The 57,671-nt window shown below is 57.2% G+C and carries 54 protein-coding genes and 1 tRNA gene (1 of these 55 running past the window's edge); 20 read left to right on the forward strand and 35 right to left on the reverse strand.

Annotated features, from left to right (window positions below; all coding sequences use genetic code 11):
- Both ACRZ96_RS05180 and ACRZ96_RS05185 read left to right on the forward strand, forming a co-directional pair.
- On the forward strand, positions 1–90 hold a 90-nt coding region (locus ACRZ96_RS05180), incomplete at its 5' end, for an EF-Tu C-terminal domain-related protein (protein WP_211330766.1).
- 270 nt (positions 91–360) lie between these two features.
- Positions 361–582, forward strand: a complete 222-nt coding sequence (locus ACRZ96_RS05185; protein ID WP_170420395.1) for a hypothetical protein — start codon at positions 361–363, stop codon at positions 580–582.
- A gap of 34 nt (positions 583–616) precedes the next feature.
- Here the strand turns inward: ACRZ96_RS05185 and ACRZ96_RS05190 are convergent, their stop codons facing one another.
- Positions 617–1,321 carry a DUF374 domain-containing protein gene (locus tag ACRZ96_RS05190; RefSeq protein ID WP_170392582.1) on the reverse strand — a complete coding sequence of 235 codons (705 nt, stop codon included), beginning with the start codon at positions 1,319–1,321 and terminating at the stop codon, positions 617–619.
- 142 nt (positions 1,322–1,463) lie between these two features.
- Between ACRZ96_RS05190 and ACRZ96_RS05195 the strand changes: the two genes are divergently transcribed.
- From ACRZ96_RS05195 to lptF, 8 genes are all read left to right on the forward strand, one after another.
- Positions 1,464–1,539: transfer RNA gene (locus ACRZ96_RS05195), tRNA-Trp, on the forward strand.
- 228 nt (positions 1,540–1,767) lie between these two features.
- The gene (locus ACRZ96_RS05200; protein ID WP_480771878.1) at positions 1,768–5,073 is read left to right on the forward strand and encodes an adenylate/guanylate cyclase domain-containing protein; all 3,306 of its coding nucleotides are present in this window, start codon (positions 1,768–1,770) and stop codon (positions 5,071–5,073) included.
- A gap of 120 nt (positions 5,074–5,193) precedes the next feature.
- Positions 5,194–6,759, forward strand: a complete 1,566-nt coding sequence (locus tag ACRZ96_RS05205) for an FAD-binding oxidoreductase (protein ID WP_170512877.1) — start codon at positions 5,194–5,196, stop codon at positions 6,757–6,759.
- A gap of 39 nt (positions 6,760–6,798) precedes the next feature.
- The gene (locus tag ACRZ96_RS05210; protein WP_480706958.1) at positions 6,799–8,472 is read left to right on the forward strand and encodes a hypothetical protein; all 1,674 of its coding nucleotides are present in this window, start codon (positions 6,799–6,801) and stop codon (positions 8,470–8,472) included.
- Positions 8,465–10,225: a ferritin-like domain-containing protein gene (locus ACRZ96_RS05215; RefSeq protein WP_480771881.1), complete on the forward strand. Its 1,761-nt coding sequence runs from the start codon at positions 8,465–8,467 to the stop codon at positions 10,223–10,225. The genes ACRZ96_RS05210 and ACRZ96_RS05215 overlap by 8 nt, the downstream gene beginning before the upstream one ends.
- Positions 10,222–11,532, forward strand: coding sequence for a radical SAM protein (locus ACRZ96_RS05220; RefSeq protein WP_480814293.1), 1,311 nt, complete (start codon positions 10,222–10,224; stop codon positions 11,530–11,532). Before ACRZ96_RS05215 ends, ACRZ96_RS05220 begins: the two co-directional genes overlap by 4 nt.
- Before the next feature lie 4 nt (positions 11,533–11,536).
- Positions 11,537–12,952 carry a flavin-dependent monooxygenase QhpG gene (gene qhpG, locus ACRZ96_RS05225; RefSeq protein WP_480814294.1) on the forward strand — a complete coding sequence of 472 codons (1,416 nt, stop codon included), beginning with the start codon at positions 11,537–11,539 and terminating at the stop codon, positions 12,950–12,952.
- 72 nt (positions 12,953–13,024) lie between these two features.
- A complete protein-coding gene (lptF, locus tag ACRZ96_RS05230) occupies positions 13,025–14,164 on the forward strand; it encodes an LPS export ABC transporter permease LptF (RefSeq protein WP_170392575.1) in 1,140 nt (379 codons plus the stop codon).
- Positions 14,165–14,166: 2 nt separating this feature from the next.
- Here lptF and ACRZ96_RS05235 read toward each other — a convergent pair whose 3' ends face one another.
- The gene (locus ACRZ96_RS05235; protein ID WP_480814295.1) at positions 14,167–15,000 is read right to left on the reverse strand and encodes a LysR family transcriptional regulator; all 834 of its coding nucleotides are present in this window, start codon (positions 14,998–15,000) and stop codon (positions 14,167–14,169) included.
- Between the two features lie 102 nt (positions 15,001–15,102).
- On the opposite strand from ACRZ96_RS05235, the gene ACRZ96_RS05240 reads away from it, so the two are divergent.
- Positions 15,103–15,693 carry an HD domain-containing protein gene (locus ACRZ96_RS05240; protein WP_480771886.1) on the forward strand — a complete coding sequence of 197 codons (591 nt, stop codon included), beginning with the start codon at positions 15,103–15,105 and terminating at the stop codon, positions 15,691–15,693.
- On the opposite strand, the gene speB is transcribed toward ACRZ96_RS05240, so the two are convergent.
- The 10 genes from speB to ACRZ96_RS05290 all read right to left on the reverse strand — a co-directional run bounded on the left by speB (position 15,690) and on the right by ACRZ96_RS05290 (position 26,746).
- Entirely contained in the window at positions 15,690–16,532 is an 843-nt protein-coding gene (gene speB / locus ACRZ96_RS05245) for an agmatinase (RefSeq protein ID WP_480814296.1), read from the reverse strand. The genes ACRZ96_RS05240 and speB overlap by 4 nt on opposite strands.
- On the reverse strand, positions 16,529–17,698 hold the full coding sequence (gene nspC, locus ACRZ96_RS05250) for a carboxynorspermidine decarboxylase (protein WP_480771887.1): 1,170 nt from the start codon (positions 17,696–17,698) through the stop codon (positions 16,529–16,531). The genes speB and nspC overlap by 4 nt, the downstream gene beginning before the upstream one ends.
- Before the next feature lie 88 nt (positions 17,699–17,786).
- Positions 17,787–18,998, reverse strand: coding sequence for a saccharopine dehydrogenase family protein (locus ACRZ96_RS05255; RefSeq protein WP_480771888.1), 1,212 nt, complete (start codon positions 18,996–18,998; stop codon positions 17,787–17,789).
- Between the two features lie 22 nt (positions 18,999–19,020).
- Positions 19,021–20,910, reverse strand: a complete 1,890-nt coding sequence (gene speA, locus ACRZ96_RS05260) for a biosynthetic arginine decarboxylase (protein ID WP_480615101.1) — start codon at positions 20,908–20,910, stop codon at positions 19,021–19,023.
- A 102-nt stretch (positions 20,911–21,012) separates the two neighbouring features.
- Complete coding sequence (locus tag ACRZ96_RS05265; protein ID WP_170661646.1) at positions 21,013–22,098, reverse strand: DUF1513 domain-containing protein; 1,086 nt, start codon at positions 22,096–22,098, stop codon at positions 21,013–21,015.
- A gap of 3 nt (positions 22,099–22,101) precedes the next feature.
- The gene (locus ACRZ96_RS05270; protein ID WP_170661648.1) at positions 22,102–23,112 is read right to left on the reverse strand and encodes an imelysin family protein; all 1,011 of its coding nucleotides are present in this window, start codon (positions 23,110–23,112) and stop codon (positions 22,102–22,104) included.
- Positions 23,113–23,115: 3 nt separating this feature from the next.
- Complete coding sequence (locus tag ACRZ96_RS05275; RefSeq protein ID WP_480706952.1) at positions 23,116–24,606, reverse strand: di-heme oxidoreductase family protein; 1,491 nt, start codon at positions 24,604–24,606, stop codon at positions 23,116–23,118.
- Between the two features lie 16 nt (positions 24,607–24,622).
- On the reverse strand, positions 24,623–25,108 hold the full coding sequence (bfr, locus tag ACRZ96_RS05280) for a bacterioferritin (protein ID WP_170392566.1): 486 nt from the start codon (positions 25,106–25,108) through the stop codon (positions 24,623–24,625).
- Positions 25,056–25,349, reverse strand: coding sequence for a (2Fe-2S)-binding protein (locus ACRZ96_RS05285; protein ID WP_170392565.1), 294 nt, complete (start codon positions 25,347–25,349; stop codon positions 25,056–25,058). The genes bfr and ACRZ96_RS05285 overlap by 53 nt, the downstream gene beginning before the upstream one ends.
- Positions 25,350–25,477: 128 nt before the next feature.
- On the reverse strand, positions 25,478–26,746 hold the full coding sequence (locus tag ACRZ96_RS05290; protein ID WP_480814297.1) for an imelysin family protein: 1,269 nt from the start codon (positions 26,744–26,746) through the stop codon (positions 25,478–25,480).
- A gap of 231 nt (positions 26,747–26,977) precedes the next feature.
- Here ACRZ96_RS05290 and ACRZ96_RS05295 point away from each other — a divergent pair, with 231 nt between their 5' ends.
- Positions 26,978–27,517 (forward strand): ZrgA family zinc uptake protein, encoded by a 540-nt coding sequence (locus ACRZ96_RS05295; protein ID WP_170402185.1) that lies wholly within the window; start codon positions 26,978–26,980, stop codon positions 27,515–27,517.
- Between the two features lie 34 nt (positions 27,518–27,551).
- Here the strand turns inward: ACRZ96_RS05295 and ACRZ96_RS05300 are convergent, their stop codons facing one another.
- Positions 27,552–28,871 (reverse strand): GH1 family beta-glucosidase, encoded by a 1,320-nt coding sequence (locus ACRZ96_RS05300; RefSeq protein ID WP_480706950.1) that lies wholly within the window; start codon positions 28,869–28,871, stop codon positions 27,552–27,554.
- Between the two features lies 1 nt (position 28,872).
- Positions 28,873–29,904: a substrate-binding domain-containing protein gene (locus tag ACRZ96_RS05305; RefSeq protein WP_170402179.1), complete on the reverse strand. Its 1,032-nt coding sequence runs from the start codon at positions 29,902–29,904 to the stop codon at positions 28,873–28,875.
- Positions 29,905–30,118: 214 nt separating this feature from the next.
- Here ACRZ96_RS05305 and ACRZ96_RS05310 point away from each other — a divergent pair, with 214 nt between their 5' ends.
- The 5 genes from ACRZ96_RS05310 to ACRZ96_RS05330 all read left to right on the forward strand — a co-directional run bounded on the left by ACRZ96_RS05310 (position 30,119) and on the right by ACRZ96_RS05330 (position 36,459).
- Positions 30,119–31,474, forward strand: coding sequence for an ABC transporter substrate-binding protein (locus tag ACRZ96_RS05310; protein WP_480814298.1), 1,356 nt, complete (start codon positions 30,119–30,121; stop codon positions 31,472–31,474).
- 65 nt (positions 31,475–31,539) lie between these two features.
- The gene (locus tag ACRZ96_RS05315; RefSeq protein WP_170402173.1) at positions 31,540–32,547 is read left to right on the forward strand and encodes a carbohydrate ABC transporter permease; all 1,008 of its coding nucleotides are present in this window, start codon (positions 31,540–31,542) and stop codon (positions 32,545–32,547) included.
- A gap of 12 nt (positions 32,548–32,559) precedes the next feature.
- Positions 32,560–33,708, forward strand: coding sequence for a carbohydrate ABC transporter permease (locus ACRZ96_RS05320; protein WP_170392558.1), 1,149 nt, complete (start codon positions 32,560–32,562; stop codon positions 33,706–33,708).
- 9 nt (positions 33,709–33,717) lie between these two features.
- The gene (locus ACRZ96_RS05325; protein ID WP_480814299.1) at positions 33,718–35,373 is read left to right on the forward strand and encodes an alpha-glucosidase; all 1,656 of its coding nucleotides are present in this window, start codon (positions 33,718–33,720) and stop codon (positions 35,371–35,373) included.
- A 3-nt stretch (positions 35,374–35,376) separates the two neighbouring features.
- Positions 35,377–36,459, forward strand: a complete 1,083-nt coding sequence (locus tag ACRZ96_RS05330) for an ABC transporter ATP-binding protein (protein WP_480706948.1) — start codon at positions 35,377–35,379, stop codon at positions 36,457–36,459.
- On the opposite strand, the gene ACRZ96_RS05335 is transcribed toward ACRZ96_RS05330, so the two are convergent.
- From ACRZ96_RS05335 to ACRZ96_RS05350, 4 genes are all read right to left on the reverse strand, one after another.
- The gene (locus tag ACRZ96_RS05335; RefSeq protein ID WP_480706989.1) at positions 36,456–37,577 is read right to left on the reverse strand and encodes an aminotransferase; all 1,122 of its coding nucleotides are present in this window, start codon (positions 37,575–37,577) and stop codon (positions 36,456–36,458) included. The genes ACRZ96_RS05330 and ACRZ96_RS05335 overlap by 4 nt on opposite strands.
- Positions 37,578–37,684: 107 nt before the next feature.
- Positions 37,685–38,791, reverse strand: coding sequence for a mandelate racemase/muconate lactonizing enzyme family protein (locus ACRZ96_RS05340; RefSeq protein ID WP_480706947.1), 1,107 nt, complete (start codon positions 38,789–38,791; stop codon positions 37,685–37,687).
- Between the two features lie 25 nt (positions 38,792–38,816).
- A complete protein-coding gene (locus ACRZ96_RS05345) occupies positions 38,817–39,374 on the reverse strand; it encodes a dimethylsulfonioproprionate lyase family protein (protein ID WP_480563556.1) in 558 nt (185 codons plus the stop codon).
- A gap of 17 nt (positions 39,375–39,391) precedes the next feature.
- Positions 39,392–40,474, reverse strand: coding sequence for an alcohol dehydrogenase family protein (locus tag ACRZ96_RS05350; RefSeq protein ID WP_255611785.1), 1,083 nt, complete (start codon positions 40,472–40,474; stop codon positions 39,392–39,394).
- A 132-nt stretch (positions 40,475–40,606) separates the two neighbouring features.
- Here ACRZ96_RS05350 and ACRZ96_RS05355 point away from each other — a divergent pair, with 132 nt between their 5' ends.
- Complete coding sequence (locus tag ACRZ96_RS05355) at positions 40,607–41,494, forward strand: MurR/RpiR family transcriptional regulator (protein ID WP_170392553.1); 888 nt, start codon at positions 40,607–40,609, stop codon at positions 41,492–41,494.
- Between the two features lie 28 nt (positions 41,495–41,522).
- Here the strand turns inward: ACRZ96_RS05355 and ACRZ96_RS05360 are convergent, their stop codons facing one another.
- Entirely contained in the window at positions 41,523–42,263 is a 741-nt protein-coding gene (locus ACRZ96_RS05360) for an SDR family oxidoreductase (RefSeq protein ID WP_480814300.1), read from the reverse strand.
- 37 nt (positions 42,264–42,300) lie between these two features.
- Positions 42,301–43,296, reverse strand: coding sequence for a quinone oxidoreductase family protein (locus ACRZ96_RS05365; RefSeq protein WP_223116904.1), 996 nt, complete (start codon positions 43,294–43,296; stop codon positions 42,301–42,303).
- A gap of 91 nt (positions 43,297–43,387) precedes the next feature.
- On the opposite strand from ACRZ96_RS05365, the gene ACRZ96_RS05370 reads away from it, so the two are divergent.
- Positions 43,388–44,224: a LysR family transcriptional regulator gene (locus ACRZ96_RS05370; RefSeq protein WP_223116903.1), complete on the forward strand. Its 837-nt coding sequence runs from the start codon at positions 43,388–43,390 to the stop codon at positions 44,222–44,224.
- A 3-nt stretch (positions 44,225–44,227) separates the two neighbouring features.
- Here ACRZ96_RS05370 and ACRZ96_RS05375 read toward each other — a convergent pair whose 3' ends face one another.
- The 15 genes from ACRZ96_RS05375 to ACRZ96_RS05445 all read right to left on the reverse strand — a co-directional run bounded on the left by ACRZ96_RS05375 (position 44,228) and on the right by ACRZ96_RS05445 (position 56,778).
- Complete coding sequence (locus ACRZ96_RS05375) at positions 44,228–44,920, reverse strand: SDR family NAD(P)-dependent oxidoreductase (protein ID WP_480706943.1); 693 nt, start codon at positions 44,918–44,920, stop codon at positions 44,228–44,230.
- A gap of 111 nt (positions 44,921–45,031) precedes the next feature.
- On the reverse strand, positions 45,032–45,538 hold the full coding sequence (locus tag ACRZ96_RS05380; RefSeq protein ID WP_480706942.1) for a nuclear transport factor 2 family protein: 507 nt from the start codon (positions 45,536–45,538) through the stop codon (positions 45,032–45,034).
- A 53-nt stretch (positions 45,539–45,591) separates the two neighbouring features.
- Positions 45,592–46,086 (reverse strand): nuclear transport factor 2 family protein, encoded by a 495-nt coding sequence (locus ACRZ96_RS05385; RefSeq protein ID WP_480439098.1) that lies wholly within the window; start codon positions 46,084–46,086, stop codon positions 45,592–45,594.
- 58 nt (positions 46,087–46,144) lie between these two features.
- Positions 46,145–47,098, reverse strand: coding sequence for an alpha/beta hydrolase (locus ACRZ96_RS05390; RefSeq protein WP_170513551.1), 954 nt, complete (start codon positions 47,096–47,098; stop codon positions 46,145–46,147).
- A gap of 113 nt (positions 47,099–47,211) precedes the next feature.
- On the reverse strand, positions 47,212–48,015 hold the full coding sequence (locus ACRZ96_RS05395) for a helix-turn-helix transcriptional regulator (RefSeq protein ID WP_480814301.1): 804 nt from the start codon (positions 48,013–48,015) through the stop codon (positions 47,212–47,214).
- A gap of 239 nt (positions 48,016–48,254) precedes the next feature.
- Positions 48,255–48,671: a universal stress protein gene (locus ACRZ96_RS05400; RefSeq protein ID WP_170402133.1), complete on the reverse strand. Its 417-nt coding sequence runs from the start codon at positions 48,669–48,671 to the stop codon at positions 48,255–48,257.
- Positions 48,672–48,879: 208 nt separating this feature from the next.
- The gene (locus tag ACRZ96_RS05405; protein WP_170392544.1) at positions 48,880–50,058 is read right to left on the reverse strand and encodes a UxaA family hydrolase; all 1,179 of its coding nucleotides are present in this window, start codon (positions 50,056–50,058) and stop codon (positions 48,880–48,882) included.
- A 12-nt stretch (positions 50,059–50,070) separates the two neighbouring features.
- Positions 50,071–50,376: a UxaA family hydrolase gene (locus ACRZ96_RS05410; protein WP_170392543.1), complete on the reverse strand. Its 306-nt coding sequence runs from the start codon at positions 50,374–50,376 to the stop codon at positions 50,071–50,073.
- Positions 50,377–50,394: 18 nt separating this feature from the next.
- On the reverse strand, positions 50,395–51,357 hold the full coding sequence (locus ACRZ96_RS05415; RefSeq protein ID WP_480706941.1) for an alcohol dehydrogenase catalytic domain-containing protein: 963 nt from the start codon (positions 51,355–51,357) through the stop codon (positions 50,395–50,397).
- Positions 51,354–52,091 (reverse strand): SDR family oxidoreductase, encoded by a 738-nt coding sequence (locus ACRZ96_RS05420; RefSeq protein WP_170802058.1) that lies wholly within the window; start codon positions 52,089–52,091, stop codon positions 51,354–51,356. The genes ACRZ96_RS05415 and ACRZ96_RS05420 overlap by 4 nt, the downstream gene beginning before the upstream one ends.
- Before the next feature lie 8 nt (positions 52,092–52,099).
- Positions 52,100–53,407 (reverse strand): histidinol dehydrogenase, encoded by a 1,308-nt coding sequence (gene hisD, locus ACRZ96_RS05425; protein WP_170392540.1) that lies wholly within the window; start codon positions 53,405–53,407, stop codon positions 52,100–52,102.
- 36 nt (positions 53,408–53,443) lie between these two features.
- Entirely contained in the window at positions 53,444–54,775 is a 1,332-nt protein-coding gene (locus tag ACRZ96_RS05430; protein ID WP_170392539.1) for a TRAP transporter large permease, read from the reverse strand.
- 15 nt (positions 54,776–54,790) lie between these two features.
- The gene (locus ACRZ96_RS05435; protein ID WP_170420467.1) at positions 54,791–55,306 is read right to left on the reverse strand and encodes a TRAP transporter small permease; all 516 of its coding nucleotides are present in this window, start codon (positions 55,304–55,306) and stop codon (positions 54,791–54,793) included.
- A 102-nt stretch (positions 55,307–55,408) separates the two neighbouring features.
- Positions 55,409–56,554 (reverse strand): TRAP transporter substrate-binding protein, encoded by a 1,146-nt coding sequence (locus ACRZ96_RS05440; protein ID WP_170392537.1) that lies wholly within the window; start codon positions 56,552–56,554, stop codon positions 55,409–55,411.
- Positions 56,555–56,586: 32 nt separating this feature from the next.
- Complete coding sequence (locus ACRZ96_RS05445; RefSeq protein ID WP_170513627.1) at positions 56,587–56,778, reverse strand: hypothetical protein; 192 nt, start codon at positions 56,776–56,778, stop codon at positions 56,587–56,589.
- A gap of 171 nt (positions 56,779–56,949) precedes the next feature.
- Here ACRZ96_RS05445 and ACRZ96_RS05450 point away from each other — a divergent pair, with 171 nt between their 5' ends.
- Positions 56,950–57,671, forward strand: partial view of a LacI family DNA-binding transcriptional regulator gene (locus ACRZ96_RS05450; RefSeq protein ID WP_480771896.1) — the 5' portion only. It continues 316 nt past the right edge of the window; the window shows 722 of its 1,038 coding nt (coding positions 1–722); the start codon lies at positions 56,950–56,952; the stop codon falls past the right edge of the window.

Consider the following 57,671-nt stretch of genomic DNA (forward strand, 5'->3'; position numbering starts at 1 on the left):
CCCATCGCGATGGAAGACGGCCTGCGCTTTGCGATCCGCGAAGGCGGCCGCACCGTCGGCGCCGGCGTCGTCTCGAAAATCATCGAGTAATCACAGTAGTCGGGCTTTGGCCCGACAAATCGGTGAACTAAAGAAGGCCGCTCCAACTGGGGCGGCCTTTTCTCATCCATTCTTCTCGGCGCATTGAGATTATTCGTCGAATAATCTCGGGCAAGCTGAGTTCATTGAACAAAACAGCTGTCGATCTCGCATTCTTAATCTACCGTCCACTCCAAACGAAGACTGAACTCCCAGCTCTCTATTGCAACAGCAAAGGTGACGCGCAAATCAAGCGCGTCCCGGCGATCAGGGGAGACTAAGATGTTTGGTTTTGAATTTCTAAACTATGGAACGCAAATCCTTCACAGCAAGGATTTGGACGATATGAGAGCCGCTGTTCTCGGTGACGACGAACAGGAAGTTGAGTGCAAAATCAGCGACTTTTGCCGAGAGCGCAAGCGATTTGATATCAAGCTTGCTGAAATGTCGGACAGCATGGCGAGAGGAGCGACCTCGGTCAAAACCAGCGCAGACGCGGCCTAACGGCGCAATAGTCGTTTCACGCCGGGTTTTGGGTTCAAATGCTCTTTGCCCATGGCTCACGCCCGACCATCCGGTCGGCCTCGGCGGTGATGTCGTTCATATGCTGCTCAAGGCTCAGACGAAGGGCCTCAATCTGCTCTTCGCTGGCCTTGCGTGGAACTGGATCGGTCCATTCGCGGCACAGAAATACGCCGTCGTTGCGCCAGGGGCGAGGCATCAGCAGACGATCCCAAGTTCCGGCTTCGCGCCCGTGCCGCGCGGAATAGGTGATGCCGAAAACTCGTTTACCTGATGTGCGAGCCCAGACCAGCGGTACGGTCGAGGATACCCGCTCGGGTCCGCGAGGGCCGTCGGCGGCAATGCCAATCGAGATACCCTGTTTCATCTTTCCCAGCACTTCGCGCGACAAAGCGACGTGGCGCTTGCGGCTGGACATTGCAATTGTATCCATCCCGAACAGCTTCTGCACTCGCCCCACCATGCTACCCGCGCGCGCTGCCGAAGTGATCGAGCAGATGCGGCCCTTGTCCAGAGGGAAGAAATATGGCGATTGTGCCAGTCTCTGGTGCCACAGCACCACGATGACCGGTTCGCCCTGTTCGGCCAGTTGATCCAGCTCTTCGTAACCGATGCGCTGCCAGCGTGTGTTGCGATGCACCAACCGGATATAGCTTGCGATCCGTCGCGCGACCCAGTTCAGCACGGCTTCGCTGTCTGCGATTTTCTTGCGGATGCTCAAGGCTGCGGTCCTCCTGCTGGCCGAGCCTTGTCTTAAAGAACTGCGCGCCGGGCGCAACTTTTTTGTCAGCGGTAAAGTGTTCGGAAAACTCAAAAAGCCTCTTGAGTCCGCTGCGCCTCTGTCATATCTGATGGCCCAGCCTAGGGGTATAGCTCAGTTGGTAGAGCGACGGTCTCCAAAACCGTAGGTCGCGGGTTCGAACCCTGCTGCCCCTGCCATTTCCCACCGGACAAGCGAAATTCCTGCAACAGAGGCGCGGGCTTGGTGCATACGTGTGGCGCAATTCACTTGACGTGTGCGGCAATAAAGAAAAAGCTTGATCAAGGCTGAAGGAAAAGCCATCAGGACTGTCCAGCTAATGTGCTAAAGTCGTTCGGCTTTTGTGTCACAATATGCAAGCCTGACCGGGTAGGGGAACCCGGAGACGATCGGGGACAACGGGGATAATGACAGAGATCGACGCATTCCTTGAAGAACACGGGCTGTCGAAATATGCGCCGGTATTCGCGTCGAACGAAGTTACATTGGCCGATCTCGCACATCTCTCCGAACATGATTTGATCGACCTTGGGCTGCCACTTGGACCAAGGCGCCGATTGATGGCCGCATTGGGGCAGGCGCGGGATGCCAATCCGACCCCGGTGCAAGGCAGCGGGAAGATTGTCGCCGAGCGGAGGCAACTGACAGTTATGTTTGTTGATCTGGTTGGCTCGACTGCCATGTCCGAGCGGCTTGATCCCGAAGACTTGGGGGAGCTGCTTCGGCGGTTCAAGGAAATTTGCTCGACCTCGGTTGCTCGCTTTGGTGGACATATCGCCGATTTCATGGGTGACGGGGCGATGATCTATTTCGGGTATCCTCACGCGGTGGAAGATGCGGCCTCGCGCGCCGTTCATGCGGGTCTGGATATTCTTGAAGGATTGAATCGCATGGAAGGCCAGGAGCGTCTGACTGCGCGGATCGGTGTTTCGACCGGTCTTGTCGTTGTGGGCGAGATCCATGGCGAAGGGTTGAAGGAACATGACGTGGTCATGGGGCGTACACCCAATCTGGCAGCACGTTTGCAGAGTTTGGCCGAGCCCAATACACTGATCATCAGCCCGTCCACTCGCAGATTGGTGGGCAATGCATTTGAACTGCAGGATCGCGGGTCTTTCGCACTGAAAGGGTTTTCGGAACCGATACAAGCCTGGAGCGTCACAGGGCAGGCGCGGATCGAGCGCAGATTTGACATAATGCCTGATGCCGGTTCTGGTCGGCTCATTGGGCGCCAGGCAGAGTTCCGCAAGCTGACCGACAAATGGAATGAGGCAAGTCAGGGCGCTGGACAATCGGTTCTTGTCACTGGCGAGGCAGGGATCGGCAAATCACGCCTGATTGAGGGGCTTAGCCAAGAAGTGCTGGATCAAGGTGCGCTTCGCCTGAACTTCCAGTGTTCGCCCTTTCATGCCAACTCGGCACTTTATCCGATCATTCAGCATCTGGAACGCGCCGCAGGATTTGCGCCGACAGACAACGATGAGGATAAACTGGGAAAACTCTCATACCTCTTGCGCCATCACCCGCCTGAGCATGTGCGCCTGATCGCCGATTTGTTGAGCGTTGATGCTGATGCTACGCTGGGGCCTCTCGACCTGCCGCCGCAAGTGAAGCTTGAGAAGACGTTGGAGGCAGTGACAGAACAGCTTGCAACGTTAGCGCGAGAACGACCGGTGTTGCTGTTGTTCGAAGATGCGCATTGGGTTGATCCGACCACTTTGTCTCTTACAGATCGGGTGATCGAACATATTCGGGACCTACCGGTGCTGATCGTCGTAACAGCACGTACCGGTTTCGATCCGGGTTGGGGTCACCACAACAATACCCTGCGTATACCTCTCAAGCGTTTGACCAATCGGGATGTGGCTGAGATCGTAGCTGAGGTGGCGGGGGGGCACCCTGTACCACCCGAGGTTTGCGACCTTATTGCGGCCAAGACGGATGGCATTCCGCTTTATGTCCAGGAAGTGACCCGCGGTCTTTTGGAATCGGGGCAATTGCGCTTGAGCGACAAGGGGTATGTCGTGCGCGGCCCCCTGCCATCGCTTTCAGTTCCCAGCACGTTGCAGGATTCGCTGATGGAGCGTCTAGACCGTTTGGGCAAGGCCAAAGAAGTGGCGCAAACCGGCGCCGTGTTCGGGCGGCAGTTCTCGATCGCGTTGCTGGCCTCTGTTTCGTTTCTGTCTCCGACGGTTCTGCAGGCCGGACTGGAACAGCTCTCATCGGCCGGGATCATTCTTCAAGCCCCGGATGCGGCAGAGGATGAGTTCATCTTCCGCCACGCATTGATTCGCGACATGGCTTATGACAGCCTGCTGCGCACGGAACGGCAGTCGCTGCATGACCGCGCGGCGGGTGCGTTGCTAGAGAACCAGCCGCAACTGGCCCAGACTCAGCCCGAGGTTCTGGCACAGCACTACACGTTGGCCCAACGCGCGGATGAGGCCGTGATGCACTGGCAAAGCGCGGGGCGTCGAGCGATCGAACGCTCGGCCCAGGCTGAGGCGTTGACCCATCTGTCGAAAGCTCTGGATCAGCTTGCCGATCTGCCAAAGAGCCGTGCACGGGATTTGCAAGAGATCGACATCCAGATCCTGCGTGCCGGTGTCCTGCGCTCAACAAGCGGTATTTCGGGGGATGCGACGGGTGAGGCCTATGGGCGTCTGCGCGAACTATGTCACCGAGCTGACGAGACCGAGCGGCTGTTTCCTGTGCTCAACGGGCTATATGCATTCCATCTTGTGCGTGCCGAATATCGATTGGCGAAAGGCGTGGCTGCGCAGATCCTCGATCTGGCGGCGACAAGCGGCAAGACCGAACACCGCATGGTCGGTCATCGCGCCATGGGGGCGGTGCAATTGCATCTGGGCAACCTGTCAGATGCAAAGCGCCATCTTGAGCAAGCTTGGGCGCTTTATGATTTTGATCAGCACAGCCAGCTAGCCTATGTCTATGGAACGGATCATGCCGCGATTACATCAGCATTTCTGGGCACATGTTATTGCCTGATGGGTCGGCATCAAGATGCCCTGCAGGTGCAGAATACAGCGCTGGAATGGTCCAAGAACCTCAAGCACGCGCATAGTGTGGCGCAGATCTTGGTTTACATGTGCAAGGTTCACCTGCTGGCGCGCGACATCCCTGCATTGCAAAGGGATGTTAAGGCGCTGTCCGAAGTCGCCGAGGAGCATTCGCTACCCTTTATGGCGACAATTGCGCGGCTATGGGAAAGCTGGGCAAAGGCGACCACGACCTCTGAAGTCGAACATATCGAGGACCTGCGTCAGGCGTCGGAAGACTGGTGGTCGGTTGGGGCCGGAAATTACAAGACTTTCTTCCCTTCGCTGATTGCCGAGATTCAGACAAACGCCGGCCATCACGACGCTGCGCATCAGACTCTGACGCACGCCAGAGATGTTCTGAGCAAAACCGAAGAGAAATGGGCCGAGGCCGATCAACTGCGTATTGAGGCCGCCCTTGTAGCCAAGACCGGGGGCGATCCTGAACCACTGCTGTTGCGTGCTATCGAAACAGCGCAAAGGCAAGGCGCGCGGCTTTACGAGCTTCGTGCGGCGGTCGCGTTGGCGGAGTGGCGGCAACACCGAGGCGAACCGGTTGGTGAGGCGTTGAATTCGGTCATGTCGCATTTCCATCAAGATGCCCAACTGCCGGACCTCAAAGACGCACGAGCGTTGATGGAAACGATTACTTGACCCGAAGGCCAACTTACTGCCAGCTTGGGCGCGGGCAGAGTTGGTATGATACCTGAATTTCGACTTTTAAGCGCTGGGTCACCAGTCCGGCGCCCCGCTCTTGTGGTATGAGGAGACCTAATGCGTAAGATCAGCAAAACACTTCTGGCCAAGGATGTATTGGCGCAAAGCCGTACCGATCTGGCGCTGCAGCAGTACCATTCGATCACGCCCGATGAGATACGTGAATTTGAGAAGAAACTGATCGGAACGGTCACTTTGCCAACCGACGCGGATTACAACAATGACCGGCAGGTTTGGAATCCGGCTTTCCAGGACTACCCAGAGATCATCGTCTATTGCGAGACCATTCAGGATGTACGCGCCAGCCTTGCTTTCGCGCGCGAGCATGATCTGTGGGTTGTTGCGCGGTCAGGGCGTCACAGCACGGCGGGGTATTCGGTCAATAACCAGATGGTGCTGGATACCAGCCGAATGCGTTACGTGACCGTCGATCCAAAGGTGCCGATGGCCTATGTCGGTCCGGGCACACCGTTCAAGATGCTGAATTCGGAGTTGAACTCTTATCACCTGCACGTGCCGGGCGGGGCCTGTCAGGATGTCTGCGTGGCGGGTTTCATGATGGGCGGCGGCTATGGCTTTACCTCACGCCGGCTTGGGATGGCTTGCGACAGCGTTCTGGGTGTCACCGTGATGCTGTGGGACGGCAGTATCGTGATCGCGGACAAAGACACGAACTCCGACCTCTTCTGGGCCATACGAGGTGGGACCGGCAACAACTTTGGTGTGTTGCTGGAAATCCGCTACCAGCTGCACCAGCTGTATGAAGTCTGGGGTTGCCACATCACATGGCCGTTGGACAAAGCCGCCAAGGCACTGGAGTACCTGCAGGCCAACTACATGCGCACCTGCGAAGATGACCGTTTCGGGGCTTATATCTTTCTGGCCTATCAGGGAGATCGAAAGGTACTGCTGGTGTCGGCGCTCTATGATGGCACGTCCGAAGAGGGGAACGCGTTTGTTCAGCCCCTGCTGAGCGATGAAATCGGCGGCGAGATGGGTGAGGACGACCAGAACTATGGCACCTATCAAGAAATCAACTCATGGCTGTATGACGACAAATATGACATCCCCGTCGTCCCCGATCAGGCGCGTGAAGATAAGCAGGCCGGATATATTGAACGCCAGCTCAACGAAGCCGAATGGCAGCGCGTCGTAGACTACCTCGACAGCACGCCCAACGCTTATGGCGCTGTGGCCATCGAACCCTATGGGGGGGCGATCAATCGGATGCCGTTGGGCAAACAAGGCAATGCCTTCATTCACCGTGATGTGTCGCTGAACTTCTACGTCGATGTGTTCTGGGTGTCGGAAGAAGAAAAAGAGATCGTTGTGCCGTGGCTCGACGGATTCATGGAGCTGATGACCGAAGAGGGCTATTTCATTGACCGCGTCTATCAGAACTATCCACGGCGGACCCAGAAGAACTATCGCTGGCAATACTGGGGCGAGTATTTCAACTCTTTGCTGTTCGTGAAGCAGAAATTCGACCCGCATAATTTCTTCCATTATCAGCAGAGCATTTCGCCGGTGCCGGATGACGCTCCGCCAGACATCATCCGAGATACGTCCAAGTCGATCTTCGACGACCCAACGATCACATACGAGAGCTATTCGAACCCCTGAAAGCGGGGGCTGCCAAGGCCAAACGGGGGAGGGCCCAGTATGGACACGATCCAAGAGATTTTCTTTCTGCCACCCATGGCGGTTGCTCGCCTGGGACCGGGCGAGACACCGCTGGAAAGCTATGAGTGGCAGCAGGACATGGATGCCCATGGCAACAACAAAACGGTCATCCGCTCGAACATAACCCTGCGCGAGATCGAAGATGGCAGTGTCACCGCCTATCTTCCCGATCCCGACACGATCCGCTTTCGCGACGAAGGCGGCGCGCTGCGTCCGGTTGCCCCGTTCTTTGAGCTGTGGGCGCGGATGCATGATGCCGAGACGGGCGAGGAATATGAGACACCGGTGACGCTCGATCTGCTCGACGATCAGGGCCTGTCGCTGCAAAACGTGCGCTATTCGGTCACCGTCGGGAACACCAAGGCCGAGCGCCGGACTGGCGACGCGGCTTGCGGGTTTCGTGCACGGGTCGAGATTGCGGGACAGGATTTCACCCCGAAACCCCTGCTGGCCTTCAGCCCGTATACGTCCGAACAACAGCCGATGGTCTATGAGCATAACCCGATCCCGCTAGGCTCAATCCGTGTGATGCATCCTGTGCAGGGTCATGATGAACCGGTCGAAGGGGAGTTCATCGACCGCAGCATCCTGCGCCTGCGCTTTATGCCTCCGAAAGGTGAGGTTTATGGCCCGCCTGATGCTGCATACGGTCCGGCGACGCTGGCCGTACCGGGCTATCAGAACGACCCGCCGAAATCGGAATATGGTCGCATCCACGAAATCGTGCCCGAACAGAACCGCATCCTGAACCCCGACACCCCTTGGTCGAAATGGATCATGATGTCCGGCACCTCGGACGACCCTGAGCCGCACGATAGTTACGACGGTGCCCGTGTGGGCAATGACCAATCCTGGGGAGTGGCCGATGACACCAGCGATGGCGTGATCGAGGCGACGCTGGCAGTACGTGGCGAACGCCTGACCGCGCGCGCCACGATCATGACCGGACCACCCGATTTTGCACCTGATGCGCGGCCGTTCTACAGCCTTGAGGATGATCTGGCCGATCGTGATCTATCGCTAATCTCGGTAACTGAAGAAAACTACATCCAGGCCAAAGACGAGGTGGTCGATATCTTCCGCCGCGCCTTCGAGACCAACAGCCTGATCAACCTCGACGATATCCGCGCGCAAGGTTTGAAGGACAATGCCAAATTACAGGCGAAAACCGGGATTTCCCCGACGCCGGGCCTGCCGTCAACCGATGCGAAATCCATGACGGAGGAGGATGCAAGGCCGCCGGACAAGATCGACGAACTGATCCGCCCGCAACCGATCTCGGTCTTTTCGAACTCCGTGCCGAATGATCGGCTGCCCTATACAGTGGCGACGAAGTTCGTGCATGAGCAGTTGATTGACGAGGCCAACCTGCTGGATTTCCTACGCCGTCGCCCGGATTTCGTTAAAACACTGCTGCGTCCACCATATGGTATCCTGACCGAGCTTGAAACCGACCCGAACCCTGATCAAAATCCGAACCCGGATTTTCGCGATCCTCGGATTATCCGCGACTCGATGCACGACGCGCGGATGCCGCCCTATATGCGCGATTCCAACTATTACCCACTGTCGCTGTCGCGCAGGCAGTACCATCTGGTGATCTCGTTCATCGACTATCTGGTTGCACAGGAAACGGAGGCTCAGAATGTCTGATCAGCCCGGCCAAATTCGCGTTAAACCCCGCAACCTGACCGCCCGCGCGGCCTATAAGGTACCGGGCAACCCCGACAACACGCGACTGGACGGATCGGTGGGGAATTGCTTTCCCGGTCTGGAAATGGATGTGCGCAACCTCGACCGCCGCTTTTTCCCCGGTCTGGTGTTCAACGCCGCGCGGGTGCCGCTGAACCCCGTGCCCGTGGCGCCGAAGAATTCGCAGGGCTTCCATCTGGTTTTTGTGGACTATTTCTACGACCCGATGCTGCCTGACAACAGCCCCGAGGAGTGGGTGCAGACGCTGTTGGAGGCCTACAGTGGTGACATTGGCGCAAAGCTCAGCCAAGGTCGCTGGTTCCTGTCCTGGGTCGAACAAAGCGGCAAGCGGATCACCTTTCAGGAGAAAGACGGCACACCCTATGACGGGCTGATGATTTGGCGGTTCATCCGCAGTCTGGAACATGGTGATGACAAACCGGTCAGCATTGCTCTGGAACGGCGCAATCATGAGGGCATCGTGGATACCGAGCAGGTCGTCCTGCACGGATTCCGCCGCCAGTACCGGACCGAGGCGGGGGTCTTCAGCGAAGCCTATGATCCCGGAGAATTGACGCAAAGCCTGTGCAACCCGTGGTCCCATGACTTCCGCGACTGCGGCTGCCACTACTGGCCCTCGAACCATCCCGATGTGGTGATGGCCGAGGTTGCACATGACGATCAGTTACCCTCGGGTCAGTCAAAGAACCCGATCGAGGCCGAGACCTATCTGGATTGGCTGCGCTCGGACAAGTCTCCGTCCGGTAACGTCGCGGCGCTGAATACGGTCGAACAAAACCGCCCCTACCAGATTGACCATTATCAGGTAAATCAGATGTGGAGCGAATTGCCTATCGTCGTTGAAGGCCGCGAAACGGGCGAGGTTTATGAAGTTGATCCCGAAATGCCAGGCGTGGAGCCCTATGACACGCCGCAGGCGATGATCGAGGACCTCAAGACGCGTCTGGCCGCGATGGAGATGACACTGAGCCTGCAATATCTCTATGCCTATTTTTCGTTGGCGGATCCCGAAACGGCGGATACCCGAAAATGGCCGACGCTGAAAGACGATCTGATATTTGCCCGGCGTTCGGTGCTGGAGGTCGCGATTGGCGAGATGACCCATATGCGCTGGGCGAACCAGTTGCTTTGGGAGCTTGAGCCCGAGGGGTATGAACCCATCTTGACCCCGTCTGAAACCTTGCCGGCGGGCAAGGGTAAGACGCAGCCGCGCGCACTGAGGCCACTAACGGCCGAAGCGCTTGCGGATTTCATCGAGATCGAGCGCCCCGGAGGCTTTATTGACCGCGCTTATGCACAATGTGTGGCGACTTTGGAGCAGGAGGATTTGTTCCCGGAACGCCGCCTTTATGCGCTGGCGGTACGGATCGACACCGACGGGGACGAGCACTTCCTGCGCTTCAGTCAAATGAAGGACGTTTTGGCCAAATACGATACGGGAGAAGGCACGCCTGCCTATTTGCGTCAGATTGAAGTTGGCACTGAAGAGGAGGCCAGGACGGCGCTGGAACTCTACGCTAAGGTCAAGGATGGGTTAGCCAACGCCTATGCGCTTGAAGCGGATGGCAAATTTGAAGACTCCCAGGCCTACATCCAGCAGGTGCGCGATGACATGAAGCTGTTCCGCGTCGAGGGCGAAGCGCTGGCCGCCAAGGGGATTGGCATCCCGTTCTGGACGGAGGGTAAGGCGTGATCCCACCCGCCGCGCAGGTGCATTTCTATGACACAGGGCATGGAGATCACATGCTGGCCGTTGATGGATCGCGCGTGTTTGATGTGCCTGAGGGGACGGCGGACCAATTCGCAACGATGGACAAGAGAAGTCAGAGCGCTTTCCTCAGGTCCATGGGATTGGATGGAACACCTTTCATCGATGACACGCCGCCTCAGAGTATGCCCGTGAGGTCGCTGTCACTGGCAGTGGCGCAGAAATGCAATCTGGCTTGCACTTATTGCTATGCTGCAGGGGGAGAATTTGGCGGACCCGCGCGGAATATGGAATGGGAAGTCGCCAAGGCTTCGGTTGATCGGCTGGTGGCCGAAGCCGAACCCGGTGTGCGGATCAACCTTGCCTATTTGGGTGGAGAACCTCTGATCAACCGCGATCTGGTGCAACGCACTACGGAATATGCCGTCGATCAGGCGCAGGCCAACGGGTTGAGCGTCGGGTTCTCGATCACAACCAACGGGACCCTGCTACGCCCCGAGGATGCGGCGTTTTTCGAAGCGCATGGATTTGCTGTCACCATCAGTCTGGATGGCGTGGGCGAGGTCCATGACAAGCTGCGCCCAAATCGTGGCGGTCGGGGTAGTTTTGATACGATCCTGAAGCGGGTCGAGCCTTTGCTGGCAGCTCAACACCGTATGCAGGTTGGTGCCCGGGTAACGGTTACGCCGAAGAATATGAACCTGCCAGAGACGCTGGATCGGTTTGTGGGAATGGGATTTCATTCGATTGGATTCTCGCCCATGCTGGCCTCGCCCAACGGTCAGCATGAACTGAACCGGAGTGATTTGGACGAGATGCTATCGCAGATGATCCGTTGCGGCGAAGTTTTCGAGGCGGCGGTAATCGAAGGGCGGCGCTACCCTTTCTCGAACATGGCAGCGGCGATGCAGGAGATCCACCGAGGCACCCACCGGCCCTATGCCTGCGGGGCAGGGGGCGGGTATTTTGGCGTGTCTGCTGATGGCGGCCTGTTCGCCTGCCATCGCTTTGTTGAAGACGAAGCCGGAGCCATGGGCAACGTCTATGATGGCCCCGACCTACGGCGCGAGAACTGGTTGGCGGATCGGCACGTGCACACGCAATCCCCGTGCGGCACCTGCTGGGCGCGGTATCTATGCGGCGGCGGGTGTCATCACGAAGTCATCCATCGCGGACGCCCCGCTTGCGACTACATTCGAGGTTGGTTGCACTATTGCCTTCAGGCCTATGTCCGCTTGTCCGAAGCACGTCCGGATTATTTTGGCGTGTCCGCACGGGTGGCCTCTGCCTGAACGGATGGAGATTGAGACCGAAATCTGCGTGATCGGAGGCGGCCCGGCAGGTAGCGCTGCTGCGCTGAGGTTGGCTCAGCTAGGTCGGCGCGTCTGCCTGATCGAGCGGCAAACGTTCCCGCGCCAACATGTCGGCGAGTCATTGCCGCCATCAATCTGGCCGATCCTGAACCTGTTGGGGGTCGACGAAACCGTTACCCAAGCCGGTTTTCTGCGTGCAAGCGGATCGCTTTTGCATTGGGCTGGAGCGTTCGAACGTCGCGGCGTCGACGGTGATCACCCCGGACTATTGGTTGACCGGGGCCAGTTTGATGCAGTGCTGTTACGTGCAGCACAAGCGGCAGGGGCGCAGGTCGTCCAACCCGCGCGCGCATACCGCCCCTTGCGCCAGCAGTCTGGTTGGGAGATTCCCGTTCGGACCGACACGGGCGCCTTTCGGATCCAGGCACAAATCCTGCTGGACGCAGCGGGACGGCAAGCCGGGCTGGGCCGCAGGTTTCGCCCTGCATCCCAACCTTTGTTGGCGCTTTATGCTTATTGGCACGTGCCGCCGGGCTTTGGCCCGCAAGCCCGGGTCGAGGCGGGACAAGGGCATTGGTATTGGGGCGCGTTGTTACCGGGAGGAGTGGTCAACGCAATGGTTTTTGTCGATCCCGACGCCTGCATCGGGCTGCAACCCGCAGATCGACGCGATCTCTATCTGAATCTTCTGGCCCGTTCGACATTACTGGCACCCTGTCTGGAACAGCGCCGTATCGGGCCTGTGCGGCGGGCGGATGCGACCAGCCAGGCCGAGACAACACCACCAACGCGCGACCTTCTGCGGGTCGGAGAGGCCAGCTTCGCGGTCGACGCGTTGTCGTCGCAGGGGGTGCAATTGGCGATGGGGCAGGCGGTGCAGGCCGCAGCTGTGGTGAACACGCTTCTGACAACCCCCGAACATAGCGATCTGGCCTTGTCTTTTTATGCGGATCGGCAATTCGAGCGTGTGCAGACCCATGCAGCGCTTGCAGCCGATTTCTATGCACGGCAGCATGCTGTCGATCCTTCGCACTTCTGGGCTGAGCGCGCAAAGCCGTTGGATTGGGTAGAGTCTCCAGCGTTCGATCCAAACACGGAGGCGTTGCGTGATGATCAGCCCCTGATCCTGTCACCTCAGGCCAAGCTCATCGCTTCCGGCGTGCAAACCGCTTCGCATATCGAACCCGGCCTTGTCATAGGGCACCCGAATCTTCCAAGGCCAGTTGCCAATCTGGAGGGCGCAATGCTGGGACCGTTGTTAGAGCGGCTGGGCGCCCCGACAACCACTTTGAACATCATCAAGAGCTGGTCAGAGGTTTTGGCCACACACACGGCGTCGCGCATTCTGCGCTGGCTTTGGTATCATCGCATCGTGATCCCCGCCGCTGATCAGGCTTAATCGAGGTTTCCTCGGCGCGTTGAATCACCTAAAGTCCGCCGCAACGCCAACCGCCAAGAAACAAGAGGTCGCATGTCGCGTTTTGATGGGTATTTCCTGCGGCAATTGCTGGTGCTGTTTGGCTTTTTCACCCTTGTGCTTGTCGGGGTGTTCTGGATCACGCGTTCAGTCAGCCTTTTTGATCGGGTCATCAGCGGCGGCCAATCGGCGATGGTATTCCTGGAGTTCACGGCGTTGACCTTGCCGACGCTGATCCGGACGGTCATGCCCATGGCTGTGTTTGCGGCCGCTGTTTACGCCACCAACCGTTTGAGCCGCGAAAGCGAGATGACGGTGATGCTGGCAACAGGCTCCAGCCCGTGGCGACTGGCGCGTGCGGTCTTGGTGTTCGGGCTCAGTGCGGGACTGATGATGGCTGTCATCAGCGTCTTTTTGCGACCTGCATCGGTTGATCAACTGGAATTAAGACAGGATGAAGTTGCCGGAGATGTCACCGCACAGCTGTTGAATGAGGGCGAATTCTTGCATCCAGCAGAAGGTGTAACCGTCTATATCGGCGATATCGATTTGGACGGAACGCTGCGCGAAGTCTTCGTCTCGGACCGTCGCGATGGGATTAACCCTGTCAGTTATTCCAGTGCTACGGCCTATCTGGTCAATCAGGCTTCGGGCATTCATCTGGTTATGCTGGATGGGATTGCGCTGCGGTATGATCAGGCTGGTAACACGCTGTCATCCACGTTGTTCGAAGACGCCTCTTACGACATTTCCGAACTGACCCAGAATTCGAGTATGGGCCATCGCAGCCTTGAAGCCATCCCGACGGTCGAGTTGATCTGGGATCGCGAAGCGGTCTCAGTGAAAGATGATCACAGCATCGGCCATCTGGTGGATGAGCTGCACCAGAGGTTCTCGTGGATTGCGATATGTATTGCGGTCGCATTGGTCGGATATTCGACCCTGATGCTGGGTAGCTTTTCGCGCTTTGGGCTTTGGCCTCAGATCCTGGGTGCCTTTACCATTCTGGTCCTGCTTGAGGGGGTTCGGGGATTCGTATCCCCGTTCGTCATCAATGATCCCAGACTTTGGGGCTTGCTGTATCTACCCGCCGTTATGGGCGTGCTTGTGTCGGTTCTGTTTTTACTGGCCGCGGGGCGACCCTTGCTGCGAAAAAGGGTTCGAAACGGAGCACCAAAGCCGTCACCGGTCTGAAGTCAGCGGCGAAGTTCCTCCAGGCACTGCAGGATGTTTTCAACTTCTTGACTGTCCGAACGGACCACCAAATACAGCGGTAGCATTAAGTCGCGCGCATCTTTCTCGCGCAACAGCTCGCCCGAGTTCAGATGCTGAGTGATGACATAGTCCGGGAAATACCCATACCCGCCACGCTGTAGGAGATAGCGTAAAGCCATCAAGCAATTACCCAGAAAGATAGTTTGCCCTGTCGCGAGACGCGCTGTGGAACGGACATGATCCCGGTAGGTCTCGCCCAGTTCTATGTTGACAAATACCCGTTCAGCGTCGGTGTTCGCATCCTTCTTGCTTTGAACCAAAGACAGCCGTTCGGGCGCAAGTTCGTGGAATACCACGCGCCGGTCCGTAGGTTTTTCATGGGTCAGCGCGGCGTCAAGTACGTGGGTCGCAACGGCGTCGACCATATCCAAATCATGGTCGTAATTCAGGGTTAAAAGCAATTGTCCAAACCGTTGTTCAAAGCGAACAGCAAGGTCCACCAGTAACGGATCCCACACGCTCAACTGGGCACCCAGACGCAGTGCCAACCGATTTTGAATCTGTTCAGGCAGGTCGTTGGCGGCGAACGACCACAGCGACAGCATCTGTTCAGCATAGGGTTTGAATTGGCGACCGTACTCGGTCAATACCGTTCCGCCGGCCCCGCGCGAGAACAGCGGTTTGCCTGTTGCGTCTTCCAGGGCCCTGATCCGGGCGCTGACCGCGGTTTGTGTGATGTTCAATTTACGGGCCGCTGAGTGAAACCCGCCGGTTTCGGCAACGCACAAAAAAGTTTCCAGAGATTTGGTTTGCATACCGAAAGTATTTTTTGATCGTATTGATAAAATCAATTCATTTTTTTGCCTGCAACTGCCGCCTTAAGGTGATTGGATGAATGCAGCCAAAGGATTCGCACCATGCTGGACAAGAGCCACAAACCCACCTGGACCAGTTTTGAAGAGGCAACCAAGGCCGATTGGGATGCGGTCATGGACTATGAAGAGGCTTATAACGCGGAGTTACCGGATCGTATTCTCGATGCTATCCGTTCACTGGACGAAGAGTGGACACCTTATCCGGTGAACCGATATCAGCACAGCCTGCAGGCTGCGACACGTGCTTATGAGGACGGTGCGGATGAAGAGTTGATTGTGGCGGCCTTGATCCATGACACCGGCGATATCCTGTCGCCCTATAACCACGGAGAACTGTCAGCGGCGATGATGAAGCCGTATGTCAGCGAGAAAACCCACTGGATCCTCAAGCACCACTGCGTGTTTCAGGGATATTACTACAACCACCATCTTGGCGGCGACAGAAACGCCCGCGACAGGTATCGCGATAGCCCTCACTGGGAAGACTGCCGATATTTCTGCCATGAATACGATCAGAAGGCGTTCGACCCGGATTATCCGACCAAACCGCTGGAGTTCTTCGAACCCATGCTGCGCCGCGTTCTGAACAAAGGCGAAGGGCACATGGAACTGAATGAGACCGCCGAGGGTTAACAGGCGGCCATCAGGCGATAGACGATCTGGGCGGCGGTAAAATCCCAGGCGGCATTGCCGTTCGGGGCAAGTTCGACGACGTCGAAACCCACACATTTTCTGCCCTTCAGGGCGTGTTCCACCAGGCGCAGGGCTTGATAATATCCCAGCCCGCCGGGGACGGGTGTTCCAGTGGCGGGCATGATTGCCGGGTCCAGCCCGTCAACGTCAAAACTGACGTACACCAGTTCGGGAAAATCCTTGGGCAGATCAACCGAGTGGATGTTGCCGGTAACCAGTTCTTCGGCGTCTACATGAAACACGTGATTTTTCAGGCGGCTTTGGGCTTCTTCGGTCGAAAAGGCGCGAACGCCGAATTGCGCCAGACGGATACCTTCTTCGGCAAGAAGATGCATGACTGAGGCGTGAGAATGTTTCTCGCCCTGATAGGCGTTGCGCAGATCAGCATGGGCGTCGATCTGCAAGATACCAATCGGTTGGTTTAGAGCGCGGGCAACACCCAACACTGCGCCGTAGCTAAGTGAATGCTCTCCACCTAGCGTCACCGGGATTTTGCCGGCGCGAACGGCCGCTTCCGTGCGTTGGGCTAGGCGTTCCATTATCTCTGACAACGCTGCATCGCAGTCGACGGGTTCTTCGGTCAAGATCCCCTCGACGCAGGGCTCGGCGTGGCCAGTGATGCGTTCCAGTTCATTACTGGCTTCGATAATTGCGTCCGGGCCTTTGGCGGTGCCCGCCCCGTAAGATACAGTGCGTTCCAGCGGCACCGGGATCACACGGAACCGCGCGTCCTCAGTGCGCTCGGATGCGGACAGTTCACTGTCGAGGAAAATACTCATGAGAGGCGGCCTTTAAAGTCGTCATAGCCGAACTGTTTGATGATTTTCAGTTCGTCCGTTTCGCTGTTCCACAGCGCTATAGTCGGCAGCGGAACTCCGTTGAAGGTGTTGGTTTTGACCATCGAGTAATGCGCCTGATCGAGGAAGGCAAAGCGCTGGCCGATTTCCAGTGGTTTGTCCCATGTGTAGTCACCGATCACGTCGCCCGCCAGACAGGACGGGCCGCCCAGGCGATAGGTATGGCCTGCCTCGGCCTCATTCATGAGGGCGGGGCGATAGGGGGCTTCGATGACGTCCGGCATATGGCAGGTGGCCGAGATATCGGTGATCGCAAGGGTCATACCGTTGGTCGGCAAGTCGAGGATTTCGCCAACCAGAATGCCCGCATCCAGGGCCACAGCCTCACCGGGTTCCAGATAGACGTCGATACCGTGTGTCTCACGGATGGATTTGATGAAGGCGACCAGCCCGTCGCGGTCATAGTCATCACGGGTGATATGATGCCCGCCGCCGAAGTTCAGCCATTTGAGTTGGCCAAGGTACGGTTTGAGTTTTGGCTCAACCGCGTCCCAAGTCCGCTGCAACGGCTCGAACCCCTGTTCGCAGAGCGTGTGCATGTGCAGCCCGTCCACGCCACTCATAGTCTCGGCGGTCAATTGGCTGACCGGCGTGCCCAGACGCGAGCAGGGCGCGCAAGGGTCGTATTTGGGGATTTCGCCTTCGGAATGTTCCGGATTGATGCGCAGACCGACCTGTACGCCGGCGGCTTGGGCTTTTGCCAGAAAGCGGTCCTTTTGCGCGGGTGAGTTGAAGATGATGTGGTCCGATAGCGACAGGATTTCGTCCATGTCCGCGTCTTTATATCCGGCGCAGAAAGTGGCGACCTCGCCGCCATATTCCTCGCGCCCCAGCCGCGCCTCATAGATGCCGGACGCGCAAGTGCCGCCGAGGTGTCGGCGCACCAGTGGGGCCAGCGAGAACATGGAAAACGCCTTAAGCGCGCTCAGGACATGTGCGCCGGAACAGGTGCCGATCTCGGAGAGGATGGTCAGGTTGCACTCTACGGCTTTCTCATCGACCACGAAGCAAGGGGTGGGCACGCGGTTGAAGTCGAAATTGCGGAAAGCACCGGCATCTCCGGCTTGGGTGGTCATCATGTCGGACAATTCGGGTGTCTCCGGATTGTGGAGAGGCCGGGGGGCGCTGCCCCCCGGACCCCCCGAGATATTTATAGCCAGATGAAGCTGATGCGGATCAGAAATCGACGGGGCCGTCGAGTTCGTGGACCTGCCACGGCAGGCCGTGGGTGTTCAGCATGTCCATGAAGTCGTCCGGGTCGAGCTGTTCCATGTTCCACACGCCCGGCTGGGTCCAATTGCCTTTCAGCACCTGCGCTGCACCGATCATGGCGGGGACGCCGGTGGTATAGCTGACTGCTTGGCTGCCGACCTCGGCATAGCATTCCTCGTGATCGCAGATGTTGTAGATATAATAGGTCTTTTCGCCCGAGCCGTCCTTGGCCTGACCTGTGGCGATGTCACCGATGCAGGCTTTGCCCTTGGTCTCCGCGCCCAGATCGCCGGGATCGGGCAGCAGGGTTTTCAGGAACTGCATCGGGATGATCTCCTTGCCGTCATGCATCACCGGGTCGATGCGGGTCATGCCGACATTTTCCAGCACTTTGGCGTGAGTGATATAGGCGTCACCGAAGGTCATCCAGAAGCGGGCGCGCTCAATCTCGGGGAAATGGGTGCTGAGCGACTCCAGTTCCTCGTGATACATCAGGTACATGTTCTTGGGGCCGATGGCGGGGAAGTCGAACTCGACCTTGTGGGTCATCGCCGGGCTGTGCTGCCATGCGCCGTTTTCCCAATGGCGCACCTCGGCCAGCACTTCGCGCAGGTTGATTTCCGGGTTGAAGTTGGTGGCGAATTCTTGATCGTTGCTGCCGCCATTCGCGTCCAGCACATCGATCTGACGGATCGTATCCAACTTGTGCTTCTTCAGCCATTTGGCGAAGACGCTGGTCACACCCGGATCGAAGCCCGAGCCGAGGATGGCAGTCAAACCAGCCTCTTTGAACCGTTCTTGATAGGCCCATTGCCAGTGGTATTCGAACTTGGCCTCGTCCTCGGGCTCATAGTTCGCGGTGTCGAGATAGTGGATGCCGGCCTCAAGACACGCGTCCATTAAAACCAGATCCTGATACGGCAGGGCCAGGTTTACGAGGATTTCTGCACCCGTTTCTTTGATCAGTTTGACTGTATCTTCAACCTTGTAGGCGTCCAACTCGGCAGTCGTGATGTCTACACCAACACGTTCTTTCACGGCTTTGGCGATGGCATCGCATTTTGACTTGGTTCGGCTGGCCAGCGTGATCTCGGTAAAGATGTCCGAATTCATCGCCATTTTGTGCACGGCTGCGTGGGACACGCCGCCCGCGCCGACAACCAGTGTTTTGCCCATGGGATAGTCTCCTCTCAAGGGGTTATTCGTAATAGGTGTAGCCGTTGATCGAGTCGCGATAGGCGCTCATCAGGGTTTTTCGGTCCTTGGCTTGCAGAGTACCGGTCGAAATCGCCTCGTCCACCATTTTGCGGAACGCGGCGACACAGTCTTGCGGGTCGAATTCCACATAAGACAAGACTTGAGAAATTGTGTCGCCCTCTTGTTCATGCAGCAAGTCGAAGCCACCGTCGGTGCGCAGGTCGATGGTGACAACATTGGTGTCGCCGAACAGATTGTGCAGGTCGCCAAGCGTTTCCTGATAGGCGCCAACGAAGAAGACGCCCATGAAATACTCGCCTTCTTCGGGCAGCGAATGCACTGGCAGGCTGGGGGACACGCCGTCGGCCAGTATGAAACGGTCGATCTTTCCGTCGCTGTCGCAGGTGATGTCGGACAGGACCGCGCGTCGGTCTGGTGTTTCATTCAAGCTTTGCAGCGGCACGATCGGGTGTAATTGGTCGATGGCCCAGACATCGGGGAGGGATTGGAACAGCGAGAAGTTGCAATGGTAGATGTCTGCGACCTTCTCAAGCTGGTCATCCACTTCCGTGTCCAGATCATCACTTGCCGCCAAGGCCTTGAGCCGGGCCATAAGGGACAGGTAGATGCGCTCGGCCCGGGCCATCTGGCGCAGGTCGACATACCCGCGTCTGAAAAGCGCGCGCAATTCATTGCGATAGAAAGTTGCGTCGTTCCAGCATTCCTGCAGCCGATCCTTGCTGAGATAGCCGTGTACTGCGGCGAGGTCCGAAACCATGTGGTGGTCATCGGGCTCGGCCATTGGTCCGTTCGGGGCGTCGTAGAGTGTGCTTTCCAACACGTTGAAGACCAGCATGGACGACGTCGCAACAACCGCACGGCCGCTTTCGGTGATCAGTGTGGGGTGGTCGATTTCAGCCTCGTCCATGGCGTAAGCCACGGTTTCGACTACGTTGGCGCAATATTCCTCGACCGTGTAGTTGATCGAGTTTTCCGCGGCCTTTTTTTCGCCCGTGTAATCCACCCCCATGCCGCCGCCGAGATCCAGGTAGCTGAGTGGTACACCTTCACGCGAGAGTTCGGTGTAATACCGGCATGCCTCGCCAACAGCGCGGCGCACATCGTTAACGTCTTGCACCTGTGAACCCAGATGCGAATGTTGCAGCTTGAGGCAGTGCAGCAATCCCGCCGCTTTCAGCTTGTCCACGGTGGCAACAAGCTGGTCGGTGTTCATTCCAAAGGCGGAACGGTCGCCGGAACTTTCTTCCCATTTGCCGCTGATCTGATTGGTCAATTTGACCCGAACGCCTATTAGGGGCTCGATCCCCAGTTGGTTATAGACCTCGATGACGGTATTGGCCTCTTTTGGGCTTTCCAGCACGATGACGGTGTTGAACCCGATCTTGCGAGACAGGATCGCCAATTGGATGAATTCAGCATCCTTGACGCCATTGCAGACGATCAGCGCTTCGGGGGCCAGGCGATGGGCCAGGGCCACCACCAGTTCAGGTTTTGATCCTGCTTCAAGGCCATAATTGTATTTCTTGCCGAACTCGACGATCCGGTCGACCACCTGCGCCTGTTGGTTCACCTTGATCGGAAAAACACCGCGATAGTGGCCCTTATAGTTTACGCGCGCGATTGCCTCGGCAAAGCTCTCGTTCAGGTGCGCGATTTCATGCTCTAGATAAGAAGCAACACGCAAGACCATCGGGGCTTTGATCCCCCGGTCGTCCAGATCGCTGAGGATACCCGGCAGGCTGATTGCCTCGGCCTCGGGGGCCATCGGATTGCGCAGAGCTATCTCGCCCCTTTCTGTCACCTCAATGAGGCCATGGCCCCATTTCTCAACCCCGTAGATGGAATGCGGTGCGTCGGGCGTCTGTTTCAATCAGATCAGTCCTTAACTTGGGTGTGCTGGTTTAGCGCCTGCCAATACGGCAGCAGTTTGATTCGTCCAAGTGTAAACTGTGAGAGGGTTCGCCGCCGAATTCTAGCCGTATGCACGGATCGGGATCAGGTGGTTGTCCCACTGGCAATCCGACCGCGCGGTGATTTCGGCGCCGGTGGTCGTCAGAGTGCCAAATGCACCGGTTCCGGTGGTAAACGCCAACCCAGCCTTGCCGGCGCCTAAACCGCAAACATCTTCGAACACTAAAGCTTCGATGAATGCTCCGCTATTTACGTCGAAGCGGTGCAATGCATCGCCTCGTGGACAGGTGATCGCAACCGATTGGCCATCGGTGGAAAAGGCAATGCTGCCAGCATACCCTTGCAACTCTCTTTGCTGCGTTTCGGGCGCTGACAAAAGGCGAGGCTTTTCGCCCCTTTGGTGAAGCCCCAGAAGGGCAGGGTACTTGGTCTGGCTGCCTTGCCATTGCATTGCAAAACCCACTAGACCATCGTCACGCACCGCAAGATGGCGGATCGAGTTTTTGTGCAGCGCGCGGGGTAGCGCTACTTGCTCCAATATCGAACCCGAAATGTCGAGATAGCTCAGGTTGGGCTGCATCGTTGGCAGATTTAGCTTGGTCCGACCGCTGTCGGGGTGTGTCTCGATGCCGCCATTGGCGATGACCAGTATGTCGCCACCGGGCAGCAAGCGCATGTCGTGGGGGCCTATCCCACCTGACGAGAACTCTCCCAGCCGTGCGAAGCTGATCGCGTCCCAGACGCCAACCACACCTTCTGCGGCCTCATAGTCGTTTTCGGTTGTGAAAAACTGTGTTCCATCAGCCGAGAATGCACCATGCCCGTAGAAGTGGCGGCCATTGGGTGCCTCCAGCCGCTTTAGGACAGAACCATCTGTACAATCAATTACAATTGCAAAGGTCCCGGGGCGGCGGGCAAAGGCGACCGCTTGGGCTTTGAACGGATGGGCCGCGGCGGCGTGCCCGCGCGCGGGTAGCGGTATAGCGAACAAAACTGCGCCCGAGTTATCCAGGCCGGACAGGCGGTAGCTACCATCTGGGAATAAGGCAGCGGCCAGATAGCGGGGCGCGCCGACGGACGCCCAGCCCGGCACCGAAGCAAGACTGGCGGCACCAAGGCCTGCAAGAAATTCGCGGCGGTTCGTCAATGGTCAATCCCCATCCAGTGAGTTGAATCCGGCGCTGATGCCGAGCGTCGGGCCAAGCTCGGTCGCGGCGATCTCGCGAATGTCGTTGATCGATTGCTGCAGCGCTTCGATGCGGACGCGACCTTGCGGTGTCGCAACACCGGCGAGGGCGGGGTCGTCCAGTGATTGAGCCCGGTCGATGGCCCGCGCGAAACCGGCATCCAGATCTGCAGCAATCTCGGGGTGGTCAAAGGACAGACGGGCGGCCAAGTCACGCAGGGCGATCAGAGACAGCGTGACATGATGCAACGACCGCTTGGACCGCCGCGCTTCAGCACGGTTCGGGCGCGGACGCTCGAACGTTCCTAAAGGGCGTCCAATGCGTGTGTCGGCTGTGAACTCTAGCCCCGTTGTAAGCGCCTTGAACAGCTCCTGCATTGCCTCATCGCCCGAGCGATAGGGGCTGTTGTCCCCCGGCTGCGTCAGTCGTGGTGCGTAGCTTTGCCAGTCCGCGTTGATCGCGACGGCATTTCGGTTGATATCAGTGGTGATGGCGCGGATAAGCGCGCAACGATAGTCGGCGCTTCCTTGTTCTGTCATCGCTGGATCAAAGAGCATTCGTTCCAATGCAAAAAAGCCGCGCCCGGCGATTGAGGTTTCGGCAAAGGCATCAGGGTCGTCGACGGCAGTGTCTTCACTGGCGATGTGTCGGGACAGGGTTTTGGGCGTGAATCCTTTGGTATCTGGCCAGAAAGCCAGTGCAAAAGCGCGATCGTCAGCCTCGGACGGCCCAAAACGTAAATGGCTGGCCGAAATCCAGCTATCGAATGCCGTGGCGTAATCAGCGCGCAGGTCGTCTGACTCCGATTCGCAATCTGTTTGGGTTGTGGTCGACAAAGCACCGGTTGCGTCAGCCAGCTCTGCAAAGCGCGGTAGAATATGCGTTTCGGTCACATCCATCAAAATCGGAGCACGATCCTGTGCAAAGGCGCCCAAGGGCACCAGCAGGGCGGCGGCGAAAGTAAGGCTACGCATGGGTCAGAGGCTCCCAAGAAAGCGGATCAGAGCGTCGCGGTCGGCTTTTGGCATTGAAACAACCGTGTCACGGGCGGCCTGCGCCTCGCCACCATGCCAAAGGATGGCTTCAAGCAGGGATCGCGCGCGACCATCGTGCAGGAGTTGGGTGTGGCCCGAGACGCGCTGGGTCAGGCCGATGCCCCACAAAGGCGGCGTGCGCCATTCGCGGCCCGTTGCGCGGGCCTCGGGGCGGTGATCGGCCAGACCCTCGCCCATGTCGTGCAACAGCAGGTCGGTATAGGGCCAGATAAGCTGGAAGCTCTGTTCGGGCCTATCGGGCATCCTGTGGGTGACATAAGCAGGCGTGTGGCAGGATGCGCAGCCCGAAGCAAGAAACACTTCTTTCCCGCGCAGCACTTCAGGGTCATCGGTGTCTCGGCGCGCCGGAACACCGAGATTGCGGCTGTAGAAGGCGACGAGGTCCATGCCAATTGCGTCAATCTCGAATCCCCGCGCATCGTTGTCTCCGTGCGGAGCATCAATGCAGTTGGCCTGCAATTCGGTGCAATCGCCGTACGGCGCGGGGTAAAGCGGACTTGATATGCCGATATCACCTGCGAAGGCCGCCGCCGATTGCTCCATCACCGTGGGCATCCCGGCCTTGTGGCCAAAGCGGCCCATCATTGGTTCGCCAAATTCCGTCGACCATACGATGTTCGGACGGCCCGAGATACCATCGCCATCTTCGTCATCAGGATCGGCTTTGGCCAGCAAGTCCTCAACCGGAATTGATTCCAGCAACCCCAGTCCGATCATCTGCGGCGCAACTCGAGGGCTAAGCATCGCGTCCGGGTGCAGCGGGCCATAGCCTAAATCGGCGGCCTTATAGCTGGGGCGGCGGAGCGAGGCCGTTTCGCCATCGGACAGCGCGACGGGGACTTCCTCATACGTGATGTCCAGCCGATATTCTGCGGGATGGCCTGCCAGAGCGAAATCCTGCAGCTGAGTGCCATAATTCGGATCAGGCAGGGTGGCGATATAGTCTTTGATCTCGGCAGGCGCGTCCTCTGGCTTGCCGGGAACCGAAACTCTCAGGAACATCGAGACGGCATTGTCATCCGGGCCGTTAGGCGTATGACCGCGCCCGTCCTTGATGTGACAGCGCTGACACGAGCGGGCGTTGTACAGCGGACCCAAACCGTCCGAAGCCAGAGTGGACGACGGAGACGAGACCCAGATCTTTTTGAACAACCCGTTGCCGACTTTGAAGTCCAGCTCCTGTTCGAAGCTTAAATTGGCGGAGGGCTGAGAAAACGCGTCCGCATCAGTGCGCGCCCGCACGGTCGCAGCACCAGCGGACAGTTCTTCGAACCGCTGCGGCACACTGAAGTCATCCGGCGCAGCTGTGACAGCGTCGATCCGGGCGCGTTCTTCGGCAGTTCTTGGAAGGAAATTTAGATGAGAGTCCCGCAGCTCGGTGGCTTGGGAAGAGGTGGCCGTGAGTGCGGCCACCGATGCAAGGGCAAGCTTACTCGCCTTCGTCCATCTTGGATGCGTTAAGTTGCGCATAATTGGCTTCGCCAATCCTTTCATAAAGGTCGAGCTGCGTTTCGAGGAAGTCGATATGTCCTTCTTCGTCGCTGATTAATTCTTCGAACAGGCCCATGGACACATAGTCGCCGGCCTCGCGGCAGTATTCCCGCGCTTCGACATAAAGCGCCCGCGCGTCTTGTTCGGCGGCTAGATCGCATTCCAGTGTTTCTTTCGGGGTCTGCCCGATGCGGAGTGGGTCAAGTTTCTGCAGGTTGGGGTGGCCCTCCAGAAAGATGATCCGCTCGATCAGCTTGTCTGCATGGCCCATCTCCTCAATGGATTCCTCACGGCTTTTCTTGGCCATATGGCCAAGCCCCCAATCCTCTTGCAGGCGGTAATGTAGCCAGTACTGGCTGACCGCCGTCAGTTCATGCCGCAGTGATTTGTTGAGGTATTCTATGACCTTGGGATCGCCCTTCATGTGCTTTCTCCTGTGATACTTCGGATCGTAATGACCGAAGCTGCATGGGGACTTTAAGATTATCGTCTGCGCGCATTGTGTCTAGGAAAAGCGGCATACATCCGCCGCAATCCGCTGACTTGCCGAGGGCATGATAGATCTTGCCGGGAGTGATGATGGTCTGTGGGTCTGCCGTGCGCATCCAATCGATCGCCGCTCGGATATCGTGGTCAGAGATGTTGGTGCAATGGCAAACGATCATGGCGACTCAGTCGGGGTATGCTATTTCCTAGTGAAATAGTAGGTTATTGAGGGTGCGTCCAGTGCCAAGACGCCACACCCGGTGTTGAGAAAGGCCGAGAGCACTAAAAATGCGCCCGGCCATGATGCCTATTGGAATACCGCGTCAGGGTTATCCAAGCTGTCCGAGCCTTCGAAATCGATCTGGTCAAGCTCCAGCACGTTCACGATGCGTTCGATGGTCTTGGTCTGATCGACCAGTCCATTGACGCCACCCATAATCAGCGCTTCGCCACCTTCATTGCCGCGTTCCAGCATCTGGTCATACGCAAAACCCGCTTCGGCGGTTGATTTGATACGGCCTAGCGCCAGCATGGTGTTGGCCAGCTTGGCTTTCATCTCTGTATCAAGCGTCGGATCGGCTGCGGTCACCAGATCCGATAGGGATGCACCCGAAACAGGCGTGCCATCGATGCGGGTATAGCTGCCCAAATACACATTCTGGATGCCCAGGCCGTCATAGTAATGGCTGTTATGGGTGTTGTCCGAGAAGCAGTCCTGCTCTTCCTCGGGGTCGTTCAACATCAGGCCGAGGCGCATACGCTCACCCGCCTGCTCGCCGTAGGACAGCGAACCCATGCCGGTTAGGATCGCACTAACGCCAGCAGTTTCATTTGCGGCAAGAGCGGCACGTGCGTCACCATCTTCGGCCCACTGGGCAGTCATCCATTCCAGATCACTAATCAGCAGATCGGTTGCCGCTTTCAGATACTGGGCGCGGCGATCGCAGTTGCCACCTGTACAGCCGTCACCAACTAGATAATCGGTATAAGGACGACTTCCTGCGCCCGTGCCGTGGCCGTTCAGGTCCTGACCCCACAGCAGGAATTCGATGGCGTGATAGCCGGTGGCGACGTTCGCCTCGATCCCGTCAGCCTCATGCAGCGTATCCGACAGCAGGGCAGGGGTAATTTCGCTGGCGTCGATGGTCTCGCCAGACAGATCAAAGCTGGGGTTGGCGATGACGTTCAGCGCGGCAAACTCGTTCTCATCGCTGGGGCCGCCGTAGGAGGAATCCACATAGTCTATCATGCCCTCGTCCAGAGGCCATGCGTTCACCTTGCCTTCCCAATCGTCGACGATGGCGTTTCCAAAGCGATAAACCTCGGTCTGCTGATACGGCACGCGCGCGGCGACCCATGCGGCACGTGCGGTGTTCAGAGTGGCATCGGATGGGTCAGCGATCAGGGCGTTGACGGCAGCTTGCAGATTCTTTGCTGCAATCAGACTGTCGTCATATTTGGCTTCGGCGATGTTGGAATATGTGGTCAGAACATCGGCTTTGGACGGGGCCTCGGCGACAGCTGTACTTGCGATACACAAGGTCAGGGCACTGGCCGCGTTGAACAATCTGGTCATGTGGAACACTTTTCTTTCTTAGCGGGATTCGGACCCCGGCAGGCACAGCGGGGCTGGACGGGGCAATTTCTTAGTGAAATAGTCGGCAATGTCAACCTGAGTTTTATTGTCGGGTATTATTCCTATTTCTGACTAACCATATCTGGGGAGCCCGATGCACCCGGCGAACATTGCGCTGAGGCGCAATTGTATTAAAATGCCCTACGGTTTGTTTGGTTAATGGTGAACAGAATGAAACGCGCGGCCGTTGTTCTTGCGCTAATACCAGCCGCGCTGATGGCGCAGGCAGAGACCGCCATCGAAGCGCATACTCATGGCGCGGGTCATATGGCAATTTCATTCGTTGAAACCGGATTTAGCCTGACGCTTGAAGTGCCAGGCGTAGATATTGTTGGGTTCGAACACACTGCCGAGAACGAAGATGAGAGGGCGGATGTTGCCGTCGCAATCTCGGACCTTTCTAAACCGCTTGAGATCTTTGAGGTGCCGCCTGAAGCGGGGTGTGTGACTGCAACGGCCAATGTCGCGCTTGTTGGTGATGTCTTCGTTCAGGATGAGGGGCAAGTCAGCGATAATGCCGTGCATCACACCGAATTTCAGGCCGATTATCTGGTGCAGTGTCAGGAGCCGTCGTTAGTGAATTCAATTCAGTTCACCTATTTCGAACGGTTTGCGCGCGCCGAGCGCTTGTTTGTTGAACTGACGTCATCCTCGGCCACACAGAACCTTACGGTGGAACGCCAAACGCCACATTTGAAGGTGCCAAACTGAACCGGCGTGTGCCCGCAGTAGCAAAGCTTGACGGTCAACCAGACTGATCCCGAACCAATGCGGCCTGCAACGCGCGGTAGGAGTCCTTTGGCCTTCTTTCCAGCGTCTCGAAATCTACATCGACCAGCCCGAACCGTTTTTCATATCCCAGCGCCCACTCGTAATTGTCGAGAAGGGACCAGATGAAATATCCCTTGATCGGAACGCCGTGGTCCAGGGCCTTACACACTTCGGCAAGATGCTGGTTCAAGTAGTCAATTCTGTCAGCGTCGTTTTGACGTTCTGCGCTCGCCATGCCATTTTCGGTCACGTAGATAGGCAGGTTTCCAGTATACTCTTGCGCGGTCCGGATCAGGAAACGGGACAAGGCTGCCGGATCAATCTCCCACCCCATTTGCGTTTTTGGCAAGGGGCCAGGGACGTCGGTGAAGGAAGGCCAAGACGTATCTGCGCGCGTTATCAACTTGCGCGTATAGTAATTGAGCCCACACCAATCGACAGGTGCAGCTATCGTGTCGAAATCATCCTGCCACTTGTCCGGCAGATGCGGCTCCAATCCTTCCAGAACATTTTGAGGGTAGGATTTCTTGAAAGCGCCGCCCAGGAAAAAGCGGTTGTAAATCCCGTCGTAAAGCGCCGCCGCAGTCTGTGCCTCATCGCTGTCGTCAGCAGGTTCCGCCCATTCAAGGTTGAACACTGCGCCAAGGTTCGACATGCCCAATCCGCGCATAGTTTCGATTGCGCGGCCATGGGCCAGCAATACATGATGCATCGCGCGCGCGGTTGCCCGGATGTCGCGCAAGCCGGGGGCATGTTGGCCTTCGAAATGGCTCAGCCAGCTTACACACCAAGGCTCGTTGACAGGTGCGACGCTGAACATCCGATCGCCTATGCGGCCCATGATGATCTCGGTGAAGTCTGCAAACCAATTCGCGATATCCCGGTTTCGCCAACCGCCCAGATCGGCGAGCGGTGACGGGAGTTCCCAGTGATACAGCGTTGCGCAGGGTTTGATGCCGCGTTCAAGCAGCGCATCGGTCAGGCGATCATAGAAATCCAAGCCTTGCTGATTGATCGGTCCGCGCCCTTCGGGCAGCACGCGCGCCCAACTGGTTGAAAAACGGTAACAGTCGAAGCCTGCGCCCCGGATCAGATCCAGATCCTGTTCGAACCGGTTATAGTGATCGCAGGCCAAATCTCCGTTTTCCGCATTGGCGACGTTACCTGGAGTTGCGGCGAAACTGTCCCAATGGGTCTTGCCTGCGCCCCCATTGGCGTGTCCCTCGATCTGATAGGCCGACGTCGCCACGCCAAACTGAAAATCTGGCGGGAAATCTGCGCGTTTGTACTTCATATCACATCCTTTGTGGGGCTGGCCCCGTCGAGCTGCCGACGACAAGTTCAGCCTCCAGCAAGCGCGTTTTGGGTGGGTCATCCGGAGCGTTGATCCGCTCGATCAGCATTTCGGCAGCCACCTCGCCCGCGTGTCTGACCGACGAGCGCGTTGCGGTGAAAATTGGAACATCCATACCATTGCGCATGTATGACAACTCGTCATCATGAGCGATCACCGAGATATCGCGCCCCATTTTCAGGCCGCTTTCTTCCAGTGCGCGCCGGACTCCAACCGCAGAGATAATCGAAGAGGCCAAAATTGCTGTTGGCGGGTCGTCGAGCTTCAGCATGTCGCAGGCTGTCTGATGCCCATAAATCTCGGTCATCTCAGCGCTGCGCAGTAGGTTTGGATCAGGCGCGATCCCGGCTTCTTTGAGCGCCGACAGATAGCCGTTCCTCCGCCGACGAGCGAAATCCATTTCCTCGAGCCCGTTGATCAAGGCGATGCGCCGATGGCCCAGATCGATCAAAAACCGAGTAGCGCGTTCGAATGAACGCTGGTTGTTCACATCGATCCAATCATAGGGCTCTTTGGCGTAGGTCGACCGGCCATGAACAATGAAGGGCACGCCGAGGCGCGATAATACCGAGATGCGCGGCTCTCGTACCTTGGGGCCTTGCAGGACCACGCCGTCTACGACGCCCCGATTGAACAGGCTGCGATAGGATTCTTCAATTGATGTGTCCGGCGCGTGCGTGAACATCATGTCATAATTGTTCGCCGCATAGGTTTTGGCTGCGCCTGCCACAAAATCTCCGAAAATCGGATTGACCATTTCGTGCCGGGACGAGGTGGGAATCACATGGCCGATGACCATAGACCGCCCTGTCGCCAGCCCCTTGGCGCGGCTGTTGGGGCGGTAACCATGCTTGTTCGCAGCAGCCTGAACCCGGATGCGCGTCCCTTCGCTGACCTCCGGGTAACCGTTCAGCGCGCGGCTGACGGTTGTTTGTGAAAGGCCGAGGATCTCAGAGAGTTGCTTTAGGTTCATTTTACTCAAAGCGCCTTCAAATTGATGCCCATTTGTTTTGTTGTGAAAACCTAGCTCAGTCAACATGTTTCGAGAGAATGTCTTAGAATGGCAGTTTTTTAGGTGTTAGTAGGCGAGATATTGACAGGGTCTGAATGTTAGCGGATAAAGTACGGCATCCAAAGCGCTTTGAAAACGAATCTCGTTTGCGCCGAAAATATTGGGAGGAGAACTCATGAGACACGCACTTTATTCGGGTGCGGCGGCGATCGCTCTGCTGGCCGGGTCGGTACAAGCACAAGATTTGGTCTTCGCGCCGGGCGAGGGGCCGTTCAACTGGGACAGCTACAATGCCTGGGCCGAAAGCGCCCCGGATCTGAGCGGTCAGACGGTCACGATTTTTGGTCCGTGGCTGACCCCGGAAGACGGTTACTTCAACAACATGATTGCCTATTTCGAAGAGGCGACTGGCGCAGATGTGATCTATACCGGTTCCGACAGTTTCGAGCAGCAGATCGTTATCGATGCCGAGGCAGGATCAGCCCCCAATATCGCGGTCTTCCCGCAGCCAGGACTGGCGGCGATCATGGCATCCAAAGGGCAGCTGACACCGCTGGGTGAAGATATGACGGCCTGGGTTGGTGATAATTATGCGGCTGGCGATTCCTGGGTTGATCTTGGCACTTACAAAGACGCTGACGGCAATGACCAGATGTATGGCTTCTTCTACAATGTGAACGTCAAGTCTCTGGTCTGGTATAACCCGGAAAACTTCGAGGATGCCGGATACGAAGTGCCGACGACAATGGAAGAACTGAAGGCCCTGACCGAGCAGATCGTCGCCGATGGCGAAACCCCGTGGTGCATTGGCCTGGGATCGGGTGCCGCCACCGGTTGGCCCGCGACCGACTGGGTTGAAGACATGATGCTGCGGACTCAGCCGCCCGAGGTTTACGACCAGTGGGTGACAAACGAGATCCCATTTGACGATCCGCGCGTTATCGCCGCAATCGAAGAGTTTGGCTGGTTCGCGCGTGATGACGCCAAGGTCTCGGGTGGGTCAGATGCTGTCGCCTCGACTGACTTCCGCGACAGTCCCAAGGGTATGTTCTCATCGCCGCCCCAGTGCTACATGCACCGTCAGGCGTCTTTCGTTCCGGCCTTCTTCCCCGAAGATGTCGAGTTCGGCCTGGATGCAGATTTCTTTTACATGCCGTCTTTCGCAGACAAGGACTTGGGTAACCCGGTTCTGGGTGGCGGTACTCTGATGGCGGTAAGCAATCCATCGGATGCGACCAGCGCGTTCATGGAGTTCCTCAAGCAACCGATTGCACATGAAGTCATGATGGCACAAACCGGATTCCTGACCCCGCATAAGGGCGTGAACACCGAAGCCTATAAGGATGATACTCTGCGCGGTCTGGGTGACATTCTACTGGGCGCGACCACCTTCCGCTTCGACGGCTCGGACCTAATGCCGGGCGCCGTGGGTGCGGGTACGTTCTGGACCGGCATGGTTGACTATACTGGCGGGAAATCCGCCGAAGAAGTCACCGGCGAAATCCAGTCATCTTGGGACGCAATCAAGTAATCCGCTGAACCTTCGGGCAACCTTTCAATCAGGTTGCCCGAAACCCTAGCAAGGGAGAGGACGCCATGAATCCGGCAATTCAGGGCCTGCTAACAATCGTAATCGGTGTGTCGGGATGCGTGGGCTATTTCTACCTGTCCAACCAATTTCTGGATAAAGTCCTGTTCCCTGCGCGTGGACCGAACGCGGGTCGCAATATCAACCGCGCGAATATGATCCGGCCCTGGCTGTTTCTGCTTCCCGCGATCCTCGCCCTTGGGGTCTATCTTGCCTATCCGGTGTTTGAGACGCTGCGCCTGTCGCTGACTGATCGCGTAGCCGGAGGCGGATATGAATGGGCGGGTTTTGACAACTATACCCAGATGGTAGCCGAGCCGAAATTCTGGGAGGCGATGCGCAACAACATGCTTTGGCTGATTGTTGTACCTGCCATGTCCACCGCATTTGGCCTGCTCGTGGCGCAGCTAACGGATCGCATCCGCTGGGGTAACGTCGCCAAGTCGTTGATCTTTATGCCGATGGCGATTTCTTTCGTTGGCGCCTCGGTAATCTGGAAACTGGTCTATGATGCACGTCCGGCCGATCAGGATCAGATCGGCGTCCTGAACGCGATCTACATCTTCTTTGGTGGAACCGAAACGCACACCTGGCTGACCCTGCCTTTCTGGAACAATTTCTTCCTGATGATCGTGCTGGTCTGGATACAAACCGGCTTTGCCATGGTCATTCTGTCCGCCGCGCTGCGCGGCATCCCGGAAGAGACCATCGAGGCCGCCATTCTGGACGGGGCCAATCCGTTCCAGATTTTCTTCAAGATCAAAGTGCCGCAGATCAAAACCACGATCATGGTGGTCTGGACCACCATCACCATCGTGGTCCTCAAGGTCTTTGACATCGTTTTTGCGATGACCAACGGCCAGTGGGAGACCCAGGTTCTGGCCAATTACATGTACGACAAGATGTTCCGCGCCAATGACTGGGGCGTGGGATCGGCATCCGCCATGGTGATCATGTTGCTGGTGACGCCGATCCTGATCTGGAACGTGCGCAATGCGCGCAAAGAAATGCAGTAGGAGGACCGGGTTATGAGCGATATTGCAGGAACCCGCCCAGCCCTAAGATGGGTCGTTCACGCCTCGGTCGTGCTGCTTGTGGTGCTTTGGGTTTTCCCAACACTCGGTTTGTTGATCTCGTCATTCAGAACAGCGGACCAGATATCCAGCAGCGGCTGGTGGCGGGCGCTCTTCCCGTCGGAACAAAACCTGACTCTGCGCGCGGCGGCACCTGAAACACAAGTTTTGCAGGATGGTCTCTATGTGATCGAAGGCAATATCTTCGATGGTGATCGGGCCTCGGACATTTCGCGATGGGGTGTGAATTCCCGTGCGATTGATGCCTTTGCTCCGGGCGAAACGGCTGAGCTTCGTCGTGGCGGGACGATCACGGTTCAGGCCAACGGTGACTATCGGATGGAAAACGCAGAAGAGTTTTCGGGCAAGCGCGGCCCTCGCGTGTTTGTGACGACTACTCTGCCGCCTGAATTCACCTTGGAAAACTATGCCCATGTTCTCTTCAATGAAAGCAGTTCCGACAGTATGGGCAAGGCGTTCTTCAATACCCTGACGGTGACGATCCCGGCGACGATTATCCCGATTCTTGTCGCAGCATTTGCGGCTTACGCGCTGGCATGGATGGATTTCCCGGGGCGTGCCCTGCTGATCGCTGCGGTGGTTGGCCTATTGGTGGTGCCATTGCAGCTGGCGCTGATCCCGTTGCTGAAACTGCATCTCAATATCGGGATCGGCAAAGGATACCTGGGGGTCTGGATGGCCCATACCGGGTTCGGGATGCCATTGGCGATCTACCTATTGCGTAACTACATGGCCGGGCTGCCTCGTGACCTGATTGAGAACGCCCGGGTAGATGGCGCAACCGAGTTTCAGATTTTTACTAAACTGATCCTGCCGCTTAGCTTTCCGGCACTGGCATCCTTTGCGATCTTCCAGTTCCTTTGGACATGGAACGATCTGCTGGTTGCCAAAGTCTTCCTGATCGATGCCAGCGGTCAGACAACGGTAATGACCAACCGTATCGTCGAGCTGCTGGGTACGCGGGGCGGTAACTGGGAAATCTTGGCCACGGCGGCGTTTGTCTCAATCGCGGTGCCGTTGGCAGTCTTCTTTGCAATGCAGAAATATCTGGTTCGCGGCTTGCTGGCCGGTTCCGTAAAATAAGGGCGTGTGATGAACGTGCAGACCAACGCGACAGCATTCGAAAAAACCAAGTCGGCGTCAGATTGGTGGCGGGGCGGGGTGATCTATCAGATCTATCCGCGCAGCTTTCAGGACAGCAACGGCGACGGGATCGGAGATCTGAAGGGCATCACCCAGCGGCTTGGCTATATCGCCTCGCTGGGGGTTGATGCGATCTGGATTTCGCCGTTCTTCAAATCTCCGATGAAGGATTTCGGTTATGACGTCAGCGACTACCGCGATGTCGATCCGATGTTCGGTACTATGGCGGACTTCAAAGAGTTGCTAGATGAGGCCCATGCACACGGGCTGAAGGTGATGATCGATCTTGTGTTATCCCACACCTCAGATCAGCATCCGTGGTTTGGTGAAAGCCGCACCAGCCGAGATAATCCGAAATCCGATTGGTATGTCTGGGCCGATCCCAAGCCTGACGGGACACCTCCGAATAACTGGTTATCGATTTTTGGTGGTTCGGCTTGGCAGTGGGATGCGCGGCGTTTGCAGTATTATCTGCACAACTTCCTGACTTCGCAGCCAGATTTGAACTTCCATTGCAAGGATGTCCAGGATGCCCTGCTGGATGTGGCGCGCTTCTGGCTGGAAATGGGGGTCGACGGCTTCCGTCTGGACACCATCAATTTCTATTTCCACGACGCCCAGCTACGTGACAATCCTGGCCTGCCGATGGATCAGAGGAACTCATCAATTGCGCCGATGGTGAACCCGTATAACCATCAGGATCACCTCTATTCCAAAAGTCAGCCCGAGAATATCGCCTTCCTGGAAAGGCTGCGCGCCCTGACTAACGAATACGAGGGCCGCGCCTGTCTGGGTGAGGTCGGCGACGCGCAGCGCGGGCTTGAGATTATGGGCGAATACACCAGCGGCGATAAACGGATGCACATGTGTTATGCTTTCGAGTTCCTCGAAAAGCGGGCTTTGACGGCAGCTTACGCAAAGCAGGTTTTTGACCAGCTTGAGGACAAGGCGGGTGATGCATGGCCATGCTGGGCCTTCTCAAACCACGACGTGCAACGCCATGCTTCGCGTTGGGGTTTGGACGATGCAGCTGTCCGGCAGCACGCCGTTCTCATGATGTGCCTGCGTGGCTCAGCCTGTCTTTATCAGGGTGAGGAACTGGGCCTGCCCGAGGCAGATGTTGCGTTCGAAGATTTGCAAGACCCCTATGGCATTGAATTCTGGCCTGAATTCAAAGGTCGCGATGGCTGCCGTACTCCGATGGTCTGGACCGCACAGGACGAACAATCCGGGTTCAGCACGAGCCGTCCCTGGTTGCCAGTCAGCGCTGCGCAGGCCGAGCGGGCGGTGGATCGGTTGGAGAAAGATCCAGCGTCGATGCTGCACCACTACCGCCATGCGATTGCATTGCGTCATGCGCACTCAGCGCTGATGTCCGGCGCGCAGACAGGGATGTCACAAATCGGTTCGGTATTGACCTTCACCCGAGAGGATGAAGCCGAGCAGGTCTTCTGCGCCTTCAATCTGGGTGACTGTCCGGTTGGCGTGACCCTGCCGGAAGGTGACTGGCAAGTGATCGGGGAGGAGTTGGGCGGCGTTCGCGGGGAAAGCAACGTGACGCTGGATGCCGCTCAATTCTGTCTATTGGCTCGGGAAAAGAGGTAAACCATGTCGGAACTCAAGCTTACGGATGTGGCCAAATCCTATGGTCCTGTCGATGTTCTGAAACATATCGATCTCGAGATCGAGCAAGGCGAACTGATTGTCTTTGTCGGTCCGTCAGGTTGCGGAAAATCCACTTTGCTGAGGATGATCGCGGGCCTTGAAAAGATCACTGGCGGTACGCTTGAGATCGAAGGGCAGGTGGTGAACGATGTGCCACCTGCGCAACGCGGCATCGCGATGGTGTTCCAGTCCTATGCGCTTTACCCGCATATGACGGTGCGCGAAAACATGGCCTTCGCGCTCAAGATCGCGAAGATGCCGAGCGCTGAGGTTGATGCCGCCGTGGAGCGCGCGGCCCAGATTCTACAGCTTGAACCCCTGCTGGATCGCCTGCCCAAGGCATTGTCTGGTGGACAACGCCAGCGCGTTGCCATCGGTCGTGCCATCGTGCGCGACCCCAAAGTATATTTGTTCGACGAGCCGCTTTCGAACCTCGACGCTGCCCTGCGCGTGGCGACGCGGATCGAGATTGCACGCCTGAAAGAGGCGATGCCCGACAGCACGATGATTTACGTCACCCACGATCAGGTCGAGGCGATGACACTCGCCAGCCGCATTGTGGTTTTGGCCAATAAGGGAGTTGCGCAGGTTGGCACGCCGCTGGAACTCTATGAGACGCCAGATAACGAGTTTGTCGCGCAGTTCATCGGCTCACCAGCAATGAACCTGCTGCCCGGGACTATTACCGCGACAGGAGAGACAACAACCGTCACGCTGGATGATGGCGGCGTGGCAATCTCATCGATCCCGACGGATGCCGCTGACGAAGGCAAAAAGGTCAATATCGGTGTCCGGCCTGAGGACTTAAACATCACTGATGGAACACCAATTTATTCCGGCTTGGTGGATTTCACCGAAGCTTTGGGTGAGGTCACGCTGCTTTACTTTGCAGTCCCGGATGGACGGGAAGCCATGATTGCAAAACTACCTGGTGTTCAGCGCAATCTGCGAGGAAAAACCGTCTCGGTCACGGCGGCACCCGAAAAGGTGCATCTGTTCCACAACGGCCAGTCGATGAGGCGCTAGTCGAGCTTCGCAAGGAAGGTAGAAACTTTTTCCAGCCCTTCGCGAATGATCGACGGAGTATTGGCGTAACCGATTCGAACACAGCCTTCGAGACCCAAGGCAGAGCCCGGCGTGAACATTACGCCGGTTTCCCGCAGCAGTTTCACACAGAACTCGCGCGAGGGCATGTCGACATCGTAATGCAAAAGTGCAGTTGTTCCTGCTTTGGGTTTGACCCAGCTGATTTTGGGCTCGCTTTCGACCCATTCTTCCAGCATGGCGAGGTTGCCGCGCGTAATGGCGTGGCTGCGCGCCAGAACCTTGTCGTGGTTTTCCAGCGCAAGCGCGGCGAAATGGTCGTCGATCATGCCGACCGAGATCGTGTCATAGTCCCGATGGATCGAAACCGCTTCGATCAGTTCTGGGTTGGCCGCAATCCAACCCAGTCGCAGCCCTGCCAGCGAAAACGCCTTGGACATGCCCGCGGTTGAAATGCCTTTCTCATAAAGATCTGCAACCGCATCCGTCATGCCCGAACCTTCTTGCCCGGTACCGCGATAGACTTCATCACACAGCAACCATGCTTCAGCGGAGCGTGCGATTTCGACGATCTCAAGCAGGAACGCGCGATCCATCACCGCACCGGTTGGGTTGTTGGGGTTGTTGATGGCAATCAGTTTGGTGCCCGGAGTTACGGCGGCGCGCAGCTCCTCAAGATCGGGCAAATAAGCGTTCTCGGCCCGTAAATGGATCTGCGTCACCTCCGCGCCGATGCTGGCCGGGATGGAATAGTGTTGCTGATAGGTGGGCACGACGGCCACCACCTTGTCGCCGCGCTTGACCAGCGTTTTGTGGACCAGCATGTTGGCACCGATCGTGCCATGGGTGACGATGACATTCTCACGCTTTTGCTGGTCATATAGGTTACAAATCGCATCGCGCAGCCGGTCCGAGCCCCGGATCGCGCCATAGGTCATCTTCATCCCAAGCAATTCAGACAGATCATCCGAGTTTTTGCCGGAAAGCTTCAAAAGCTCGGCTATACTCAGGCTCTCGACGCAAGTCTCTGCAAGGTTATAGGCGCAGCGGGTTTCCCATTCATCCATCCAAATTTCGACGCCAAAGGGTTCGATCTTCATCGCGCTATCCTGTTCGACTAAGCCATCGCGCATCGTTCCCATGGCGAAGCGGCAAGGTCAACCTCGGCAGATGACCGTCATCGAACTTGCACAAGAGGCGTGTATCGTTACCGGTAGATCGCCACAGGATCACCCAACGCATCTTCATCTGGGTGAACGCCAAGGCCGGGTGTTTCGGGAAGATGCAGGTGGCCGTCCACGTTTCTCGGCCCACGCCCACCGGCGATATCGACGGTGATCATGTCCTGACAGGCCCAGACAGCATGACAATTCGCATCCGGAATTGTCGCCGCCAGATGCAGCGCTTCGGTATCCGCCAGCACAGAACCACCGGTTGCCATTACAAACATGTCAATCCCATGCGCCAGCGCGACATCGCGCATTCGGGCCGCTTTGGTAAGCCCGCCGACCCGATTGAGCTTGATGCCGAATATTTCGGCAATGCCATCGCGGGCTATGCGCGTCGCGTCCTGAAGGGTAACAAGGCTTTCATCAACCGAAACAGGCGAAGCATGTTTGCCTGAGATCGCGGCAATGTCATCCAGTGTTTCGCAAGGCTGTTCGATCATGACATTGAGGTCTTCGACCGCACTCATCACGCGTAATGCTTGCTGCCGCGACCAGCCGCGATTGACGTCATAGAGGACGATGTCTTCGGGATTGCGCAGGCTTTCCATGTCACGGATTCGGGCGATATCACGGGCCACATCGCCGCCGATTTTGACGGAATGGGCGATATAGCCGCGCTGCCGGTATCGTTCGATGACGGCGCGGGTTTCTTCGATTGTCTTGGCTCCTACGGAGGATGCGATTGGGCGCGGCGTACGCGACCCTCCCCCCATCAGATCAGCAATCGGAAGACCAGCAACCTGACCGGCTATGTCCCAGCACGCCATGTCAATCGGGCTTTTGGCGTAGAAATGTCCGGGTAGGGCCTGATCCATCGCGCGTTCAACATCCAGAACTCGCCGCGGGTCGAGGCCAAGAACAAACGGTGCCATCGTCTCGATCCCGGCCCGTATGCCGGGGCCGTGGGCGGGTACATAGGTATGCCCCCAAGGCGTGCCTTCGCCCCAACCAACAAGCCCTTTGTCGGTTTCAATCTTGACCAGCGTCGCATCCAGCTCCTCAAACTTCAATCGCCCGCCTGACAGCCAGTATGGATGCTCCAATGGCAGGTCGATTTGAAAGACAGAAATCCCGGTAATTTTCATTTTGGTTTCACCTCGACGCAGTATGTCATGCGGCATCCATCCGAGGCAGTTCATCCATTCCATCGCCCCGCCACAAGACAAAGGTCAGGATTGAATGATCGCTTGTCGTCATGGCGTGGCTTTGCCAACTTTCATGCTGGCGGGTCTGGCCCGGTCCGACAAGCTGTGCATTCCCTTCAACCTTAAAACAGGCTTTTCCAGCGAGCGTCAGGTATAGCTCTTCAGCCTGATGGCTGTGCCAGTCATACTGCAGACCTGCGCCCCAATAGGCGACATAACCGCGTAGTTGGGTCGAATGGAAATGCCCGCTGGGTCCGAACAGTTCGTAATACCCGTATCGAGACAAGAAATCCGCACCGACTTCGGATTCGGAATAGGTCAGTTTCCAGTGCGCTTGCTCAGCAGTTGCTGCAATAGCCGTAACCAATGCCTGTGTTTCGGGCGTACCGTTCAGACCAAATTTGCTGACAAGCCGGGTTGCCGGAATCTGTGCGGGCTGTAAGTCCGTTCTGGATAAATCTGTTGGCCAACCCCCAAAACCCGCCAAATCCGGGTGGTTCTGATGCAATCGCCTGGCGGCCATTAAAACATCATCCAACGTCATGGGATCACCACGATGTTTCCGGTGTGTTTCTTCGCGATGAAGGCGGTTTGTGCCTCATGCAATTGGCTTAGAGGGTAGGTTGCGGCCAGGGCCGGTTTTACTTCGCCCGCTTCGATATAACGTACAAGATTTTGCATTACTTCGGGGTCGATGACGGTCGAGCCTGTAAAGGTCAGATCGCGCAAGTAGAACGTCCGCAAATCGAACTCGACCATAGGGCCCGCGATGGCGCCCGAGCAGGTATAGCGTCCGCCGCGTTCAAGAATGCTGATAAGCTGCGGCCAGTATGACCCGCCCACCACGTCGGCAACGACCGTGATCTTTTCGTCTCCCAACGATTTGCGCAAATCATCGGGGGCGCGGGACAGGATGACATCTGGACCCAACAGGGCCACGTCGTCGTGCTTAGCCTCCGACGCCATCGCGATGACCCGCGCATTTCGGCGCTTGGCCAGTTGAACCAGAGCGCCACCGACGCCGCCAGATGCGCCCGGAACAAGAACAGTGTCAGCCGCGGTGACCTTGGCGCGGGTCAGCATGCCTTCGGCGGTTGAGTAGGAACAGGAGAAGGTTGCCAGCTCAGCATCCGAAAGTGTTGATTGGATGGCTATCGCATTGACAGCCGGGATCGTTGTGTATTCGGCAAAGCCGCCATCTCGCTCTGATCCGAAGTAGCCGGTTTTGTCCTTGTTTACCGGATCGGTCGGATCGCGCAACCAGCAATCGGTTATCACACGCTCGCCCAAGCGGTTTGGATCCACGCCGTCTCCAACTCCAACGATCTGCCCACAGACATCCGCCCCTTGAATGCGCGGAAAGGCCAGTGGCGCTCCGCCCCAGGTTGGGTCATCAGTGCCGACCTCTTCAAACGCGCCACCGGTGGTCGCATCGCTGACGGTTTTAGAATACCAGCCGGACCTAGTGTTTACGTCGGTATTGTTCAGGCCACAGGCACCGACCTTGATCAGAACTTCGCCCGGTTTGGGAGTAGGACACGGCCAGTTTTCGTGCCAGACCATCTGATCAAGATCACCGTGCCCCATGGTGACCATCGCCTTCATTGTCTCGGATTGGGCCATGCGGCAAACTCCGTCGATGCATTTACGGTGACCTCAATCAAGCGCGGGAGTGAACTGAAAGACATCGGTCCGCCCCCCCCTGAGTCGATTTGGTCTCGACACCGTATGCAAACAAAAATACCATCGTCAATCATGAATGGGACAGATGTATCAAATTTAGTTTTGGAACGGCTGGCGGAAGAACTGTCTCAGTTGACACCCGAGGCACGCAAGGCTGCGACCTATGTGCTTGAGAACCCGCGCGACGTGGGCGTATCGACTGTACGCGAAATTGCTGAAGCCGCCAATGTGAAACCCAATACCATTGTCCGAATGGCGCGGCAGGTGGGGTTCGAAGGCTACGAAGATTTCCGGGTTCCCTTCCGCGAGGCGATCCGGCGCGGGCAGGCCGATTTCCCGGAACGCGCGCGTTGGCTGCAGGATATTCGTAAGTCCGGCAATATGGGCGGGCTTTATGCGGATATGGTTCAGGACGCCCTGCGCAATGTCGAGGAGACGTTTGCCAATATCTCGTCCGAACAGCTGAAAGCCGCCGCTGAAGATATCTGGAATTCGCGTAACGTGTTCGTGCTGGGCGTTGGCGTGAACAATTCGAATGCGCGAAACTTTGTTTATCTGGCCTCGACGGGCATGGTGCAGTTTCATGCTATCCCGCGCGCTGGATCAAATCCGATTGACGATCTGGCATGGGCGGACAAACGCGATGTGCTAATTGCGATGACCTGCAAACCTTATCGGAATGAAGTGGTCGAGGCGGTGCAAGTTGCCCGAGAGCAGGGCATGACGGTGGTCGGTCTTTCTGACAGCCCAGCCAGCCCTGTTCTGCGCAATGCACAACACGGGTTCGTCATCTCGGCGGATACGCCGCAATTCTTCCCGTCATCAGTAAGTACTATCGCATTGCTCGAAACGCTTTTGTCCTTCGTCATTGCAGTGGCCAGCGACGAGATTGTCGAAAGAGTGGCGACCTTTCACAAGCGTCGCCATCAGCTAGGCCTATATCACGCGGAAGAGCCCTGATTGGATCAGGCCAATCCGCATTGGCCATTCAGCCACGCACTAGGTGACCACCATCCACATCCAGCACAGCGCCCGTGAGATAGCCATTTGTCATTGCCACTATCACAGCTTGGGCGATGTCCTCTGCCTCACCAATGCGTCCGACGGGCAGGCTGTTACCAACCTGAGCGAACATGGCCTCGCGAGCCTCATTCGACATTGCCGCGTAAGCCTCGGTCGCAACCATTCCAGGGCTGATGCAGTTCACACGCGCACGGCTTGATAGCTCCAATGCCAACCCCTTGGACAGGGCTTCGAGCGCCGCGTTCACGGCCCCAAGACCCGTTGCACCGGCAGAGGGTCGGCGGCTGAGGACGCCAGAAAAGAAGGTGATGGAGCCGCCTTCAGTCAAGACAGGCAAGACTTCACGCGCCGCCACATAGGGCCCGATAAATTTAGCCTCGAACATCGCGCGCAGGTCAGTGGTTGGCAATTCGGCGAAGGCCCCACGCGCTGCGCTTGAGGCAGAGATGACCAGATGATCTACTTTTTCAAGGCCGCTGGCCCAGGACTTCATGCCAGTTTCGTTGGTGGTATCGACCGGTGCGATCTGAACTCCGCCTCCGATGTCTGCCGCTGCTGCCTCCAGCTTGGCGAGACACCGGCTGGCGATGGTAACTTTCGCACCGAGCGCCACCGCCAGCTTTGCGGTGGCCTTACCCATGCCGCTGCTGCCGCCAATGATAACAACGTGTTTGCCGATGAGGGCCGTTTCGAAAACCGAGTTCATTGCTTTGGTTCCTTGCATGTCGTGTCTGTTAAATGAGTCAATCGATGCTGAGCACCAACTTGCCGGTGGTTTCGCCCGCCTCTAGGCGGCGATGTGCTTCCGTAGCCTTGGCGATTGGGTATGTGGTGATCTGAGGACGCAGAATGCCAGTTTCCAACAGCTTGAATACCTTGGTCATGTCCGCGCCGAATGCAGTTGGTCGGTTGGAAAAATACGTGTAAATATCGCTGACCCGCACTGAGACAGATTTCTGGAAGTGTTTCGCCAGATCCTCGGCAAAATCGCCAGCTGGCGGCCCGGCAAGGAATCCGAAGAGCACAGCCGTTCCAAGGGGAGCCAGCGCATCAAGGTCTGATTTCAAGGAGTCACCGGAAACCGGATTCAACGTCAGATCAACACCGCGCCCACTTGTGATCTCTGGCACCAGCGTGGCCACGTCCTGAGTACGATAGTCGATGACAAAATCTGCTCCTTGCGCCTGGGCGTATCCGACCTTTTCAGTGCTGACCGAAGCGATCACAGTCATGCCCAGATGCTTGGCGATGTGGAGGGCCATCGTGCCCACTCCGCCTGCAGCCGCATGCACCAGTACGGATCTTCCGGCCGCCGCACCGCCCAGATTGACCAGCATGTGATAGGCCGTCATTGCGTTTACAGGGATTGCTGCTGCGGTTTCAAAGGCGATGGTATCGGCAATTTTGGTTACATAAGGTGCACTTATTACGGAATGCGTACCATAGCCGCCCGCACCAATCGGGCCCATCCATGCGACGCGATCACCCACGGCGAAACCAACGGCATCTTTGCCCGTCGCTTCGACGATTCCGGCACCTTCAACGCCGGGTACATGGGGCAGGTCTGGCATCATGCCCTCTGGCATTTCGCCACGGCGAATAATCGTATCGATAAAATTTACCGCCCCGGCATGATTACGGATCAGGATTTCTCTGGCACCGGGCTGTGCGACAGCTTGGTCAACGCTTCGCAGAACTTCGGGCCCGCCAGTTTGGGTGATTTCTATCGCGTACGGCATCATGCATCTCCTTTTGTTTCGCAGAAGATAGCGATGACGCCATTTCGTGATAATCGTTGAATCTAGAAGGTATTATCTCATAAATAGAATTATGATCTACAACGACCTTGGCCTGTTTACTGTTGTCGCCCACCACCTCAGCTTTTCCAAAGCTGCAGATCGGCTGGGTATTCCGCTTAGCAGGATTAGTCGCAGGATTGCCATGTTAGAGGATCATCTGGGCGCTAAGCTATTCGAGCGCACGACAAGGCAGGTGCGCCTGACCGAAGAGGGGCGCCGTCTTCTGGATCGTTGTCAGGATCCGATTGAAGCGCTTCAGCGTGTTGCGGGTTTTACCGATGACACGCGGCACCACACGATCCGCATTACGGCCCCACCCTTGGCAGCTCGTACAACGATTGGGCCAAAGCTGGTGGATTTCGCCGAACAAAATCCTCAGGTCCAGCTTGAACTGACGACGACTAACATCATGCTGGATTTTTTCGCGGACAATATCGACCTCGCCTTTCGGGTCGGTCCGCTTGCGGACTCCGGTCTTGTTGCCAAGCGGTTATGGTCAGTTCCATATTGTTTTTGCGCAGGGCAGGGCTTCATTCGAGAGCACGGACTTTCGGGACCTTTGACGCGACCGAAGTTCCAGACTCTTCCTGCGCTGATGGCGGGTCAACCTTGGGTACTGGAAACGGGAGAGACGGTGAATCCAGCCCACATAGCCCATAATATTGGCGACCTTGATGTCATAGCACAGGCCGCTCGTCGTAATCTGGGGATAGCGATGTTGCCTAAGGATATGGTGGAGGGCGATCTGCGACGACTGGAAGTTGAGAATACTGTCCCGCTGACTCGAGACATGTATGCGGTTTATCCCAGCCGTCGCCTGTTGCCCGAGCGTGTCAGGAAACTGATCGATTTCATGGCGCCGAGATAAATCCTACCAATCAATTTGCACCCCATCCCGAAAGAAACCACCTGTTGGACCGTTCACGGGGAGTGTTGCAGCCCACACGACGCCCTTGGCCCCTTCGGACACCGGGCGACCACCCCCGCCCATGTCAGTGGCGACCCAGCCGGGGCACACTGCGTTGACAAGGATGCCTTCGGGTTTCAAATCAGCCGCAGTCTTGATGGTCAGTGCATTGAGCGCCGTTTTCGAGATGCCATATCCAGGAGTGCTGGATGACATGCCTGTCAGCGCTCCTGAGCCGGAAGACACGTTTACAATCCGGGCATCATGACCATTTTGAAGCAAAGGAACGGCCGAAATGGTTGTTGCCCAGGCTCCGAAGAAGTTGGTCTCGAAAGCACGGCGCACGCGCACCAGGTCGGCGCTGAGCGCGTGCTGATCCGTGTCGTAGTCAACGCCTGCATTGTTTACCAGTATGTCGAGATATCCGTATTCGGAGTTGATCTTATCAAAGGCAGCGTTGACCGAGCTCTGATCGGACACGTCCAGTTGCAAGGCCTTAGCTCCATGCCCAATCTCTTCGGCCGTGGCTTGTCCTTTTTGCGGGTCGCGCGATGCTACCAAAACAAATAATCCATGATCGCGGGCCAGTTGTAGGGCGACTTCTTTGCCGATGCCTCGATTGGCTCCGGTCACAAGTGCGATACGTTGTTCGGTCATGAGGTTTCCTTTGAATTTTCGTCAGTTAACCGAAAGCAAAGCCTAATAGTGAGATTGCCAACATCGCTCTGGCAAGGCAACCGGCGCGCAACGATTCGGCGTTAACTGATGTCAGTTGGCCCCGGCCCCGCGTTCACCGGCGAGGGCGACGAGACCACGGTCGCCGGTTTCCCAAAGAGCGGTCATTGTCATCGCTGTTACAACCCAGCGGTCACCTGTTTTTTCCAGCACATAGTCATAACGGCCGCCCAAAACCCATAGGCCATCGTCAAGACGGTGGGTGGCGGTGAAATCAGCCTGCGCTGTCGCGGCGATTTCTGAAACTGAGGTGATTGCGTGGTTGGTCACCATGTGATGCGTGCTGTCGAACCCGGGCAGGAAGGCGGCCCAGCCCGCAACAAGTTCGTCAGCGGGTTGGGTTGCCGGGTCTCCACCCCAAAGGCTGGTGTAGTCAATGGTGACGTGATCGGCGAAGGCATCCCTTACACGGGTCCAATCATGCCGGTCTGCGCCTGCAGCGATATCCGTTAGGGTGCGGGTGATGTCGGTTTGATCGGCCAATGCAGGGCCTCCAATCATTGTTATGGCGGTGAGCATGGCGATGAGGGATCGTTTCATATCCGGGTCCTTTGTCAGAGTTGGACAAAGCAACGTACGTTGCTGCGCCTGCTTCATTCATTAGCCAAGCGTTCAGGCACGGGCGCTAAGGTGTATTGCGACCAAAAAAACGTATTCGCCGCATCCTGATCGGCACTGAGATTGGTGGCCTCGACGATCTTGCCGTTCTCGATCCGGTAAACCAGAGCCCAGATGGTATCGACATTCGGCTTACCTTCGGCGTTGGACCAGCCTCGGTGAATATCTACAACATGGGTTTCATCCGCGCCAAAGTAGATCGGGTCAGCCTGAAACCCAGCTGCGCCCAACTGGGCGAAGAAGGCCAAAACTTCATCCCGACCGTTTTTGGTGCCGCTCAGCGGATGGCGGCCGGGAATGTGCCATTGTACGTCCTCGTCCATGACTGCGGCGATTCCATCAAGGTCGTTCGAGCCGTAAGCCGCAAAAAAGTTCTGAACCACTTTCATATTGTCTTCGGGGGTATCGGCCATTGCGTTGCCTCCCATAACGGTCGCGACCGCGAGTGCTAGTTGAAGTTTTCGGGTCATTAGGGTCTCCAAGGGAATGAGGCGTCGGATAGCGAGGTCCGACGCCTGATCAGCAGGATCAATTATCCAATCCGGCGCGGAAGTGGTCGGCAACGGCGTCGGCCGCCCGTGTCACGTCCTCGGGGTTGTCGTAGAAATCGAACTGCGTGACATCCTCGAGCCACTGCGCAGTCGCGTCACCGGCAAATCCGGCAAGGAAGGTCTGCACGCCCTGCGGGATCGCTGCGCTTTCAGAGTGAACAATGGTCAGCGGTTTATCCAGACGCTGTGGGTTGTCGGCGGGATGGTAGGTCAGCCAGCCTTCCCAGCCTGCATTGTTCCATTTGTCATCATATTCCGGGATCGCCCCACGGTCCGCCTCATAGTAGTAGCCACCGATCGGCATCAGCACGCCTTCGGCACCTTCTGGACCCGCGGCAGGAATGATCTGGCCCCCGGCGGCTTCGGCAGCCCGAGAGACTTGAAGCAAGCCGGCAACACCTTCTGCGCCGCCGTAGACGGCCTCAACAATTTCGGCGTTCTGCAGCCAGGGAGCAACCAAACCAAGTCGCTGAACCAGCGGGTTGCCCGAGACGGCATCGACCATATAACCCGCTGAGGCGCAGATACCCAGCCCATTGATGTGCTCGGCGTCCACTTCTGGCAGGGTCGCTATGAATTCGATCGCTGCCTTGATGTCCGAGGTCTTGGCTTCGGGGCTTTCGACAAAGCGCGCTTGGTTCGGCAGATCGCCGGATTTACCCCAGCCCCGGAAATCGAAGGTGAAGGCGGCAAATCCGCGTTCGGCCATTTCCCGGGCATAGTTCGCCGGCATCTGTTCTTGTACCGAGGTCCAGGCCCCTGTGACCACGACCGTTGGCAAAGGTGCATCGCCGCGTTCTTCGGGTAGGTACAGTGTGCCGGATAGGGTGGCACCTTCATTCTCAAAGGTGACAATGCGGGTTTCGACCTGTGCGACGGCAGCTGTCGAGGCCATTAAAGCCGCAGCGGTATTCAGAGCGAGGGTTTTCATCGCGATATCTCCCAAAGTCTGTCTGGATGGGCGCAAGCCCGATGACGAAAGAGATACGTTGCCGGAGGTTCACTTGATTGCACCGGACTGCTGTGTTTTTGAATGATCCTGCATCAAGCCATGTTGGCCGCGCGATAAGCCTTGGGGGTTTGTCCCACCACCTGTTTAAAGCTGCGCGTGAAATGAGCCTGATCGGAAAAGCCACATTCCAAAGCGATATCACCCAGAGGACGCTGCTGGTCTTGCATCATCTTCATCGCCTGTTCAATTCGGTAGGCCATGACATATTGCATCGGGGTCGTGCCCAACGTCTCTTTGAACATGCGTGCGAAGTGCGAAGGGCTCATTCCCGCCTCGGTCGCGAGCTGCTCAACGGTTATGGTCTGATCCAGCCGGTTCTGTACAAAGGCCAAAACGCGCTGGTAATGCCGGGATGTGAAGCGGGATGACAGCTGAACATCTTCGATCCGGCGTTTTCCATATTTCTGGAGCAGTTTCACTAGGAATACGCGGCTCATGGCTTCGAACATCACGACCGAAGACATGTCGGTCGATTCCAATGCGTCACGCAGTATAACGCCAGCCGTGCACAGATCAGGGTCCGAGAACTGCGGCAAATCCCGAAATTGCTGCGGGTCAAGCAGCATGCCCAGCTCGGACTGAGCAAAGCGTTCAACCTTAGCCGGGTCCAGCGTGATAACGATGACATCAGACGTCGCGTACCATTGCCAACCCGATCGCATACCAGCCGGAGTGACGATGATTTCATCCTTGTGAAACATGAAATCCCGCAACTCACCATCCCTCCAGTTCCGAACTCTGTGCGGAATGGTCTGGAGATTGAGAAGCACGTGATGCTCTTTGAAAACATCCTCGGGCATCTGATCCGGCTCAGCCCGGAAATACCGAACGGACATCAACCCTGCAGCCGAAGGCCGCTCGATCGCATCGCTGTTTAGTAAAGGTTCCGAGGGGTAAATGTCCGCATATCTCGAAGGCAATCGTCGGCTCCCATAGTGTACCTGGGCAATTCTCGCTGGCGTCGATCGCACACGGTTGAAAACATCCAACAGGGGTGCGAACCCATGGAGTGGTTCCGTGGCCACCTGCTTCTCGCAACGCAGCCGTAGCGTTCGGGTCGACGCTTAGAGAATTTTCAAGATTGCGGTCGCTGAATCAAGACGGAACACGATGCCCGACGAGAAACACGCGCTGCCGTTGATCCGAGAAAATAGTCCATTGCCGATGGGTGATGCGCTCCGACAACAATCAAATCAGCGCCGATTTCACGTGCGAACTCGGTAATGCGCAGCCCTGGCTTTCCCGTTTCTACCTGGCAGTTTATATCGGTCGCTTCTCCGGCGATCGACTTTAGGGTTCCCATGATTTTGTTGGTCAGATGGTTCTCGGATTTCACTGTCACGAATTCCGCTGTAAAACCCGGGATCTGTTCCAGAACTGTAAGTAGTGTGATCTTTCCGTCAGCTGCCAAAAGCTTGCGGGCAGTGGTGATTTTCTCGGCAACCAACTCTTCATGATCAATGGCAACGGGGATCAATATGGATTTATACATGTAAAGCACTCCCAGTGAGTTTCGGCGATGTCAACGAGCAGGGCTTGGTGCATCATAACTTGATAAGTACTTTCAGAATTAAAGGTTCTGATCTGTTGCCCAGGACCCCGCCCTGCCTTAGTGGCCAAACACCTCGAGCCGCGCCCATTCTGGACCTCGGTTCAAGAGAAAGACGGCCACCGCATATGCAATGGCCGCCTTGAGGTTACTATGCGCTGCGATACAGTTTTGTCATCGAGAATTCCCGATGTCCCAGCGCCTCTGCCGCGGTGTTACGGCCGTTTGCTGTCCTGCGGATCATATCGATCAGAGCATCACCAGCCTGATCGATGGTTTGTTCGCGCCGCAAGATGCCTGAAACATCAACATCCACATGCTCGCCCATGGTGCGCACTGTACGCGGGTTCGCGGTGATCTTGATGACCGGAACGATCGGGTTGCCCACCACGTTGCCCTGACCTGTCGGGAAGGTATGGATCACAGCACCGCCCGCCGCCATCAGCGTCACACATTCCGCCGCAGCTGATGAACTGTCCATGAAGTAGAGGCCTTTGCCCGAGTTAGGTTGCTCGGCAGGTTCCAGAATGTCGATATACTGCGAAGTCCGGCCGATCTTTTCGAGGTTGCCAAGCGCCTTTTCCTCAATGGTGGTCAGGCCACCTTCGATGTTGCCCTTGGTTGGCTGACTGTCGCTGAGGTCATCGGTCTGATGGGCAAAGATTACATCGTCCTGATAGGCTTTCCACATCTTGTACCAGCGTTCGCCCACTTCTTCATTGATGGCGCGTTTCTGGCAGATATGTTCCGCCCCGGTGATTTCCGAGGTTTCACCAAAGAACCCGGTGATCCCTTCGGGCAGCAACTTGTCATACATGTTGCCAACGGTTGGGCAGGACCCCAGACCCGTTGTCGTGTCGCTTTCACCGCATTTGGTCGAAATCCAAAGCTCGTTGATCGAGCATTCCTCGCGCTGGACCTCGGTGGCCTTGTGAACAAAATCCTTGGCGGCCCATGAAGCGCGCCGGATGGTCTCGAAGTCACCGTTCTGTTCGATTGAGAACTCTGCCACGTCCTTGCCGGTCTCGCGGATGCCGTCGGCAATGCGTTTGGTCCAACCCGGCTCGATGCCGATCACCACCACCGAGTGGACATTCGGGTTGGCCCCTGTGCCAATCATGGTGCGGAAATGCAGCTCGAGGTCCTCGCCGAACTGAAGGCGGCCATAAGCGTGTGGGATTGCCAGCGTGCCCTTGACGTTGTTGGCGACTGCCTCGCAGGCGGCGTTGGAAATGTCATCGACGGGCAGGATCAGCACGTGGTTGCGCACACCAACCCGGCCGTTTTCGCGCCGGTAGCCCATGACAGTCATGTTTGAATATTTGCTCATGGTATTAACCCCTTACCAGCGCTTGGTCTTGCAGTTTTGCGTGTGGACATGCCCGCCGCGTGGGATGTCAGCGATGATCTTGCCGATATCCTCACCATACTTGATCGCCGTATCGCCGTTCTTGAGGTCCGTGAGCGCAATCTTGTGGCCAATCGGAACATCCGCACCTGCGGTCAGGCGAAAGGTCGAGTTGTCATGTGTAATACAGCACAGCATGTCGGTGCCTGCAGTCAGGCCTTCGACGACCACGACACCGACATTGTCTTCCTCTTCATGCACCAAAAGGTGCGGTATTTCATTTGGGGCTGGATTTGACATGAAGGTCTCCGGTTTTTGCTATGGTTTAAGGATGGTTTTCGGCGCAAGCGTCTTGCCAGCGCGAATGTCTGTAAAGGCCGAGGCCCCGTCGGACAGGTCGCGGGTTTCAACCCAGTCAAGCGTCCCGAGGCGGCCCTTGAACATGGCATTGCATGTGTCGCGGAAGTCCTGTGCGGTATAGGTGTAGGTGCCGATTAGCGTGATTTCCTGCAGCGTGATGCGTCGGATATCCAATCCACCTTCGGAACTGCCTAGGCCGATGTGCAAAATCACCCCGCCCGGGCTGACGAGAGCCGAGGCAACCGCACGGGTAGACGCAAACCCCACTGCGTCGATCACCAATGGAATGTCCTGTTCCGGTGTGTCCACAACAGCGATTCCACAGGTGTCGCGAAGATAGGTCGCACGGGCTGCGTTGGGTTCGGATAAGGTCACCTGCTCGACCCCCATCGCAGTGAGCGCGAGAGCTGCCGCTAGCCCGATTGCCCCGCCGCCAATCACATGGGCACGCCGTTCGTCTGCCGGGTGCAGGGACGCAAGCCCCAGCCGCACCGCATGCCAGCTGACTGCAATCGGTTCGGCGAGTGCGGCCTGCTCCAGCGTGATATGCGAGGGCACTTCAATCAAATTGCGCTCTGGGATAGCGACGTATTCCGCAAAAGCGCCTTCGCGCGGCGGCATTGAGATGATCTGTCGCGAGGGGCAAAGGTTCTCACGTCCGGACCGGCTGGCCGCGCTGTTGGGGTCGTTTACCAGCGGATTGATGGTTACGCGGCGACCATCAGCAGTCACACCGGCCCCCTCATGGCCCAGGATCAGCGGTGCCGGGCGGCGATCATCATGGCCCAGATAGGCGTGCATGTCGGACCCGCAAATACCGACGCTATCGATGCGGACGAGAACCTCATCGGGGCCGGGCTCCGGGTCCGCGAAATAGCGGTATTCCAGTGTTTCGACATCAGTGTAAACCAAAGCTTTCATTTCGCTGTAAACCCTCCATCGACCATCAAAACTTGCCCGGTCACGTAGGCACAGGCATCAGAGCAAAAGAACAGCAACGGGCCGTCGAGGTCTTTGGGCTCACCGTTGCGACCGATACAGGTCTGCGCAGCATTACGGTTCGCGCGTTCAGGATCATTGAACACTGCAGCCGTCAGCTCGGTTCGAAAGAACCCAGGGCCAATCGCGTTTACGCATATTCCGCTCGATGACCAGGCCTCGGCCATTGCTCGGGTCAGCTGTGCCACGCCGCCCTTTGACGCCCCATAGCTAAGCCCACCTGGAAAAGCTCGGCTGGACTGGAGCGATGCGAAATTTACGATCCGTCCCCAGCCTTTGGCCTTCATATCGGGCACTAGGTGCTGCGACAGAAAGAAGGGAACGGCAAGGTTCAATCCCAGTGTGATGTCCCACCCCTCAGGCGATACATCATCCGCAGCCTCGCGCGTGTTGATCCCGGCGGCATGCACCAGAATATCCGGTGCCCCAAACGGCTGCGACGCGGCAACGGCCAGCTCCGCCAACCGATCACGATCCGAAAGATCCCAGGGCAGGGGATGGACCTGATCCAGCTCGGCCAACGCTTCTGCACGTCGCGCCACGCCCACGACCTTAGCGCCGGCATGCGACAGTACCTCTGCCGCTCTGCGACCAAGGCCGGAGCTGGCCCCGGTCACAAGAGCGGTATGTCCAGTGAGATCAGGATGATAGGTCACGGGTTGGGTCAGTCTTCGGCTGTCAGGTCAAAGTTTTCATCGGGGAAGAACTTGGCCAATCGAATATCCGCGGTACGCGCGTGCCCCTCCATACCTTCAAGGCGTGAGATACGGGCCGTCGCCTGCGCAATCGGCTTCATCGCATCAGCGGTCGAGCGCTGCCAGGTCACGATCTTCATGTATTTATGGACGCTGAGGCCACCGGTGTAAGTGGCCGCCCGGCTCGTGGGCAGCACGTGATTGGTGCCCGAGGCTTTGTCGCCAAAGGCAACCGTGGTCTCTTCGCCCAAGAAAAGCGACCCATAGCACGTCAGCCGATCCAGCCACCAATCAAGATCATCGGCCATGACTGTCAGGTGTTCCGGGGCGTATTGATCCGATGTCGCCGCCATTTCTTCGCGATCCGCGCACAGGATGACCTCGGCATAATCGCGCCACGCAGCCGTAGCGTTTTCGCGGTTCACTTCGGGCAGGTCCTCGATCAGCACTGGCACCAAGCGCATAACCTCTTCGGCGAGGTCGCGATTGTCTGTCACCAGCCAAACCGGTGAGTTGTATCCGTGCTCGGCCTGCCCAACGAGGTCAGTTGCAACAACCATCGGATCAGCAGTGACATCCGCAAGGACCAGACTGTCCGTCGGGCCCGCGATCATGTCGATGCCGACACGCCCGAACAGGATACGCTTTGCTTCGGCCACAAACTGATTGCCGGGGCCCACAAGGATGTTAGCCTTGGGAAGCCCGAACAACCCGAAGGTCATCGCCGCAACCCCCTGCACGCCGCCCATGGCCATGATCTTGTCGGCGCCACAGATATGCGCGGCGTAGACGATCGCAGGCGCGATACCGACATCCGGGCGCGGCGGTGAGCACGCGACAATGTGCTTACATCCCGCCACCTTCGCCGTCGTCACGGTCATGATCGCGCTGGCGATATGGCTGTAGCGCCCGCCTGGGACGTAGCAACCGGCTGCATCCACCGGGATCATCTTCTGGCCAGCGGTCAGGCCCGGCACAACCTCGACTGCGATGTCGGTCATGGACGCTTTCTGTGCCTCGGCAAAGCGTTTGACGTTGCTGTGGCTGAACTCGATGTCGCGCTTCAGCTTTTCTGGCACGGCATCCATCGCGGCCTGGATTTCGGCATCGCTGAGAATGACGTTACCTTCGTAGTTGTCGAATTTGGCTGCGTATTCCAACGCCTTGGCATCGCCACCTGTCTCAATGTCGGTCAGGATTCCCTGCACAATTTCACTGACATCTGACGCTCCGCTGCGCGCGGTCAGCGTGGCTTTCTTCAGGTATTCACGGGTCATGAATTAGGTCCTTTTCTTACCGCGTCTTTCGGCGGCTTATCGATAGACATCAGGCAACAGCGAGGTAGAGAACGCCGGGATATAGGCGATCATCAACGTCACGATCAGCATGAAGAAAACAAACGGGATGGCGCGGTAGGCGATCTTGAGGATCGACTCGCCCGTAATCCCCGACACCACGAACAAGTTCAGCCCCAAGGGTGGAGTAATAAACCCGACCCCCAGCGCGGTGATCATCATGATGCAGAACTGAATCTGGTTCATCTCAATCTCTTGCGCCAACGGGTAGAGGATCGGTGCCAGGATCACGATGTTGGGCGTCGTTTCCATAACGCAGCCCGCAATGATCAGGATAAGGACCATCATGGCGATCAGTACGAATTCGTTACTGCTGACTGAGGTCAAAGCTCCGACAAATCCTTGCGGCACTCCAATGATCGCCAGAGCTTCGGCCAGAGGGATCGAGAAGGCGATGATCGGAAGGATCACACCGTTGACCTTGGCCGAACTGACCAGCATGGCCGGGAAGTCGGACAATTTCAGTGTGCCCAGGATAAACCCGATGAATATGGTCACGACGACCGCCACGGCACCTGCCTCGGTCGGGGTCAGTTTCCCCGAGAAGATGCCGTAGAAAATGATGCCGGGGACAAGGAAAGCGTACCAGCCGGACTTGACCGTCTTCCACAGGTTCGCGCGCCATTCAGCTGCGGTCATCATGCCGCCGCCTTCCCAAAGGTTCAGCCGGTTCATCACGACGTTGGTGATCAGGATGGCCGTCAGGATCAAGAGGCCGGGGATCAGCGCAGCAAGGAACAAGGTCGAGACCGCTATACCCAGCACGAGGCCGATGATGATATAGGCGATAGAGGGCGGGATGAGGATGCCGGTGCAGGCTCCTGCTGCGACCAAAGCACAGGCGTAGGGGCGGGGATAACCGCTCTCGACCAGCCGGTCGATAGTCATGCGCCCTACCGCTGCCGCACCTGCTGCGTCCGACCCGGAGATCGCCGCGAACATGCCACAGACCAGGACGGTGGCCGAACCGAAGCCACCCTTGGCCCAACAGGTCAGGGCTTCGGCGACGTCCAGAAACTTTCGACTGAGCCCGGTTCGGACAAGCACGTCTCCGGTCAGGATAAACAGCGGCACAGCTGTCAGCGCGAAGGCATCGATGCCCGAGAACAGCTTTTCGCCGACAAGGCTCAGCGGCAATGCGCCGGACATGATCAGCATTGTGATCGATGCTGCGCCGATCGCGGCCCAGACCGGAACGGCGAGCGCGACAAGAGCGACGAAGAGAATGACGGAGGCGTAGAAATCCCACCCAAGTTCAAGCGTTTGACCGCCGAGTTGTTGCCACATCATGGCTCAGGCCCTCCCTTAATCAAACAGCTTGTCGCCTTCGTAGACGGGACGGCCCGTTCGAAGGTCGGCAATGTCGCGGACGAAGGACTGCACCAGTCGAAAGATGACCAGCGCGAAGCCAAACGGCACCGCCATGAGGAAAAAGACCTGGCTGATCCGCAGGCCGTGTGTGACAGACCCGAATTTCCAGGACACGTGGACTGTCTCCCACGACCAATAGATCGCGACGAGCGCCACGATGAACATCACGATGTCGCCGAAGATATAGAGCAGCGTTTTGACCGTGCGCGGGACGTAGTGCATCAGAACATCAATGCGGATATGCCCGCGTTCCTTGACCGCGGCGGCAGCACCGATCCATGCGAGATAGATAAACGCATACCGGACGATTTCTTCGCCCCAGATGGACGAGTAGGCAAAGACCTCGCGCCGGACCACTTCGATGAACATCGTGCCGACGAGCATGACGTAGAAGACTAAAAGCAGCCAACGTTCGGCATTTTTATCAATCGCTCGAAAGAGCTGAGACATAGCATCCTCACTACCGTCACGCGGCGGCGACGTGTTCTAGTGGGTTTCTAATGGGCAAACATCGGATGAGCCGACGCTGGACGCGCCGGCCCGAAGATGCGATCAGGCGTCGTGCACGTAGTATTTCGCACGCGTGTCTGCGGCTTCTTCCAGCTTGGCGAACGCATCCATCGATCCGGCCAGCTCGGTCTTGAAGCTGTCCCATTCGCTGCGCTGATAGCCACCGGCCTCTTTCCATTCGCCCAACTGATCTTCGCTGAGCGAGTGGAACTCGACGCCGTTCGCGATCAATTGAGACATGGCGTAGGCCCGTGCCGAAGGCACTTTGGAAAGGTTCTGCTGCTGGGTGACTTCGCCCGCAAATTCGATACCTTCCTTGACGTCCATCGGCAGGCTGTCGAACCATTCAAGGTTGATCGAATAGACCTGACTGTCCGGCACCGCCTGAGTGAAGGTCACATGGCTGAGGATCTCACCAAAGCCAAAGACATGCAACGCGCCCACCGAGGGATCAAGCGCGTCTGCGACGCCTTGCCGGATCGCTGACGGAGTCTCACCCCACGCAACAGGCGTCGGGTTCGCACCCACCATGCCATAATACTGCTGCAGCATTTTTGATCCGGGTACGCGGAATTTGACACCGGACATATCGCCGGGGGTGATAATTGCGTTGCCTCCCTGGCGAACAGCGACGACGCGCGGATCGATCACGATATACATCAGCGCTTTAAAGCCAGATGCCGCGATCTTGGGGTCTACTTCCGCCTTCCAAGCTTCGGAGGAAGTCAGGTTCGTGAACCGCTGGTTGGACCCGCAGAAATATGGAAGGTTGATCAGATCGACGACGCTTGCGAAGGGCGCGAAATTTGACAACGAGTGTTGCGCCGCTTGTATTGTCCCGCCCTGAACTGCCTGCGCCAGTGCTCCGCCCGCGCCAAGCTGGCCACCGGGAGCCAGTTTCACATAGACCTTGCCATTCGTCATGTTCTGGATGTTTTCTTTCAGGTCCAGCTGCATGATCGGATAGCTGCGAGACGCGCCCAGAACATAGGCCGTTGCCAACGTCATCTTGAATTCAGCCGCGTTTTCGCGATCGCGTTCCTCGGCGGCGGTCTGTGCTGCCGCTTCGCTGGACCACAATGTCCCAGCCGCGCCGGCGACCATGGCCGCCGTGAACGAGCCGGTGCCCGCGAGTTTCAAAAAATTCCGACGCTCGGCCGAAGCCAGCTCCTGTTTAGTCTTGTCCATGTGTTCTCCTCCCGTTGGACTTTTTTTCGGATTTATTCCTTTGATTTTTTATCCGAAATTTCTTTTGCTTCGCTCCGCAGAATGCCGATCGAAAAGGCGATGGCCGCGGCAAACAAGATCAACATTTCCCAGATATTGTTGACCAAGGGCGCATTCGACACTGCTCCGATCACTACGTTCGCTACAAACGCGAGCAGCAATATTCCAGCTATCAAGTATGGCATGCGTCCTCCCCAACCTATCCAATGCCTCGCACTGAGTCGCCCGCAATGTAAGCGCTTACATTTTGTTATGCAAGCGCTTACATTGCACATGTGTTGTAGGTTCCCGACAAATCGTGCTTTTGATAGAATTCGTCTTGAGCTAGTTGCCCATCCAAAATGACAAGAAAAACCATGCCTCAAAGCGGTCACGAAAACACAGTCCCAACCCTTGCAGATGTTGCCCGACATGCGAACGTGTCCACCGCAACTGTCTCGCGGTGCCTGAACTCGCCAGAGCGGGTAGGGCAAAGCACAAGGGAACGAGTTCTGGCAGCCGTACGAGAACTTGGGTACGCGCCAAATTTCGGAGCCCAAGCCCTTGCAGCAAGGCAGACAAATACCATCGCCGCCGTGATACCGACTATGGAGAACGCTGTTTTTGCACGCGGATTACAGGCGTTTCAGGAAGAGCTGGTGAGGCATGGTAAAACGCTTCTGGTTGCTTCGTCCGCCTATGATTCAGAGCTGGAAGAACAACAGGTGCGTGCGTTGGTAGCGCGGGGTGCAGATGGGTTGCTGCTGATTGGGTACGATCGCGAACCGGAAATCTATGCGTTTCTGGAAAAGCAGCGTGTACCAACTTTGATCGCTTGGTCATTTGATCCTGACCAATCCCCGCCTGCCATCGGCTTTGACAATCGGGCTGCGATGTTTGCCCTTGCCCGGCAGGTCATTGGATATGGGCATCAGCATATCGCGTGTATCTCTGCTCCAACCGCTTCGAATGATCGGGCAAGGGAACGCGTTCAAGGAATTCGGGATGCCAAACAAGAGGCCGGTCAGGACCCGAATACAATGTTTCTTGTCGAGACCGCTTACGGCGTTGAAACTGGTGAAGTTGCTTTGCGCGAGGT

The organism is Ruegeria sp. CF1 (assembly GCF_056537445.1).

Coding starts and splice junctions, on each gene's coding strand:
- ACRZ96_RS05185 (WP_170420395.1), top strand. CDS start 361: ATGTTTGGTTTTGAATTTCTAAACTATGGAACGCAAATCCTTCACAGC.
- ACRZ96_RS05200 (WP_480771878.1), top strand. CDS start 1,768: ATGACAGAGATCGACGCATTCCTTGAAGAACACGGGCTGTCGAAATAT.
- ACRZ96_RS05205 (WP_170512877.1), top strand. CDS start 5,194: ATGCGTAAGATCAGCAAAACACTTCTGGCCAAGGATGTATTGGCGCAA.
- ACRZ96_RS05210 (WP_480706958.1), top strand. CDS start 6,799: ATGGACACGATCCAAGAGATTTTCTTTCTGCCACCCATGGCGGTTGCT.
- ACRZ96_RS05215 (WP_480771881.1), top strand. CDS start 8,465: ATGTCTGATCAGCCCGGCCAAATTCGCGTTAAACCCCGCAACCTGACC.
- qhpG (WP_480814294.1), top strand. CDS start 11,537: ATGGAGATTGAGACCGAAATCTGCGTGATCGGAGGCGGCCCGGCAGGT.
- lptF (WP_170392575.1), top strand. CDS start 13,025: ATGTCGCGTTTTGATGGGTATTTCCTGCGGCAATTGCTGGTGCTGTTT.
- ACRZ96_RS05235 (WP_480814295.1), bottom strand. CDS start 15,000: ATGCAAACCAAATCTCTGGAAACTTTTTTGTGCGTTGCCGAAACCGGC.
- ACRZ96_RS05240 (WP_480771886.1), top strand. CDS start 15,103: ATGCTGGACAAGAGCCACAAACCCACCTGGACCAGTTTTGAAGAGGCA.
- speB (WP_480814296.1), bottom strand. CDS start 16,532: ATGAGTATTTTCCTCGACAGTGAACTGTCCGCATCCGAGCGCACTGAG.
- ACRZ96_RS05255 (WP_480771888.1), bottom strand. CDS start 18,998: ATGGGCAAAACACTGGTTGTCGGCGCGGGCGGCGTGTCCCACGCAGCC.
- ACRZ96_RS05270 (WP_170661648.1), bottom strand. CDS start 23,112: ATGCGTAGCCTTACTTTCGCCGCCGCCCTGCTGGTGCCCTTGGGCGCC.
- bfr (WP_170392566.1), bottom strand. CDS start 25,108: ATGAAGGGCGATCCCAAGGTCATAGAATACCTCAACAAATCACTGCGG.
- ACRZ96_RS05285 (WP_170392565.1), bottom strand. CDS start 25,349: ATGATCGTTTGCCATTGCACCAACATCTCTGACCACGATATCCGAGCG.
- ACRZ96_RS05290 (WP_480814297.1), bottom strand. CDS start 26,746: ATGACCAGATTGTTCAACGCGGCCAGTGCCCTGACCTTGTGTATCGCA.
- ACRZ96_RS05295 (WP_170402185.1), top strand. CDS start 26,978: ATGAAACGCGCGGCCGTTGTTCTTGCGCTAATACCAGCCGCGCTGATG.
- ACRZ96_RS05300 (WP_480706950.1), bottom strand. CDS start 28,871: ATGAAGTACAAACGCGCAGATTTCCCGCCAGATTTTCAGTTTGGCGTG.
- ACRZ96_RS05305 (WP_170402179.1), bottom strand. CDS start 29,904: ATGAACCTAAAGCAACTCTCTGAGATCCTCGGCCTTTCACAAACAACC.
- ACRZ96_RS05310 (WP_480814298.1), top strand. CDS start 30,119: ATGAGACACGCACTTTATTCGGGTGCGGCGGCGATCGCTCTGCTGGCC.
- ACRZ96_RS05315 (WP_170402173.1), top strand. CDS start 31,540: ATGAATCCGGCAATTCAGGGCCTGCTAACAATCGTAATCGGTGTGTCG.
- ACRZ96_RS05320 (WP_170392558.1), top strand. CDS start 32,560: ATGAGCGATATTGCAGGAACCCGCCCAGCCCTAAGATGGGTCGTTCAC.
- ACRZ96_RS05325 (WP_480814299.1), top strand. CDS start 33,718: ATGAACGTGCAGACCAACGCGACAGCATTCGAAAAAACCAAGTCGGCG.
- ACRZ96_RS05330 (WP_480706948.1), top strand. CDS start 35,377: ATGTCGGAACTCAAGCTTACGGATGTGGCCAAATCCTATGGTCCTGTC.
- ACRZ96_RS05335 (WP_480706989.1), bottom strand. CDS start 37,577: ATGAAGATCGAACCCTTTGGCGTCGAAATTTGGATGGATGAATGGGAA.
- ACRZ96_RS05340 (WP_480706947.1), bottom strand. CDS start 38,791: ATGAAAATTACCGGGATTTCTGTCTTTCAAATCGACCTGCCATTGGAG.
- ACRZ96_RS05345 (WP_480563556.1), bottom strand. CDS start 39,374: ATGGCCGCCAGGCGATTGCATCAGAACCACCCGGATTTGGCGGGTTTT.
- ACRZ96_RS05350 (WP_255611785.1), bottom strand. CDS start 40,474: ATGGCCCAATCCGAGACAATGAAGGCGATGGTCACCATGGGGCACGGT.
- ACRZ96_RS05355 (WP_170392553.1), top strand. CDS start 40,607: ATGAATGGGACAGATGTATCAAATTTAGTTTTGGAACGGCTGGCGGAA.
- ACRZ96_RS05360 (WP_480814300.1), bottom strand. CDS start 42,263: ATGAACTCGGTTTTCGAAACGGCCCTCATCGGCAAACACGTTGTTATC.
- ACRZ96_RS05365 (WP_223116904.1), bottom strand. CDS start 43,296: ATGCCGTACGCGATAGAAATCACCCAAACTGGCGGGCCCGAAGTTCTG.
- ACRZ96_RS05370 (WP_223116903.1), top strand. CDS start 43,388: ATGATCTACAACGACCTTGGCCTGTTTACTGTTGTCGCCCACCACCTC.
- ACRZ96_RS05375 (WP_480706943.1), bottom strand. CDS start 44,920: ATGACCGAACAACGTATCGCACTTGTGACCGGAGCCAATCGAGGCATC.
- ACRZ96_RS05380 (WP_480706942.1), bottom strand. CDS start 45,538: ATGAAACGATCCCTCATCGCCATGCTCACCGCCATAACAATGATTGGA.
- ACRZ96_RS05385 (WP_480439098.1), bottom strand. CDS start 46,086: ATGACCCGAAAACTTCAACTAGCACTCGCGGTCGCGACCGTTATGGGA.
- ACRZ96_RS05390 (WP_170513551.1), bottom strand. CDS start 47,098: ATGAAAACCCTCGCTCTGAATACCGCTGCGGCTTTAATGGCCTCGACA.
- ACRZ96_RS05395 (WP_480814301.1), bottom strand. CDS start 48,015: ATGTCCGTTCGGTATTTCCGGGCTGAGCCGGATCAGATGCCCGAGGAT.
- ACRZ96_RS05400 (WP_170402133.1), bottom strand. CDS start 48,671: ATGTATAAATCCATATTGATCCCCGTTGCCATTGATCATGAAGAGTTG.
- ACRZ96_RS05405 (WP_170392544.1), bottom strand. CDS start 50,058: ATGAGCAAATATTCAAACATGACTGTCATGGGCTACCGGCGCGAAAAC.
- ACRZ96_RS05410 (WP_170392543.1), bottom strand. CDS start 50,376: ATGTCAAATCCAGCCCCAAATGAAATACCGCACCTTTTGGTGCATGAA.
- ACRZ96_RS05415 (WP_480706941.1), bottom strand. CDS start 51,357: ATGAAAGCTTTGGTTTACACTGATGTCGAAACACTGGAATACCGCTAT.
- hisD (WP_170392540.1), bottom strand. CDS start 53,407: ATGACCCGTGAATACCTGAAGAAAGCCACGCTGACCGCGCGCAGCGGA.
- ACRZ96_RS05430 (WP_170392539.1), bottom strand. CDS start 54,775: ATGATGTGGCAACAACTCGGCGGTCAAACGCTTGAACTTGGGTGGGAT.
- ACRZ96_RS05435 (WP_170420467.1), bottom strand. CDS start 55,306: ATGTCTCAGCTCTTTCGAGCGATTGATAAAAATGCCGAACGTTGGCTG.
- ACRZ96_RS05440 (WP_170392537.1), bottom strand. CDS start 56,554: ATGGACAAGACTAAACAGGAGCTGGCTTCGGCCGAGCGTCGGAATTTT.
- ACRZ96_RS05445 (WP_170513627.1), bottom strand. CDS start 56,778: ATGCCATACTTGATAGCTGGAATATTGCTGCTCGCGTTTGTAGCGAAC.